The organism is Acinetobacter sp. MB5 (genome assembly GCF_003261585.1).
In the GTDB taxonomy this organism is placed as follows: Bacteria; Pseudomonadota; Gammaproteobacteria; order Pseudomonadales; family Moraxellaceae; genus Acinetobacter.
Genome location: NZ_POVU01000008.1, coordinates 57,672 through 115,342 on the forward strand (window position 1 = coordinate 57,672; position 57,671 = coordinate 115,342).

Annotated in this window: 55 protein-coding genes and 1 tRNA gene (2 of these 56 cut by a window edge); 30 read left to right on the forward strand and 26 right to left on the reverse strand. The window is 42.0% G+C overall.

Features of this window, described 5'->3' with window-relative positions; all coding sequences use genetic code 11:
- The 6 genes from C1A47_RS11245 to C1A47_RS11270 form a co-directional block, all read left to right on the forward strand.
- Positions 1–1,089, forward strand: the 3' portion of a protein-coding gene (locus C1A47_RS11245; RefSeq protein ID WP_111895137.1) for a beta-ketoacyl-[acyl-carrier-protein] synthase family protein. Its footprint begins 111 nt before the window's first position; the window shows 1,089 of its 1,200 coding nt (coding positions 112–1,200); the start codon falls outside the window, past its left edge; it ends in the stop codon at positions 1,087–1,089.
- Positions 1,086–1,517: a 3-hydroxylacyl-ACP dehydratase gene (locus C1A47_RS11250; RefSeq protein WP_111895138.1), complete on the forward strand. Its 432-nt coding sequence runs from the start codon at positions 1,086–1,088 to the stop codon at positions 1,515–1,517. Before C1A47_RS11245 ends, C1A47_RS11250 begins: the two co-directional genes overlap by 4 nt.
- Before the next feature lie 5 nt (positions 1,518–1,522).
- Positions 1,523–2,248 (forward strand): 3-ketoacyl-ACP reductase FabG2, encoded by a 726-nt coding sequence (locus tag C1A47_RS11255; RefSeq protein ID WP_111895139.1) that lies wholly within the window; start codon positions 1,523–1,525, stop codon positions 2,246–2,248.
- Entirely contained in the window at positions 2,248–3,471 is a 1,224-nt protein-coding gene (locus C1A47_RS11260; protein WP_111895140.1) for a beta-ketoacyl-ACP synthase, read from the forward strand. The genes C1A47_RS11255 and C1A47_RS11260 overlap by 1 nt, the downstream gene beginning before the upstream one ends.
- 12 nt (positions 3,472–3,483) lie before the next feature.
- Complete coding sequence (locus C1A47_RS11265; RefSeq protein ID WP_111895141.1) at positions 3,484–3,915, forward strand: excinuclease; 432 nt, start codon at positions 3,484–3,486, stop codon at positions 3,913–3,915.
- A gap of 333 nt (positions 3,916–4,248) precedes the next feature.
- Positions 4,249–4,881 (forward strand): 4'-phosphopantetheinyl transferase family protein, encoded by a 633-nt coding sequence (locus C1A47_RS11270; RefSeq protein WP_111895142.1) that lies wholly within the window; start codon positions 4,249–4,251, stop codon positions 4,879–4,881.
- 56 nt (positions 4,882–4,937) lie between these two features.
- Here the strand turns inward: C1A47_RS11270 and secF are convergent, their stop codons facing one another.
- From secF to tgt, 4 genes are all read right to left on the reverse strand, one after another.
- Complete coding sequence (gene secF, locus C1A47_RS11275) at positions 4,938–5,903, reverse strand: protein translocase subunit SecF (RefSeq protein ID WP_111895143.1); 966 nt, start codon at positions 5,901–5,903, stop codon at positions 4,938–4,940.
- A gap of 8 nt (positions 5,904–5,911) precedes the next feature.
- A complete protein-coding gene (gene secD / locus C1A47_RS11280; RefSeq protein WP_111895144.1) occupies positions 5,912–7,813 on the reverse strand; it encodes a protein translocase subunit SecD in 1,902 nt (633 codons plus the stop codon).
- Positions 7,814–7,867: 54 nt separating this feature from the next.
- A complete protein-coding gene (yajC, locus tag C1A47_RS11285; protein ID WP_111895145.1) occupies positions 7,868–8,197 on the reverse strand; it encodes a preprotein translocase subunit YajC in 330 nt (109 codons plus the stop codon).
- A gap of 86 nt (positions 8,198–8,283) precedes the next feature.
- Positions 8,284–9,414, reverse strand: coding sequence for a tRNA guanosine(34) transglycosylase Tgt (gene tgt / locus C1A47_RS11290; RefSeq protein ID WP_111895146.1), 1,131 nt, complete (start codon positions 9,412–9,414; stop codon positions 8,284–8,286).
- Positions 9,415–9,705: 291 nt separating this feature from the next.
- On the opposite strand from tgt, the gene C1A47_RS11295 reads away from it, so the two are divergent.
- On the forward strand, positions 9,706–10,650 hold the full coding sequence (locus tag C1A47_RS11295; protein ID WP_111895147.1) for a sensor domain-containing diguanylate cyclase: 945 nt from the start codon (positions 9,706–9,708) through the stop codon (positions 10,648–10,650).
- A 52-nt stretch (positions 10,651–10,702) separates the two neighbouring features.
- Here the strand turns inward: C1A47_RS11295 and C1A47_RS11300 are convergent, their stop codons facing one another.
- The 3 genes from C1A47_RS11300 to queA all read right to left on the reverse strand — a co-directional run bounded on the left by C1A47_RS11300 (position 10,703) and on the right by queA (position 13,449).
- Positions 10,703–11,272 carry a LemA family protein gene (locus C1A47_RS11300; RefSeq protein WP_111895148.1) on the reverse strand — a complete coding sequence of 190 codons (570 nt, stop codon included), beginning with the start codon at positions 11,270–11,272 and terminating at the stop codon, positions 10,703–10,705.
- Between the two features lie 18 nt (positions 11,273–11,290).
- Positions 11,291–12,316: a hypothetical protein gene (locus C1A47_RS11305; RefSeq protein WP_111895149.1), complete on the reverse strand. Its 1,026-nt coding sequence runs from the start codon at positions 12,314–12,316 to the stop codon at positions 11,291–11,293.
- A 101-nt stretch (positions 12,317–12,417) separates the two neighbouring features.
- Positions 12,418–13,449 (reverse strand): tRNA preQ1(34) S-adenosylmethionine ribosyltransferase-isomerase QueA, encoded by a 1,032-nt coding sequence (gene queA / locus C1A47_RS11310; protein ID WP_111895150.1) that lies wholly within the window; start codon positions 13,447–13,449, stop codon positions 12,418–12,420.
- Between the two features lie 181 nt (positions 13,450–13,630).
- Here queA and C1A47_RS11315 point away from each other — a divergent pair.
- Positions 13,631–13,717: transfer RNA gene (locus C1A47_RS11315), tRNA-Leu, on the forward strand.
- 249 nt (positions 13,718–13,966) lie between these two features.
- On the opposite strand, the gene C1A47_RS11320 is transcribed toward C1A47_RS11315, so the two are convergent.
- The 3 genes from C1A47_RS11320 to C1A47_RS11330 form a co-directional block, all read right to left on the reverse strand.
- On the reverse strand, positions 13,967–15,262 hold the full coding sequence (locus C1A47_RS11320) for a Y-family DNA polymerase (RefSeq protein ID WP_111895151.1): 1,296 nt from the start codon (positions 15,260–15,262) through the stop codon (positions 13,967–13,969).
- A gap of 23 nt (positions 15,263–15,285) precedes the next feature.
- On the reverse strand, positions 15,286–15,870 hold the full coding sequence (locus tag C1A47_RS11325) for a LexA family protein (protein ID WP_413772963.1): 585 nt from the start codon (positions 15,868–15,870) through the stop codon (positions 15,286–15,288).
- 312 nt (positions 15,871–16,182) lie between these two features.
- Positions 16,183–17,463, reverse strand: coding sequence for a gallate dioxygenase (locus tag C1A47_RS11330; RefSeq protein WP_111895153.1), 1,281 nt, complete (start codon positions 17,461–17,463; stop codon positions 16,183–16,185).
- 119 nt (positions 17,464–17,582) lie between these two features.
- Between C1A47_RS11330 and C1A47_RS11335 the strand changes: the two genes are divergently transcribed.
- The 17 genes from C1A47_RS11335 to C1A47_RS11415 all read left to right on the forward strand — a co-directional run bounded on the left by C1A47_RS11335 (position 17,583) and on the right by C1A47_RS11415 (position 35,571).
- Positions 17,583–18,485, forward strand: coding sequence for a LysR family transcriptional regulator (locus C1A47_RS11335; protein ID WP_111895154.1), 903 nt, complete (start codon positions 17,583–17,585; stop codon positions 18,483–18,485).
- Between the two features lie 268 nt (positions 18,486–18,753).
- Positions 18,754–20,025: a sensor histidine kinase gene (locus C1A47_RS11340; RefSeq protein ID WP_111895202.1), complete on the forward strand. Its 1,272-nt coding sequence runs from the start codon at positions 18,754–18,756 to the stop codon at positions 20,023–20,025.
- A 75-nt stretch (positions 20,026–20,100) separates the two neighbouring features.
- Positions 20,101–22,845: a bifunctional [glutamate--ammonia ligase]-adenylyl-L-tyrosine phosphorylase/[glutamate--ammonia-ligase] adenylyltransferase gene (gene glnE / locus C1A47_RS11345; protein ID WP_111895155.1), complete on the forward strand. Its 2,745-nt coding sequence runs from the start codon at positions 20,101–20,103 to the stop codon at positions 22,843–22,845.
- 26 nt (positions 22,846–22,871) lie between these two features.
- Positions 22,872–23,798 (forward strand): branched-chain amino acid transaminase, encoded by a 927-nt coding sequence (locus tag C1A47_RS11350; protein WP_045794425.1) that lies wholly within the window; start codon positions 22,872–22,874, stop codon positions 23,796–23,798.
- A 67-nt stretch (positions 23,799–23,865) separates the two neighbouring features.
- Positions 23,866–24,756 carry a mitochondrial fission ELM1 family protein gene (locus C1A47_RS11355; protein WP_111895156.1) on the forward strand — a complete coding sequence of 297 codons (891 nt, stop codon included), beginning with the start codon at positions 23,866–23,868 and terminating at the stop codon, positions 24,754–24,756.
- Positions 24,757–24,801: 45 nt separating this feature from the next.
- Positions 24,802–25,575, forward strand: a complete 774-nt coding sequence (locus C1A47_RS11360; protein ID WP_413772964.1) for a polysaccharide deacetylase family protein — start codon at positions 24,802–24,804, stop codon at positions 25,573–25,575.
- A 14-nt stretch (positions 25,576–25,589) separates the two neighbouring features.
- Entirely contained in the window at positions 25,590–26,585 is a 996-nt protein-coding gene (locus tag C1A47_RS11365) for a glycosyltransferase (protein WP_111895158.1), read from the forward strand.
- A complete protein-coding gene (locus tag C1A47_RS11370; RefSeq protein WP_111895159.1) occupies positions 26,578–27,612 on the forward strand; it encodes a mitochondrial fission ELM1 family protein in 1,035 nt (344 codons plus the stop codon). Before C1A47_RS11365 ends, C1A47_RS11370 begins: the two co-directional genes overlap by 8 nt.
- Positions 27,613–27,690: 78 nt before the next feature.
- Positions 27,691–28,770, forward strand: a complete 1,080-nt coding sequence (gene rfbB, locus C1A47_RS11375) for a dTDP-glucose 4,6-dehydratase (RefSeq protein WP_111895160.1) — start codon at positions 27,691–27,693, stop codon at positions 28,768–28,770.
- Between the two features lie 10 nt (positions 28,771–28,780).
- The gene (gene rfbD, locus C1A47_RS11380; RefSeq protein ID WP_111895161.1) at positions 28,781–29,689 is read left to right on the forward strand and encodes a dTDP-4-dehydrorhamnose reductase; all 909 of its coding nucleotides are present in this window, start codon (positions 28,781–28,783) and stop codon (positions 29,687–29,689) included.
- Positions 29,686–30,570, forward strand: coding sequence for a glucose-1-phosphate thymidylyltransferase RfbA (rfbA, locus tag C1A47_RS11385; RefSeq protein WP_111895162.1), 885 nt, complete (start codon positions 29,686–29,688; stop codon positions 30,568–30,570). Before rfbD ends, rfbA begins: the two co-directional genes overlap by 4 nt.
- 39 nt (positions 30,571–30,609) lie before the next feature.
- The gene (gene rfbC, locus C1A47_RS11390; RefSeq protein ID WP_111895163.1) at positions 30,610–31,185 is read left to right on the forward strand and encodes a dTDP-4-dehydrorhamnose 3,5-epimerase; all 576 of its coding nucleotides are present in this window, start codon (positions 30,610–30,612) and stop codon (positions 31,183–31,185) included.
- 9 nt (positions 31,186–31,194) lie between these two features.
- Positions 31,195–32,259 carry a glycosyltransferase family 4 protein gene (locus C1A47_RS11395; protein ID WP_111895164.1) on the forward strand — a complete coding sequence of 355 codons (1,065 nt, stop codon included), beginning with the start codon at positions 31,195–31,197 and terminating at the stop codon, positions 32,257–32,259.
- A gap of 175 nt (positions 32,260–32,434) precedes the next feature.
- Positions 32,435–33,172 (forward strand): hypothetical protein, encoded by a 738-nt coding sequence (locus tag C1A47_RS11400; RefSeq protein WP_111895165.1) that lies wholly within the window; start codon positions 32,435–32,437, stop codon positions 33,170–33,172.
- A gap of 54 nt (positions 33,173–33,226) precedes the next feature.
- Entirely contained in the window at positions 33,227–34,081 is an 855-nt protein-coding gene (locus tag C1A47_RS11405; RefSeq protein WP_111895166.1) for a glycosyltransferase family 2 protein, read from the forward strand.
- Positions 34,082–34,229: 148 nt separating this feature from the next.
- Positions 34,230–34,751 carry an adenylyl-sulfate kinase gene (locus C1A47_RS11410; RefSeq protein ID WP_111895167.1) on the forward strand — a complete coding sequence of 174 codons (522 nt, stop codon included), beginning with the start codon at positions 34,230–34,232 and terminating at the stop codon, positions 34,749–34,751.
- On the forward strand, positions 34,744–35,571 hold the full coding sequence (locus tag C1A47_RS11415) for a sulfotransferase (RefSeq protein WP_111895168.1): 828 nt from the start codon (positions 34,744–34,746) through the stop codon (positions 35,569–35,571). The genes C1A47_RS11410 and C1A47_RS11415 overlap by 8 nt, the downstream gene beginning before the upstream one ends.
- A 38-nt stretch (positions 35,572–35,609) precedes the next feature.
- On the opposite strand, the gene C1A47_RS11420 is transcribed toward C1A47_RS11415, so the two are convergent.
- The 6 genes from C1A47_RS11420 to C1A47_RS11445 all read right to left on the reverse strand — a co-directional run bounded on the left by C1A47_RS11420 (position 35,610) and on the right by C1A47_RS11445 (position 41,384).
- Positions 35,610–36,395 (reverse strand): glycosyltransferase family 2 protein, encoded by a 786-nt coding sequence (locus tag C1A47_RS11420; protein ID WP_227539776.1) that lies wholly within the window; start codon positions 36,393–36,395, stop codon positions 35,610–35,612.
- Between the two features lie 44 nt (positions 36,396–36,439).
- A complete protein-coding gene (locus C1A47_RS11425; protein WP_111895170.1) occupies positions 36,440–37,276 on the reverse strand; it encodes a glycosyltransferase family 25 protein in 837 nt (278 codons plus the stop codon).
- Positions 37,269–38,321 (reverse strand): glycosyltransferase, encoded by a 1,053-nt coding sequence (locus C1A47_RS11430; protein ID WP_111895171.1) that lies wholly within the window; start codon positions 38,319–38,321, stop codon positions 37,269–37,271. The genes C1A47_RS11425 and C1A47_RS11430 overlap by 8 nt, the downstream gene beginning before the upstream one ends.
- A 42-nt stretch (positions 38,322–38,363) precedes the next feature.
- Complete coding sequence (locus C1A47_RS11435) at positions 38,364–38,582, reverse strand: hypothetical protein (protein WP_111895172.1); 219 nt, start codon at positions 38,580–38,582, stop codon at positions 38,364–38,366.
- A 105-nt stretch (positions 38,583–38,687) separates the two neighbouring features.
- Entirely contained in the window at positions 38,688–40,475 is a 1,788-nt protein-coding gene (gene aspS / locus C1A47_RS11440; RefSeq protein WP_111895173.1) for an aspartate--tRNA ligase, read from the reverse strand.
- A gap of 132 nt (positions 40,476–40,607) precedes the next feature.
- Positions 40,608–41,384, reverse strand: coding sequence for a DUF4184 family protein (locus C1A47_RS11445; protein ID WP_111895174.1), 777 nt, complete (start codon positions 41,382–41,384; stop codon positions 40,608–40,610).
- Positions 41,385–41,505: 121 nt separating this feature from the next.
- On the opposite strand from C1A47_RS11445, the gene znuD reads away from it, so the two are divergent.
- Both znuD and C1A47_RS11455 read left to right on the forward strand, forming a co-directional pair.
- The gene (gene znuD / locus C1A47_RS11450) at positions 41,506–43,521 is read left to right on the forward strand and encodes a zinc piracy TonB-dependent receptor ZnuD (RefSeq protein WP_111895175.1); all 2,016 of its coding nucleotides are present in this window, start codon (positions 41,506–41,508) and stop codon (positions 43,519–43,521) included.
- A gap of 104 nt (positions 43,522–43,625) precedes the next feature.
- A complete protein-coding gene (locus C1A47_RS11455; RefSeq protein ID WP_111895176.1) occupies positions 43,626–45,089 on the forward strand; it encodes a phospholipase D family protein in 1,464 nt (487 codons plus the stop codon).
- A 59-nt stretch (positions 45,090–45,148) separates the two neighbouring features.
- On the opposite strand, the gene C1A47_RS11460 is transcribed toward C1A47_RS11455, so the two are convergent.
- The 4 genes from C1A47_RS11460 to C1A47_RS11475 all read right to left on the reverse strand — a co-directional run bounded on the left by C1A47_RS11460 (position 45,149) and on the right by C1A47_RS11475 (position 49,950).
- A complete protein-coding gene (locus C1A47_RS11460; protein WP_111895177.1) occupies positions 45,149–45,595 on the reverse strand; it encodes a hypothetical protein in 447 nt (148 codons plus the stop codon).
- Positions 45,596–45,638: 43 nt separating this feature from the next.
- On the reverse strand, positions 45,639–46,124 hold the full coding sequence (locus tag C1A47_RS11465; protein ID WP_111895178.1) for a phosphate-starvation-inducible protein PsiE: 486 nt from the start codon (positions 46,122–46,124) through the stop codon (positions 45,639–45,641).
- 109 nt (positions 46,125–46,233) lie between these two features.
- The gene (locus tag C1A47_RS11470; protein ID WP_111895179.1) at positions 46,234–48,012 is read right to left on the reverse strand and encodes an acyl-CoA dehydrogenase C-terminal domain-containing protein; all 1,779 of its coding nucleotides are present in this window, start codon (positions 48,010–48,012) and stop codon (positions 46,234–46,236) included.
- Positions 48,013–48,147: 135 nt separating this feature from the next.
- A complete protein-coding gene (locus tag C1A47_RS11475; protein ID WP_111895180.1) occupies positions 48,148–49,950 on the reverse strand; it encodes an acyl-CoA dehydrogenase C-terminal domain-containing protein in 1,803 nt (600 codons plus the stop codon).
- On the opposite strand from C1A47_RS11475, the gene C1A47_RS17955 reads away from it, so the two are divergent.
- Entirely contained in the window at positions 49,949–50,083 is a 135-nt protein-coding gene (locus C1A47_RS17955; protein WP_264756267.1) for a hypothetical protein, read from the forward strand. The genes C1A47_RS11475 and C1A47_RS17955 overlap by 2 nt on opposite strands.
- A gap of 147 nt (positions 50,084–50,230) precedes the next feature.
- On the opposite strand, the gene C1A47_RS11480 is transcribed toward C1A47_RS17955, so the two are convergent.
- Positions 50,231–50,590, reverse strand: a complete 360-nt coding sequence (locus tag C1A47_RS11480) for a hypothetical protein (protein ID WP_111895181.1) — start codon at positions 50,588–50,590, stop codon at positions 50,231–50,233.
- A gap of 141 nt (positions 50,591–50,731) precedes the next feature.
- On the opposite strand from C1A47_RS11480, the gene baeS reads away from it, so the two are divergent.
- Together baeS and C1A47_RS11490 are read left to right on the forward strand one after the other, a co-directional pair.
- A complete protein-coding gene (gene baeS, locus C1A47_RS11485) occupies positions 50,732–52,378 on the forward strand; it encodes a sensor histidine kinase efflux regulator BaeS (protein WP_111895203.1) in 1,647 nt (548 codons plus the stop codon).
- A gap of 4 nt (positions 52,379–52,382) precedes the next feature.
- A complete protein-coding gene (locus tag C1A47_RS11490) occupies positions 52,383–53,069 on the forward strand; it encodes a response regulator (protein WP_111895182.1) in 687 nt (228 codons plus the stop codon).
- Positions 53,070–53,106: 37 nt separating this feature from the next.
- Here the strand turns inward: C1A47_RS11490 and C1A47_RS11495 are convergent, their stop codons facing one another.
- The 5 genes from C1A47_RS11495 to C1A47_RS11515 all read right to left on the reverse strand — a co-directional run.
- On the reverse strand, positions 53,107–54,549 hold the full coding sequence (locus tag C1A47_RS11495) for a protein adenylyltransferase SelO (protein WP_111895183.1): 1,443 nt from the start codon (positions 54,547–54,549) through the stop codon (positions 53,107–53,109).
- A gap of 103 nt (positions 54,550–54,652) precedes the next feature.
- Entirely contained in the window at positions 54,653–55,810 is a 1,158-nt protein-coding gene (locus C1A47_RS11500) for an acyl-CoA desaturase (protein WP_111895184.1), read from the reverse strand.
- A gap of 154 nt (positions 55,811–55,964) precedes the next feature.
- Entirely contained in the window at positions 55,965–56,690 is a 726-nt protein-coding gene (locus C1A47_RS11505) for a glycerophosphodiester phosphodiesterase (protein ID WP_111895185.1), read from the reverse strand.
- 50 nt (positions 56,691–56,740) lie between these two features.
- The gene (locus C1A47_RS11510) at positions 56,741–57,313 is read right to left on the reverse strand and encodes a cob(I)yrinic acid a,c-diamide adenosyltransferase (protein ID WP_111895186.1); all 573 of its coding nucleotides are present in this window, start codon (positions 57,311–57,313) and stop codon (positions 56,741–56,743) included.
- Positions 57,314–57,400: 87 nt separating this feature from the next.
- Positions 57,401–57,671, reverse strand: partial view of a TonB-dependent receptor plug domain-containing protein gene (locus C1A47_RS11515; protein WP_111895187.1) — the end only. It continues 1,586 nt past the right edge of the window; the window shows 271 of its 1,857 coding nt (coding positions 1,587–1,857); the start codon falls outside the window, past its right edge; it ends in the stop codon at positions 57,401–57,403.

Below are 57,671 nucleotides of genomic sequence, written 5' to 3' on the forward strand. Positions count from 1 at the left end.
AGTTGCCTGAGTGCCCGAGAAGATTTGCTTTTGGGGCAAAGCTGTTTAGTTGGCGCTTATACAGGCGAGGTATTTCAGCAGGATTTACCGAGTCATTTACAGGTTTTAGATTCGCGCAATTTACGTCTGGCGATTACCGCTTTACAGCAAATTGAAGCGCAAGTGCAGGCTTATACGGCACAGTTTCCCCGTCAGCGTTTGGCGGTGATTGTCGGCACATCGACCTCAGGCATTGCCGACAATGAACAGGTCTTGCAACAGCATTTTTCAGGTCAGGCGCATCCCCCGATTTTCTACCAGAAACAGGAAATGAACAGCCTCGCACAAGGCTTAAAACAGTATCTCAACTGGGAAGGGATTGCTTATAGCATTTCCACAGCCTGTTCATCGAGTGCCAAAGCTTTTGCTGCGGGACAGCGCTTACTCAATGCCGATCTTGCCGATGCGGTGTTGGTCGGTGGTGTGGATACCTTGTGTCAGTTGACCCTAAACGGTTTTAACAGTCTGGAAAGCCTGTCGAATAGCATTTGCTGCCCTTGTGGGGTAGATCGAGATGGCATCAATATTGGTGAAGCCGCCAGTCTATTTTTACTCAGTAAAGAATCTGCACCCGTGATGTTGCTCGGTACGGGCGAGTCGATGGATGCATGGCATATTTCTGCGCCGCATCCTGAAGGACGTGGGGCACAGCAAGCCATGCAACAGGCTTTGGCTGCTGCAGGTTTACAGCCCACCGATATTGATTATCTGAATTTGCATGGTACAGCCACTCCACAAAATGATGCGATGGAGATTAAAGCCGTGCGTCAGGTGTTTGGTTCACATCAAGTCCATTTGAGCAGTACCAAGCATCAGACAGGACATTGTTTGGGAGCAGCAGGTGCGCTTGAGGCTTTTATTTGCCAGCAAGTTCTGCTCGATCAGTCTTGGTTGCCGCTACATCAGGCAGGGCAGATTGACCCTGAATTGATAGATCAGAACTATGTGCAGCAAGCTCTGCACCATCAATCCGTGAACTATGCCATGAGCAATTCTTTTGCCTTTGGTGGCAGTAACATTAGTCTCATTTTTGCAAGGCAACAGCCATGATTCAGGATGCAACGGCATTTATTCCCCATCAAGCCCCAATGGTGTTTGTCGATACCGTCAGCGAATTTGGCGAAGACTATGCCATCACTCAACTGACCATTCGCCCTGAACTGATGTTTTGTGAAGCGGAAGGTTTGCCAAGCTGGGCAGCCATTGAAATCATGGCGCAAACCGTGAGTGTTTTTGCAGGTCGGCATGGGCAGCAGGGCGGCGAAGCGCCAAAAATTGGTTATTTACTCGGTACACGCAAAATGCAGTTGCCTGTATCGCATTTCGCGCTTGGGTCGACTTTGACCATTCGGGCGCAGCAATCTTATCTGCATGAAGGCTTGGGACAATTCCAGTGTGAACTGCACTATGAGCAGCATTGTATTTCTGCGGTGCTCAGTGTTTACCAGCCCAATGAACAACCACAATTAGGAAAATAAACGTCATGAACAGACGAATTTTAGTCACGGGCTCTAGCCGTGGCATTGGACGTGCCATTGCACTACAGTTAGCCGCCGCAGGCTTTGATATTACGGTACATGCCCGTTCGCGTATGCAGGATGCCGAAGCGGTGGTCAGTCAGATTCAGGCTTTAGGACGTAATAGCCATGCACTGCAATTCGATGTCAATGACCGAGAAGCGGTGCGTCTGTGTTTAGAGCTGGACATTGAACAGCATGGCGCATTTTATGGGGTGGTGCTCAATGCAGGCTTAACCCACGATGGAGCATTTCCTGCATTAACCGACAATGATTGGGATGAAGTCATCTCCACCTCGCTGGACGGTTTTTATAACGTGGTCAAACCGCTGATCATGCCGATGATTCACCTCAGAAAAGGCGGACGAATTGTCACCATGTCATCGGTATCAGGCATTATGGGCAATCGTGGTCAGGTCAATTACAGTGCGGCAAAAGCAGGCTTGATCGGGGCGACCAAAGCTTTGGCAATGGAACTGGCAAAACGCAAAATTACGGTGAACTGTGTCGCTCCAGGGTTGATCGAAACTGAAATGGTCACCGATGAAGTCAAGGAGCATGCCCTAAAAATGATTCCAATGCAGCGCATGGGGCAGGTCGACGAAGTGGCTAGCGTGGTTAAATTCCTGTGTTCAGATGAAGCGGCCTATATCACCCGTCAGGTGATCTCGGTGAATGGAGGTCTGATCTGATGAAACGGGTTGTGGTGACAGGCATGTCAGGGATTACCTCATTGGGGCAAACTGCCGATGAGATTTTTGCCAAATTTGCCCAAGGTCAAAGTGGCGTGCGTTATATGCAGGAATGGGATCAATACACTGATTTGCGTACGCGTTTGGGGGCACCCGTTGATCATTTTGATATTCCCAAACATTTTAATCGTAAAGTGATGCGCGGCATGGGGCGTGTGGCGCTGATGTCGGTGATCAGTGCCGAGCGTGCCCTTGAAGATGCAAGCTTACTGAACCATCCGATTTTAAGCAGTGGTGAAACAGGCGTAGCTTACGGCTCATCGGCAGGTAGTGTTGATGCGGTCTGTGAAATGGGGCGCATGATTTTGGACAATGACATGAGCCAGATGAATGCCACAACCTATATCCGCATGATGGCACATACCAGTCTGGTCAATCTGACCGTACATTTCGGAATCAAGGGTTTATCCTTGCCAACTTCAAGTGCCTGTACATCAGGTTCAATGTCGATTGGTCAGGCCTATGAAGCGATTAAATATGGCAAACAAACCGTAATGCTGGCGGGTGGTGCTGAAGAACTCAGCGCCCCAGGTGCAGGCGTGTTTGATGTGCTGCTGGCTACCAGTGGCATGAATGAACATCCTGAACAGTCGCCGCGCCCGTTTGATGCCAAACGTGATGGTCTGGTGATTGGTGAAGGGGCAGGCTGCCTGATTTTAGAAGAATTGGAACATGCTCAGGCACGTGGTGCGCAGATTTATGCCGAAATTATTGGCTATGCCAGCAATAGCGATGGCACGCATGTGACTCGTCCTGATCAGGCGAGCATGGCACGTTGCATGCAACTGGCACTGAAAGATGCTGACATTGCCCCTGAACAGATTGATTATGTCAATGCACATGGCACAGCCACCGATCATGGTGATGTGGCAGAAACTCAAGCCACAGCACAGGTGTTAGGCTATAAACCGATTAGCTCATTAAAAAGCTACTTTGGACATACTTTAGGAGCGTGTGGTGCGATTGAAGCATGGCTCAGTATCGAAATGCTGTTGCGTGAGCAATTTATTCCGACTTTAAACCTTGATGAAGTTGACTCACTGTGTGGGGAGTTAGACTATATTCGACAACAACCAAAACCAATGATGGCACAGACCATCATGACCAATAATTTTGCTTTTGGTGGGATTAATACCTCACTGATTTTTCAGCGTTATCCATAAGGACAAACATTCATGATAAAAAAACTGGCACTTACTACAGCACTTTTGACAGGATTCGCCGTATCTGCCCATGCTGCCGATGATGTTCATCAACTGGATTTTAAACAAGCCGTACAAAGTGCAATGGCAGATGGCACACTGGATGGTTCAGTCAAATTTTACTTGGCGGGGACACGCTCAGGTGGTCAGGTCTTAAAAAAAGGTGTGGTGACCAATAAGAAGACCAATGGATTTATGAAGTCAGCAGAAGATTCATGTGACTGGGTTTTACGTTCAGCCTTGATTCAATTGCAAACAGCAGCCAAACAGCGTGGCGCCAATGCCGTGACCAATATTGTGAGTTATTACAAATCCAATGAAACACGTAGTACCACAACCTATGAATGCCACAAAGGTACAGCTATGGCAGGGGTTGCGTTAAAGGGTGATCTTGTTAAATTTTAAGTTATATGAGTTCGGGAAAGCTCCTGTTAATTTAGATATTAAGAAATGAATCCTCATGACGGAGTCTTATTATTTTGACTCGAATTTCAGGATTAACTTTCAGTAAGACCTACTTTTCTTTCGGGAAAAGTAGGCAAAACCACCTTGCGGAGCAATGCTCCTCACTGCAAAACTCGCTTAATGTTAGCTTTTATCAAAAATATCGCAAAACCAGTATATTGCGAATAATTTTCTGGCTCGAACAGTTGCAGATGACATTTTACCTCTCTGATTTTTGAGAAATATTTCTCTCACGTTATGATATTGAATCACTTCAGTTAAAGGGACAGTTCCATGAAAATTGAAATTTATTTGCAGTTCCTGTCCCAGCTGGCACCGAAACAGCCCGATACTTTTGCGCATCGGGCTGCATTTAAACAGTATCAGCAGCAACTGATTTATGCCTATCGGGCAGAGATGCTGGCAGCGCAACTGGGTCTGTCAGCGCAAGATTTGCATTTTGAAAAAACAGAACACGGTAAACCTTTTTTAGGCAATTATCCTGAACTGGCATTTAACCATAGTCATGGTCGTGAGCATTATGCACTGGCACTGAGTCTGTATGTGCAGGATGTTGGTATTGATATTGAATCTTTGCAGCGTAAAGTGCGTTTTCAGGCACTGGCTGAACATGCATTTCACCCTGAAGAATATCAGCACTGGCAAGCCACAGGGCAAAGTCCTGAATACTGGTTTCAGGTCTGGACAGCCAAAGAAGCGATTCTCAAAGCTTGTGGTTTAGGAATCCGTTTGAGTCTCAATACGCTCAATACCCAAGCAGTGGCAGGGCAGCAGCAGGGCTTTTGTCAGCATCCTGAATTAGGGGAATTTCGTTATCAGCATATGGTCTGGAATGATGCGCTGTGTACGGTGGCATGGCGAGATGTAGAAGGTGTGACACCTGAAATTCTGTATATCAAGCCATAAAAAAACAGCATCCGAGGATGCTGTTTTGATGTCTAACCTAAGCTAAATATGATGCATTATTTATGGTCATCTTCAAATTCAGGTTTCACTTGCACAATAAAGTCCTGACGGTTTAAACCACGCCATAATGCAAATGCGGTTGCAATATAAATCGAAGAATATGTCCCTGCAAACACCCCGATAATCATTGCAACAGAGAACCAGCGTAAACCTTCACCACCCATAATGAGCATGGCAACTACAACCAGTAACAAGGTTGCAGAAGTATGTATGGTACGACGTAAGGTTTCAGTCAGTGCAATATCCACCACTTCACGCGGCGATGCACCACGAATCTTACGGAAGTTTTCACGGATACGGTCAGACACCACGATGTTATCGTTGAGCGAGAAACCAATCACCGCCAGTACTGCCGCTAAGGTGGTCAGGTCAAATGTCCACTGCATGAGTGCAAAGATCCCTAAAATCACCAAGATATCGTGAAATAGAGACAGGATTGCACCGACAGCCAATTTGAGTTCAAAGCGAATAGTGACATAAATCAGCATTAGCACCAATGCCAGTGCCACCGCACCCGCAGAGCGGACATAAAGCTCATTACCCACCTGACCGCCAACAGAATCCACTTTATGCAGGGTCGCGGTGTTGTTCGGAACCTGAACAGCTTTTGACAAAGTGTTGGTCAGGTCATCGACTTTGAGTTTTTGCACAGGCATACGAATCAACAGATCCGTATTGCTGCCTAGTGTTTGTACCACTGCATGTTGAAAGCCTGCCGACTCAAGGGATTGAACCACTTGATCCTGATTAACTGCTTTTTGATACGTCACTTCCGCAGCAATACCACCTGTGAAGTCTAAGCCTAAGTTCAGACCACGATAGGCAATAAAGAAGATGCTGGCAATGGTAATTAAAATTGACGCGAAGGCAGCAGGCTTGCTGATCTTCATAAAGCCAATAATACGTTCATTGTCAGGGCGACCGTATTGTTTTGATTTAGGTTGAGTCACATTGGTCATCATCGATCTCCTTAAATGCTCAACTTTTTCAAGTTACGGCTTTTGCCATAAATCAACTGAACAATCGCACGTGTCACGGTAATTGAGGTAAACAACGAGCAGACAATACCGATCATATGCGTGACTGCAAAGCTTTTAATTGGGCCTGAACCGATGGCGAACAAAATGAATGCCACAATAAACGTGGTCAAGTTCGAGTCAAAAATGGTGTTATAGGCACGCTCATAACCTGCCACAATGGCTTGTTTAGGCGAAGCTCCCCATTTCATCTCTTCGCGAATCCGCTCACAGATCAGGACGTTGGCATCCACCGCCATACCAATGGTGATGATGATACCTGCAATACCTGGAAGTGATAGCGATGCGCCCAGCCAAGACATAACGGTTAAAATCATGGCAATGTTGAAGACCAAGGCAAAGTTGGCAATCAGACCGAAGACACGGAAGAACACCACCATCCAGATGGCTACCAAAATAAAGCCCACTTCAGTCGACAAAATACCTTTATCAATATTTTCTTGACCAAGGCTTGGGCCAACCACACGTTCTTCAACAAAGTACATTGGCGCAGCCAACGCACCTGCACGCAGCATCAAGGCAAGCTCAGAGGCTTCTTGAGGAGAGCTTAAACCTGTAATACGGAATTGTGAACCCAACACTTGCTGAATGGTTGCCGCATTAATCACGACAGATTCAGTGTAAGGGGTACGAACTTCAGTTTGAGCGCCTGTTTTCGGATCTTTGACGTAAGTGATTTTTTGTTTATTTTCAATAAACAATACCGCCATACGTTTACCCACAGCACTGCGGGTTGCATCCGCCATCAGTTTACCACCTGCACTGTCGAGGGTAATGTTGACCTCGGCACCACCAGTATCTTGGCTTAAACCTGAAGATGCGTTTTGTACACGCTCACCTGTTAAGATACGAGCACGGTCAAGCAATAATTGACGACCACTGTCTAATGACTGGTAAGCAAATAGCTCTGTACCAGCAGGCAATGGCTGACCATTATATTTACCTGTATATGGGTCAATATATTGATCATTTTGGTCAGAGACCAAACGGAATTCCAAGTTAGCAGTACGACCCAAAACACGTTTTGCTTCGGCAGTATCTTGAACACCCGGTAATTCAACCACAATACGGTTGCTACCTTCGCTTTGTACCACCGCTTCTGCCACACCTAACTCATTGATACGATTACGCAATGTAGTTAAGTTCTGGTTCATCGCATAAGACTGGATTTCTTGCTTTTTCGCATCGCTATAGGTCAGGCTCAGTGTTGGGCCTGTATCTGTTGCAAGTGCTTGCAAGGTGTAGTCATTGCTATTACGACGTAAGAAACTGGTTGCTGCATCACGGTCATCATTGTTGGCAAACTGAATAGTAATCGTGTTGTTGTTTACCGCAAGATTATTGAAGTTCAGTTTGTTGTCACGCAATTGACGACGCAAGTCAGTGGCTGTGGTTTCCATACGTTGCGATAGTGCTTTGTCCATATCCACTTCAAGTAAGAAGTGAACACCACCACGTAAGTCCAGACCGAGTTTCATTGGCTTGGCGCCAATTTTTTGTAACCATTCTGGTGTGGTTGGTGCGAGGTTCAAGGCAACAACGTATTCATCACCCAGTCCACGACGTAAAGCATCTTTTGCTTTTAGCTGGGCATCTGAATTAGAGACACGAAGCAACGCAGCATTATTGGTAAAGCTGTTGTCATGACTGGCAATATGTTGGCTTTGTAAAATTTGCTCTGCTTTTTGCAAGATCGACTGATCGATTTTTGTACCAGCCTTTGCCCCTGAAATCTGAACCGCTGGTTCATCTGGGTATAAGCTTGGCAGTGCGTATAATGTACTGATAATCAAAACCACGATTATCAGCAAATATTTCCATGCAGGGTAACGCATTTGCTATCTTCTTAAAATGAGAAAGCCGTGCGATTGCACGACTTAAGGAGGAAATTAAAGACTATTTAGAGTGCCTTCTGGTAATACCGAAACGACACTTGAACGTTGAATTTTAACTTCATTACCGCGGCTAAGTTCGATCACAGCGTAATCGCCTTCGATTTTCAGGATACGACCCATCAAACCGCCAGCAAATACAACTTCGCTACCCACACCAAGGCTTTCAATCAGGCTACGATGCTCTTTGGCACGTTTAGATTGAGGACGCCAGATCAAGAAGTAGAAAATCGCAATAAATACGACAATCATACCGACATTGGCAATCATACTTGGTTGTTGTGCAGCGCCTTCTGCGGCATAAGCTGTAGAAATAAACAGGCTCATTTGTGTTTCCTAATAAATAACAATGAAATTTACTGACTTAATTGAGCAATTTACCTTGTCTTGCCCGCTAGCGCAAATATTGCGAATTAGTCAATTGGACACGCTGGAACTTCTAAACCGCGACGCTGATAGAAGTCTTCAACAAATGCATCAAAAGTACCTGCGTCAAGAGCGTCACGCATTGCTTCAGTGAGGCGCTGGTAATAACGAAGGTTATGAATGGTGCCTAACATAGAAGCCAGCATTTCACCACATTTTTCCAAATGGAACAGGTATGCACGAGTAAAGTTCTTACACGTGTAACAGTCACAGTGTGGATCAAGCGGGCTTTGGTCATGGCGGTATTTGCTGTTACGAATACGCACCAAGCCGTCAGTCACAAAGTAATGTCCATTACGTGCATTACGAGTTGGCATTACACAGTCAAACATGTCGACACCACGACGAACCGCTTCAACAATATCTTCAGGTTTACCAACGCCCATGAGGTAACGTGGTTTATCTGCTGGCATTTTGTTTGGCAAATAATCAAGCACCTTGATCATTTCATCTTTGGGTTCACCCACAGACAAACCGCCAATCGCATAACCATCGAAACCGATTTCGAGCAAACCATTTAAAGATTCATCACGCAGGTCTTCATACATGCCGCCCTGAATAATGCCGAACAAGGCATTTTTGTTATTCAGTTCATCATGATGATGGGTTTTACAACGTTTTGCCCAACGTAATGATAATTGGAGTGATTTTTGAGCTTCGTCGTGTGTTGCAGGATAAGGCGTACATTCGTCAAAAATCATCACGATATCTGAGTTCAATGTATGCTGAATTTCCATAGAAATTTCAGGTGATAAGAATACTTTTGAACCGTCAATCGGAGAGCGGAAGGTCACACCTTCTTCTTTAATCTTACGCATAGCGCCCAGACTAAACACCTGAAAGCCGCCTGAGTCAGTCAGAATCGGTTTATTCCACTTAATAAAGTCATGTAAACCGCCATGCGCCTTAATCACTTCTAGACCTGGACGTAAGTATAAGTGGAAGGTATTTCCTAAAATAATCTGGGCTTGAATATCTTCAATATCACGCGGCAACATGCCTTTGACTGTGCCATATGTCCCAACGGGCATAAACACAGGCGTTTCAACTACCCCATGTTCTAGGGTTAAACGACCACGACGGGCACGACCCGACTGAGCTAACTTCTCAAACTTCATAAAACATCCAAATCAAGGCGAAAAAACAGTTCGCTGATTGTTCAAGCTAAAAGAGCGCTATTCTCTCCGATTCTTTATGTAAACACCAGTTTTGTGATGTATGGATCTGTTAATTTTACAAAGAAAATATGAAAAAAATGCGTCAACTGGTAAATAAAAGTTTTAAATACAATGATATCTTTTTGTAATTTTTTGTTGCTTTTATTGAATGAAAAATGGTTTAAATTTTACACAAAAAAGGAGTACTGTTACCTAATTCTGACATGTCAATCATGGAAATAAGGTAATCACATGAATGAGCTTTTGCAAGAACTCAAAGAGTATGAGTTCTATAAAACATTGGTGGAAACCACCAAGGCAATTCCGTGGAAGATTGACTGGGACACCAAACAATTCAGTTATATCGGGCCGCAAATTGAGGAGCTATTAGGATGGACGCCTGAGAGTTGGGAAACTGCACAGGACTGGATTGACCGTATGCATCCAGAAGACCGTGAACATACCGTGAATATGTGTATTACCTTGTCAGATGAAGGAACCGATCACGAAGCGGATTATCGTGCTCTGAATAAAGACGGCAGCTATGTCTGGATTCGGGACGTTGTACATGTATTACGTGAGAATGATAAAACCACCGCACTGATTGGTTTTATGTTTGATATTTCAGAACGCAAACGCTTGGAAATCGAACTTGAGAAGTTGAATAAGCGTAATGAAGAGTTGTTATTGCAAGACCCACTCACCCAAGTGGCAAACCGTAAAGCGCTTAAAGAACGTTTGGAACAGGAATTTAAACGGGCACAGCGCAATGACCGTCCACTGTCGATTTTGTTTATCGATATTGATCACTTTAAAAAGTACAACGATAAGTATGGGCACTTGCAAGGTGATAACTGTCTGATTGCCGTTGCTGACTTATTAAAGTCAATGTTTAGCCGAGCATATGATTTTGTGGCACGTTTTGGTGGTGAAGAGTTTGTGGTGATCTTGCCTGAAACCCGCCAGCAGGATGCGGTGCTTTTGGCAGAACGTTTCCGACAAGCAGTGAATCAGCTTGAAGTGCCTGTGGCAGAGCAGGAATTAGTCCCTGAAATTACCGTGAGTATTGGTGTGAACACGCATGGACAGGAGCAGTTCTATCCAAGTATCGAAAGCTTTGTCCATTCAGCCGATGAACTGCTGTATCTTGCTAAAGATCAGGGACGCAATCAGGTTCGATACCATCCACTTTCTTAATCGGGCTGGATGGTATCTTTGACCGCTAAATTATTGTTGTGACCATATAGCTTTAGAAATTTGGACGATAACTATAGTTTTGCTGCGTAATTGGATCACGAAATGGACGAATCGACTTTTTCGACAGGGTGATGGTATTAATCATATTGTTGGGAAACACTTCGATCTGGTTGTTGAAAGCTTCGACATTGCGGTTAAAGATCGTAATGGCTGCACTGACATTTTCATTTTGTTCATGGATTTCCTGCATCATCTGACTATACAGGCTATCGGCTTTCAGTTCAGGATAATTCTCCACCACAATATTTAAATTGCGCATCAATTCTTGGTTCAGCTGCTCAACACGTTGTAATTGAGAGGTATCTGCATCGGTCAAATTCAGGTGCATGATTTGCTGACGTAACTCTGTCACTTTCTCTAAAGTGCTTTTTTCAAACTGGGTGTATTGCGCCAAGGTTTTTTCAAGATGATCGAGGGTTTTGACTTTTTGTAATTCAAAGTTCGCCACTTCTGACCATGCACGGCGGGTTGCATTGAAATAACGCACAATATTATTTCGAATCATGATCCCCCAAAGAATCAGAATCATGAAGAAACCAAAAAATAGAATAAAACCGAGCATTTCTAATGTCCTATAAAATTACGCTAATAGTTTGAGCATCTGTTCTTTGAATAATGTGTATTCCAGCATGCCCAATGTTCTTAAATGTCCACGTAGATGAGAAATTTCTTGAATATCGGTTTGTTTGCTTTGTAGCCGAAATAAATCTTGCTGACCTAAATAACATACAATATTTTCACGGGGATGAAAGATTAAATCACCTGTAAATTTCTCAAAAAAATCATGTAGTTTTAAAGTGAAACTAGGCGTAACGTGTTTAACAATTTCATGGGCGTCACAGCCATAAATATCAATTTTTCGATTGGTTTGAATATCACTAGTTTCCCACTTTTGAACATAAGGCGGGAAAAAGTCATTGCCCGTGTTGCTGATCGCCAAGCCTGTTGCAACCGCATCGAAAATAAATGCACCCCATAAACGTTTTTTGATCTTACGAATGACACTGCGTTGACCTTGCTGGTTGGTGGTTGCAATTTCAATGACGTAATCGTATTGATAGATGATGACGGGATATTTTTTTTCTTCATTCTGCCAGATGGTCGATGCAAAATAATCGACCCGATTTTCTTCAGTGCCTTTGGAAAATAAAGGAAAAAGTGCTTTAAGTTGAGCCATGACTGAAAATGTGCGACTTGGATCGGGAAAGCTTTGTGGGAGTTGCTGGAAATTCAGATCATAACGTAGGGTCAACATCCGTTCTCGGAGAAATTGAATCACTTCATCAATCGGATCTTGGCTTTCATAAATGAGATAGGCCCAAAAACCGATGGCAGCACTGATCATGAGCGTAAAGAAAAATGGAAAATACTGATGTAGCAAACCACCAAGGACTAAAGTCACAACACCGATGATGATTAAAAACTTGGGCAGAACATTATAAAAGTGTAAATCACGGTCTTCCCCCCACGGATGCAACGCATCAAGCAAATCATCGGGTGTTTCTGCTTTTTGACCGATGTCCCACAGCCGAGCAACATTACGCATGACCTGCTGATTCTTCCTGCGCTGAATGTGTAAGATTTGCTGTAGGGTATCTGTCGGCATTGTGGTTAAGCTCTAATCCAGTTTGACTATTTTAACCACTCTTTATATTTTTGTAATCTATAAAAAAAGGCTACGCGAGGTAGCCTTCCGATTTTTATTTTTTATGCTCGGTCAATCAGCATGGCATCGCCATAACTGAAGAAACGGTACTGCTGTTTTACCGCATGATTGTAGGCATTTAAAATATTGTCGCGGTTTGATAAAGCCGAAACCAGCATCAACAAGGTCGATTCAGGTAAATGGAAATTGGTAATTAAACGATCCACGACACAAAATTTATAACCTGGGTAAATAAAGATTTGCGTATCACCTGTCCATGCACCAATTTTTCCACCATTGGCTTGTGCTGCACTTTCCAGCGCACGAGTCGCTGTTGTCCCTACCGCGATAACTTTATTGCCACGCGCCTGTGTTTCACGAATCAGATCAACCGTATGCTGCGGAACATCACACCATTCACTGTGCATGATGTGGTTTTCAATATCATCGGTACGCACAGGTAAGAAGGTGCCTGCACCCACATGCAAGGTCACAAAGCTTTTTTGGATGCCTTTTTTCTCAAGCTCAGCCAAAAGCTGTTGGTCAAAGTGCAGGCTTGCCGTTGGTGCAGCCACGCTCGCCAGTTTTTCAGGGTCATGAAATACAGTTTGATAGCGTTCGGTGTCAATCGCTTCAGCTTCACGGTTAAAGTACGGCGGAATTGGAAGCTGACCATAACGATCAAGTACCGTTAGGATTGGCTGAGAAAATTCCACAATAAATAAATTCTCGTGACGTCCTTGAACAGTCACTTTGACTTCATCCGCCCCAATAAACAGTTCAGCGCCTGCTTTGGGTGAGTTGCTGGCTTTAATATGGCAGTGGGCAATAAATTGATCCTGCATACGTTCAACTAGAACTTCAACCGCACCGCCTGTGGCACGTTTGCCTTTTAAGCGAGCTTTCATCACTTTGGTGTCATTTAAAATCATTAAATCGCCTGGATTGAACAATTCTAAAATATCGGTAAACAAATGATCTTGATATTGTCCATCGGCATTTAAATGCAATAAGCGTGATGAGCTACGTGATTGAAGGGGATAGCGTGCGATCAAATGATCTGGAAGTTCAAAGTTAAAGTCAGAGAGTTGCATAGCCAAAATCTGAAAAAAAGATTGGGCGTAGTATAAACTTTTTTCCTTTTTTGGTCGATTTTGTTGAAAAAAACATCAAAATATCAACTCTTTGCTGTAAAAGTGAGCGATAGTGTTAAAAGGGCGTTGACACATTTTAAAAATACGATAATATACACAGCACAAACCAGCCATACTTAATCCCGAGGTGGTGAAATTGGTAGACGCGGTGGATTCAAAATCCACTGTTCGAGAGAACGTGTCGGTTCGAGTCCGACCCTCGGGACCATAAATCTGGTACCAAGATTTTAAAAAACCGAAGCCAAATGCTTCGGTTTTTTATTGCCTGTAAAAAGTTAATTGACCTTATTGTTAATCTAAAAATATTAAACTATTCATTATGTTACTATAATTTTAGCCTTTGGTGATCATGGCAAGTTTGAGTCTGTGGTGATGACTATCTAACAGTCAGTATTGCTGGAACTTCCGACCTTTGCTCAACTAAAATGAGCCATGTTGTAGGGTGCTGAGGTTTGGATCATTCAATTTTCAGTAATTCATTCCAGCTAAAATAATTCTGACTTAATTGACTGCGTGACATTTTCCAAGTGCGGTTAGGTAGCATGCTTGCGCCCAAGGCAAGTTTGGTCTTCCCAAATTTATGCTGAATTTTATCGAGGGAATTCATTAAATCATCACTGGCATTGCAATCGTGTAGATCTGTGAAGATGTCATGGGTATGTGTGTGTTTTGGCTCTAGGCATGTCAGGATCACCCCGCATTTCTTGAATGTAACATCTTGAGCATATAGTTCATTTACCATATTGGTTGCAATCTTGGAAAGGATCAGAAGATTGTCTGTTGGTTCAGGCAAGGTATATGAGCGTGTCTGATTGTAGAAAGGTTTGGATGGATCAAATGGGCTGGATTGCGCAAATCCGAGCAAACATCCACACAGGAGTTTTTCAGATCTTAAGCGACTGACCGCATCTTGCACATATAAGCTCATGGCTTCTTTTAAATCTTCGAGTTCGGTGATGCGGTGTCCAAAAGATCTGCTGGCAATAATCTGCTGTCTGGCTTTGGGAGCATTTTCGAGTTGCATGCAGGAAATGCCTTGCAGTTCCATGCTTGTGCGTTGCATAACAACTGAAAATTGCTTGCGTAACATTTCAGGTGAGGCCATGCTGAAATCCATGACGGAATGAATCCCCAAACTGGCAAGTTTCTTGGCATGCTTTCGTCCAATCCCCCAGACTTCGCCTGCATCAATTGTTTGATAAAGTCCCTCAATTGAACAGGGATCCATATCGACTAAATTGCACACCCCATTGAAATATTTATTTTTCTTGGCGATATGGTTGGCAAGCTTCGCTTCGGTTTTACTTCTGCCTACACCAATACATGCAGGTAAACCCAGCCAGCGAAACACCCGTTTTAAAATGCTGTGGGCATGGTCAGTGAGATTGATATGTTCTGCATAAGCACTCAGATCCAGAAAGCATTCATCAATTGAATAAACTTCTTGCTCTTGAGGGGTGACGAAGTCCGCAAGTAGCTGCATAAATCGTCTAGACATTTCTGCATAAAGTGCATAGTTGCTCGATAAAACATGGACTTGATGTTTTTCTACGATGTCCTTGATTTGGAAAAAAGGCACGGCCATTTTTATGCCGAGATCTTTCGCTTCTTGAGAACGTGCAACAGCACAGCCGTCATTGTTGGAAAGTACAATCACGGGCTTATTGTTGAGGCTGGGATTGAAGACTCTTTCACAACTCACATAGCAGTTGTTGATGTCTACCAGTGCAAAGATTTTATTGTGGTGCTGCATGTCGTTCAGTCATCGCAGTGGGTTTATTTGCGTTTTCTAAAGGGTTTAATGACATAAGTGACAACGCCCCAAATTACCAGTTCTTGGTTTTCCTGAAGGTGGATGTCGGAAAAATCTGGATTCTCGGCTTTAAGCCAGTAGTTTTCTCCTTCAATCATCAGGCGTTTAACCGTGAAGTCATTGTCAATTAGGGCCACCACAATATCGTCATGCTTGGCTTCTAGGCTACGATCAACAATCAACTCGTCATCAATATCAATACCTGCATCGCGCATAGAAAGCGAAGCAACTTTGACGACAAAAGTTGCAACTTCATTTTGAATGAGATGTTCATTCATATCTAAGGTTTTTTCGATATAGTCCTGAGCAGGAGAGGGGAAGCCTGCGGCAACTTTCTCTGATGCTAGAGGAATGGACATCTGCGTTGCGGGATCAATAGGGATAATTGATGTGACCTCACCAAAATCTGGTTTCTTGGTTTCGGTCAGGTAGTTTTTAATCTCGATTACGCGAGAGATCGGAATGCGAACAGCTTTGGTTGGTTCGTTATAAAGGGGCTTTCTTCCCGAACCATCACGACTTCCACCATGACTCATGTGAGACACCATTTTGAAAAAGTTACCAAATCAAATGGTAGGGTCAAATGGGTTTTAACAACAAGTGATTTACGATGAGTGGAGGATTTGGAATTTAAAGTTGACGGTAAAGTCTTGTATCACGGATAGTTTGATACTCAGCAAGTTTGGTTGTGAATTTTATTGAAATGAACAGATCAATTTATTCGGAAAATTAAAGCAGCAGATCAACAATTTAATAATAATGTAAGCTGATCATTCAACATAAAAAACGGCCTTCATGCCTGGACGGTATCATGAAGACCGATCAACTGGTGAATCTTGGTTATTTTTAAAAGTTACGACTTAGGTTTTATCCATTGACTTTGCTTGGTTGCCCCCTGCAACTGAGTACGTAATTGGCACTTTACGGGTTGCCAAGAACTGCTCAAGGGTTTCACCACGGAATGCTGCATAGACTTGTGGGTTTGGTACACTTAATACGGCAGCCATTTTCTCCAGTACGAAGAAACTCACGCCACGACGAACCATCTCAATCCATTTGCGTTCACGAATCAGGTTTTTCTCTTCTTCGGTCAGGCCACGTTCATTGGCAAGTGCTTCAAAGTCTTTCACAAAACGCATACGGTGCTGCGGAATGACTAAATCGCGCAGGAATGAGTTGATGCGAAAATTGGCATGACTGACCGCATGGGTGAATGGATAAGTACCAGGCAGTTTCTCAACACCTTGGAGTTCATAATCCAAATGCTCACGATATGCTTCAATTTCTTCAGGATTTGGTGCATCGCCAAGATCTTCAAAAACCAGCGTGGCAATATTAGTGACAGACGGTGCATAGTTTTGTTTGTGAATCAGTTTAACCTGATCCGATAATGCACCACGCATAATCAGCCACATCACCACTTCAGCGCCTTCAAAACCGCCTTTTTCAGCAAATTCTGCAATACGCATATTGGCTAAAGTTTCAGGTTGTTTTTCGAGTAACTCAAGGAATTCTGCATCCCATTCTTCGTTCAGGAAACCAGCACGTTCACCATGTACCTGATGTGAAAGTCCGCCTGTTGCCATAATTGCAACATTCAAATCTTCAGGGTAGCTTTCAATGGCTTTACGTAAGGTTTTTCCCATTTTCCACATGCGTTTAGCACTTGGAATCGGGAACTGCAAAACGCCGACTTGTAATGGAACAACTTGACCAGCCCAAGGGCCATCTTCATCACCGAGCATTGAAAGTGGTGATAAGAAACCATGATCGACAGGTTTGCCCTGGAAGAATGACATATCGAATTCATCGGCAACAAAGGCTTTGGCAATGTGCTGAGACAAACCTAGATGTCCATGTGCAGGCGCAACGTCACGAGGACCACCGCCTTCATCGGCTGCCACATAGATATCGTCAATTCCGAGCGTAAAGGATGAATAATGGTCAAAAAAGAACGAAGTGACATGATCGTTATAGATCGTAAATAACACGTCGATTTTCTTTTCTTTAACCCAGTTACGGATTTGATCAAAACCTTCAAAGATAGGCTTCCATGCTGGATCTTGATGTTTGCCTGTGTCCTTGGCAAAACCAATCGTTGGAGAATGCGAAGCTCCAATACCACCGATAATACGTGCCATGAAATGTTCCTTTTCAGCGAGTTGTGTCTGATCCTATTTCTCACCATTCTAATGATTGTTGCCTTTAGGACAATCAGCTAAAATCAAAAACATCGTTCAAAAAAATGAACAATAGTCTTATGAAATGGAATTTAGATGATATTCCTATTTTTTTAGCGATTATTGAGCGTGGCGGAATTTCTGCGGCTGCTCAGACTTTGGGAATCCCCAAGTCTACAGTCAGTACGACCTTGACACGTTTAGAGCAAAATTTAGGATTACGCTTAATTGATCGATCTTCGCGGAGTCTGCGGATTACGGCTGAAGGTGAAGTGTTTTATCGGCAAGCCCAGCAGATTATGGAGCAGGCCCTTGCAACCGATACGCTGATGGCAGATTTGGGTATTGTTGCCAAAGGGCGGTTAAAAGTCGCTTTGCCACCTGCTTTTAGCGCAGAACTGGTCGCTCCACATTTATTAAGTTTTCGTCAGCAACACCCTGAAATTGATCTGGAAATTGTGGTGACCAGTCAGGGTGCAGCACTGATTCGTGATCAGGTGGATATTGCGGTGGTGGTGGGGGAGCTTGAAGATAGTGAACTGGTTTCATTGCCCTTGATTCGTGGGCAACTGATTTGGGTGGCAAGCCCTAAATGGCTATCTGAAAATACTTTGGGCGAAACCTTGGATGAGCTGCGACAACAGATTCAGATTTGTGAAACACGTTATGCCCAGCGTCGATTGCCCGTATTTGTCGATAATCAAATTGCATCACTCGATTTGAGTTATGGCGTGATTCGTGTGAATAATCCGCTGGTAGTGCGAAGTGTGGTGATGTCGGGTGGCGGTGTTTCCATGTTGCCGCATCATTATTGTGTGGTGCCTAGGGCAGAAAGACAGTTGGTACAGGTGATGCCGCATATTCGACTTGAATTGGCCAGCTCACAACTGACCGCAATTTATCCGAGTCGTCGTCTCATGTCTCCTCGGGTACGTGTGTTTTTAGAATTCTTGAGTGAAATCTGCCAAGGGTTTTCATTGTAATTGCTAGGGAATTAAGCTCAGTATTGACCATGGGGTCAAGTATGCTTGTGTGTGTTTTTGAAAATTGAAAATAGATGGAATCGAGCACAACATCTATATGATTTTTGAGTAGAAAGAATGGAATGGATTAGTTACAAAAAAAGTGGAATGATCTAAACTTTGTTTTAAAAACTTAGCTTTAATGTGCTATTTTGTTACTTAATACAAAGTTTTCATTTACGGCGATGCTTGAAAACAATGCCAGTACGAATCAATGTGTGAGGCAGGCATGCAACCAAAATTATTAGAACTGAAGCAAGCTGACCAAATGAGTGATTGCAAGCTCTCATTGCTATTAGGTGTGTCTGCGCCTCGCAATCAAATTGATATTTTCTTAAAAATGGCGCGTCGTTTGTTGAATGTTGAGTCTGCTGTTTGGGCATTCCATCATGAACCCTATGTCTGGTTTGTGACTCAGCAGGGGTTTCAGGCTTGTTCAGCCAATCATAAATTGGCAGCACAATTACAGGCTTGTTATACCGCAGACCATATGCCAATTTCCCCAAAACATCCCAACTACTTAAAGTTTTCAGATCATCTTAAACAGCATTCGTTTGAACATCAGCGTTTACTTGCACTCAATTTAACTGTGAATGACAGTAGTATTGGGCAATTGGTGTTTTTTGATCAGTCAGATGATGAGTTTAATCCTGAAGATATTGAACAGGTTGAAGTATTGCTGGAAGGGATGCTTGGCTATATCGAACTTCAATTTGAGCATGCTGAATTAAAAGAAGCGTATGAGCAGCTTTCTGCGTTGAATTTTAGCCGAACCAAGTTTTTCCAGATCATTGCCCATGATTTGCGTGCACCATTTCATGGCTTGCTAGGTTTTTCTGATGTTTTGGCAGAGGAGCTGGATACGCTCGATCATGCCAGTATTCAAAATATTGCCAGTTATTTAAATGATACAGCTAAGTCAACCTATAACTTGCTGGAAAACTTATTGAATTGGGCCATGGCGGAGGGTGGGCGCTTTGTCTATCACCCGATTAATTTTAAACTAAAACAATCTAGTCATATCGTGGTGGATGTCCTCAATAGTCTCGCCATGAAAAAGAAAATCTGTCTGGTCGATCAGGTTCCCGATGATATTCGGGTATTTGCTGACATCAATATGCTGACTTCAGTACTGCAAAACCTCACCTCGAACGCACTTAAATTCACCCCTGTTGATGGTACAGGGCAAGTGATTATTAGTGCATGTGTGCATGAACAGCAGGTTGAACTCTCTGTCACTGACACAGGTTTAGGCATGACTGAGCAGCAGGTACAGCATGTTTTTGAACCGCGTATCAAAACTTCGTTGAAAGGCACCGCAGGCGAACGGGGGACAGGCTTAGGTCTGGTGCTCTGTAAGCGTTTTGTTGATCTGAATCATGGCGAGATTCGGGTGACCTCTAAAGAAGGTCAGGGTACAACCTTCACCGTGATTTTGCCGAAAGCCCAAGATGATCATAGTACATTGGTTCAACAGCAAGATCAGCTTGCTGCCCATTAAAAGCCAACTTTTATTTTCCAAAAGCGGATTTCTCCTGCTATAACTACGCTTAGCTATACGGGAAACACGCTGATCATGAATCACGATCAATTACAAAAAACACTTCACGCTAGTCAGTACGCAGAACAAGTCTTGGCACAGTATGCTGACCAATTACAGCAAGATGATCAAAATCATCCTTTTCATCAAACCTTATCTACTACAGAAATTTTTAGCTATGTCGGGCAAACGCTAGAAGGCATTGAGGATGAACTCCAGTGGATGCGTCAGTTGCGTATTCTGCGTGCTCGTCTCATGTTTCGCTGGATTTGGCAGGATGCCAATCAACTCACTACGGTTCCTCAACTCACGCGAGAACTGGCAGATTTTGCCGATGCCTGTATTTGTGCTGCTAAAGCCTTTGCTTTGCCAGCGCTCTTGGCGAAATATGGTGAACCAATCGGTTACGATGGTCAGCTACAAGACCTCATTGTGATTGGCATGGGGAAACTCGGCGCACAAGAACTCAATTTATCCAGTGATATTGATTTGATTTTTGCCTTTGATGAACAGGGTGAAACCAATGGGCGTAAATGTATTGAGGTTCAGCAGTTCTGTATTTTGTGGGGACAAAAGCTGATTTATTTGCTGGATCACATGACCGCAGAAGGTTTTGTGTTCCGAGTCGATATGCGTTTGCGTCCATGGGGAGATGGTTCAGCACTCGCGATTAGTCATGTGGCCTTGGAAAAGTATCTGATTCAACATGGCCGTGAGTGGGAGCGTTATGCATGGATTAAAGCCCGAGTCATCACAGGACGACAGGGTGATAGTCTGATGGCCATGACCCGCCCATTTGTGTTCCGTCGTTATGTGGACTATAGCGCTTTCGAAGCCATGCGCGAAATGAAGCAGATGATCGAGCGTGAAGTGGCACGTCGAAATATTCACGATGACATTAAGCTCGGTGCAGGTGGAATTCGGGAAATTGAATTTATTGTACAGGTCTTTCAACTCATTCACGGTGGTTCAAAACTGGAATTGCAAGATCGAACCTGTTTGACCAGCTTAGAGCATATTGGCGTAGCGGGTTTGCTCGAACCACAGGCTGTGCATGATCTGGAAGATGCGTATCTGTTCTTGCGTCGTGTTGAGCATGCGATTCAGGCCTTGAATGATCAGCAAACCCAAGCGTTACCTGTTGAACCTGCATTGCGTCAGCGTATGGTGGAAACTTTAGGCTTTAGCTCATGGGATGAGTTTTTAACGGTACTGGATCAGAAGCGTGACAAGGTCAGTTTACAATTTAAAAATGTCATTCAGGAAAATGAGTTTGATTCGCAAGACAATGATAGTGCTCAGCTTGAACAACAATTATTTGCTGTACTGGATGATGATGCGCAAAAACTGATTCATGAATTTTGGCATGGGCATGCCATTAAAAAAATTCCAGCCAAAGCCCTTGAGCGTTTAAAAGCTTTTTGGCCACCACTGATTGCTGCAATTTTACAGGCAGAACAGCCACAAGTCGCGTTGCTACGTCTGATGCCATTAATCGAGTCAGTGATGCGCCGTACTGTGTATTTGGTGATGCTGATCGAAAGTAAAGGGGCATTACAGCGCTTGGTGAAAATGGCGGAAGTCAGTCCGTGGATTTGTGAAGAACTCACGCATTATCCTGTACTGCTCGATGAATTTTTGTCGATGGACTTTGAGTTGCCACGCCGTGCCGATTTAGAAGCTTCGATGCGTTATCAGTTATTACGCATTGAGCTGGATCAGGTCGAGGACTTGATGCGTGTCTTGCGTCTGTTCAAGAAAAGCCATGTGCTTGCGGTTGCTGCCAGTGATGTTTTGGCTGAAAGTCCATTAATGAAAGTCTCTGATGCCCTAACCGATATCGCAGAAGTTTGTGTGGAAGCAACTTTGCATTTGGCTTATGAAATGGTGGCACAAAAGCATGGTTATCCTGTGACTCAAGAAGGGCAGCGTTGCTCCATCGATCAGAAAGGTTTTATTGTGATTGGTTATGGCAAGCTGGGTGGGATCGAGTTGGGCTATGGCTCAGATCTGGATCTCGTGTTTATTCATTACCTCGATGAGCAAGCCGATACCGATGGCCGTAAATCCATTAGTGGTTTTGAGTTTGCTTTAAGGGTTGCTCAGAAATTTATGTCACTGATGACCACACAAACCCTCGATGGTCGTGCCTATGAAATTGATACCCGACTACGGCCTTCGGGTGAGGCGGGCGTGTTGGTCACCAGCCTGAAAGCTTATGAGCAATATCAAATGAAAAGTGCATGGCTTTGGGAGCATCAGGCACTGGTTCGTGCGCGCTCAATTGCGGGAGATTTGAGCTTAAGACAGCAATTTGAGCAAATCCGCTGCCAAATTCTCACGCAAAAGCGCAATGAAAGTGATGTACAGGCTGAAGTATTGAAAATGCGCCAAAAAATGAAAGACCATCTAGGCTCCAGTAAAGAGCAAAAAAAAGATGGGATTTTTCATTTAAAACAGGATGCAGGTGGTATCGTTGACATTGAATTTATGGCACAGTATATGGTGTTGGCATGGAGTGGGACGAAGCCCGATCTCGCCCATTTCTCTGACAATGTTCGAATCCTTGAAGATGCTGCGCGATTAGATTGCTTACCCAGCCAAGATGCGCAGGCTTTGATTCAAGCTTATCTCAGTGAACGAGCCGAGAGCCACCGTCTAGCACTTGCAAACAAAAACATGCAAGTTCAAGCTGCACAATGGCGCGACACCCGCGAGATCGTTTGCAAGTTATGGCAGAGATTAATTGATCCAAGCGCACAAGCCTTGGACAGTGAATAATGATGTGAAAATTTGGAGTGTGTGCCGTGAATTTGGCTGATCGTGATGGTTTTATTTGGCAAGATGGAAAATTAGTGGATTGGCGTGATGCAAAAATTCACGTCTTAACTCATACATTACACTACAGTATGGGCGTGTTTGAAGGTGTCCGTGCCTATGAAACACCAAAAGGAACTGCGATTTTCCGTTTAAAAGAACACACCAAACGTTTGCTTAACTCTGCAAAAATTTATCAAATGAAAGTCCCATTTGATCAAGCAACGTTAGAGCAAGCACAAATCGACGTGGTACGTGAAAATAAACTGGCTTCTTGCTATTTACGTCCGCTTATTTGGATTGGTTCAGAAAAACTCGGTATTGCAGCAACTGATAATACCATTCATGCCGCAGTTGCAGCATGGGGCTGGGGTGCATATTTGGGTGAAGAAGCGATGGCGAAAGGTATTCGCGTGAAGACTTCTTCATTTACACACCACCATCCAAACGTGACTATGTGTAAAGCAAAAGCATCTGGTAACTATACGTTATCGATTCTTGCGCATCAGGAAGTGGCACATTCAGGCTACGACGAAGCAATGTTGATGGATCCTCAAGGTTACGTTTGCCAAGGTTCTGGCGAAAACGTGTTCTTGGTAAAAGATGGTCAATTGCATACGCCTGATATCGCAGGTGGTGCGCTTGATGGTATTACCCGTCAAACGATTATTACTATTGCTAAAGATTTGGGCATTGAAGTCATTGAGCGCCGTATTACGCGTGACGAATTCTACATCGCTGATGAAGCCTTCTTTACAGGTACTGCTGCGGAAGTGACACCGATTCGTGAATACGATGACCGTCAAATTGGTGAAGGTTGCCGTGGTCCAATTACGACATTGATTCAAAAAACTTACTTTGATGCTGTTCAAGGTAAAAATCCGAAATACGAAGACTGGTTAACTTACGTAAAATAAGTTGAATCAGTTAAGATAAGAGCGAAACTTTGGTTTCGCTTTTTTTATGTGAGTGGAAAAAATCAGTATGCATGTGGTGTATATCAGTGATGGTAAGGCGGGACACCGTTCCCAAGCCTTGGGGTTGTATCAGGCAATGCAGCGCCAACATGCAGATTGCTCTTTTCAGGAAATCTCGATTGCTGATTTGCCGATTTTGAGTTTGATCGGTTCTATTTTTTCTAAGCAGTGCGCTCAGGTCGAGAAAACTCCAAGCTTTATTTTTGGCGTTGGAAGTCATACCCATTTTCGCGTGTGGCTGATGGGGAAAGTTTATCCTAAAGCCCAAACTGTGATTTTAATGAAGCCGAGCTTGCCTTTAGGGCGTTTTGATTATGCGGTGATTCCTGAGCATGATGGTGTGCCTGCATCGGACAAAGTCATCGTGACTCAGGGGGCACTCAATCCGATTGTTAATCAGCAGCATCATCAAGCCAACCGAATCTTGATTGCTTTGGGTGGCTCATCTAAACGTCACGGTTGGAATACTGAAAAAGTATTCACTGCCATTCAAAAAATTGCTGAGCAGCAGCCACAAGCAACGATCATCTTAACCACATCACGTCGTACTCCGAGTGATTTTTTAGTACAGTTACAGCAGCAGTCTTATGCAGCACAGCTCCAGATTTTCCCTGTGGAGCAAACCCCTCAAGGCTGGATTTTTGAAGAAATGCAAAAGGCCGAAGCGGTTTGGGTCACGGAAGATAGTGTGTCGATGATTTATGAGGCACTGACCGCAGGTTGTCGTGTTGGGTTGATTGAGATTGATCGGCTTAAGCAAGATCGCATTACTCATGCAGTGGATGGATTACTACAAAAACAATATGTCTCCTCGACCACCCATTTACAACAACTGCCTGCGGCAAGCGCTTTTAAAGAAGCAGAGCGTGTGGCAACATATTTACTTCAATCTTGTTAGGTTAACCCTGTGATTTATTTGGCTCTGATTGTGCTGCTTGCGGTGATGGCATTTAGTTATAAATATGCGTGGTGGAAACCTGCAATAGATTGGAAACGTCCCCGTGTCTTGATGTACCACATGGTGCGTGAGCATATCGATGGCGCCAAATTTAATAAACTGCGTGTAACACCTGCCGAATTTGATAAACAAGTGGCATGGATGAAAGCGCAAGGTTTTCACTTTGTCACCATGCGGGAACTTCAGCAAAACTGGGGTAAGCATCCTGAAAAAACTGTGGCGATTACCTTTGATGACGGTTATCTGGATAACTTGGAAAATGCCTATCCCATTTTAGAAAAATATCAAGCCAAAGCCACGATTTATGTGGTGGTTGATCGTCATGATCGCGACTGGTCGACTTATAAAAAAGCCCATCATAACAGTGGTGAATTGGCACGTGAGCCAAAACTCAATGATGAACAAGTTCGATTTTTGGCAAACAGTGGTTTAGTTGAAATTGGCTCACATACGTTGACTCATGCCAATTTGGATAAGCTCAATGATGCAGAATGTTTGCATGAATTGGCAGAATCCAAGCAACAGCTTGAACAGATGATTGAGCAACCTGTCACGAGTTTTGCCTATCCTTTCGGAATTTATAGCCAGCGTGATGTTGAACTGGCAAAACAGGCGGGTTATCAGAATGCCGTGACCACCAAAGAGGGGATTGATGCACAGCAGCCTGATTTTATGCAGTTACAACGCATTAAGATCAGTGGTAAAGATTCGATGTTTGCAGTGAAATGTCGCCTGAAACTGGGTCAACGTGGGCTATAAACGAGAGAAAAATAATGCACATTTGTATGGTCATGGCAGGTGACGAAGAAGGCGGTTTGGAAAAACATGTGGTGGAATTGGCGAACGGTTTGGCTCAGATCGGACAGAAAGTCACGTTAATTGCCCATGAAAAGTATGCGGAGCGTGTTCAGGGTGTTGAATTTAAAGCTTTGGATTTGAGTAAAAGCCGTAAAAATCCGATTTTACTGTGGCAGTTGTATCAGACCATCAAAGCCACGCATGCGGATGTGCTGCATGTGCAAGCCAACAAAGCTGTTTCGATGATTGCCCCGATGCTGAAATGGCTGAAAATTCCGAGTGTAGCGACACTGCATAATTTAAAACGCAACGTGCAAGCATTTGAAAAATATGACCGAATTATTGCTGTGAGCCGACGAGTGGCGAATCAGTTTACTCAGCAAGATCGAGTGCGTGTGGTCTTAAATGGCATTCAACCCCCAACATTACAAACAGCACAAAAACAATCTCATCAATCCTTACAAGCGATTGCCGTTGCACGTCTGGTACCTGCCAAAGGTTTTGATTTACTGGTTGAAGCATGGCAAGGCATTGATGCCAAGCTCTGGATTGTAGGAGATGGGCCAGATCGAGATTTACTGCAAGAAAAAATTCAGCAGTATGCTTTAGCAGATCGGATTGAATTGCTTGGGCATCGTGATGATATTAGTGCATTGATGCAGCAAGCGGATTTTTTAGTGATTTCATCACGTAATGAAGGTGGGCCTTATACCTTGGCTGAAGCCTTATTGGTACATTGTCCCGTCATTTCAACCGATGTGGGTATGGTGGCAGAAATCTTAACGCCAGAACTGATTTGCCCTGCCAATGATGTCACTGCATTACATGATTTAATTCAACATCATGTTCAGCAGTTTGAACAGCTCACTCAGCAATCCGAAGCAATTTATCAACGTGCCAAGCAGCAATTAACCTTAAATGCGGTATTAAGCAATACCCTACAGGTTTATCAGGAACTGAGCCATGCATGACCAGCAAAACACCAAGAAAACAGTATGGGTCATCAGTGATGGTGTGCCAGGGCATTTTAATCAGTCCAAAGGGGTATTGTTCGCACTCGAACGTGATTTCGAGTTAGATGTACACTGGATTGAGCTGACACTGAAACATAAGTTTTATCGTCGCCCACTGACTTGGCTATTAAATTGTAAAATTCCCAAAGCAGAAAAAATTCATCAATTTTATCAGGGTGATGCTTTGCCAAGTGGTCGTCCAGATATTGTGATTGGTGCGGGCGGAAATAGTGCCTATGCCATTGTTTGGTTATCTAAAGCACTGGGTGCAAAAAATATTTTCTGTGGTTCACTGCGCCAACTAAAAGCTGAATTGTTTGATGCTATTTTGGTGTTAGAACCTGATTTACCAAAACCATTTATTAGCTTGCCTGTGTCCCCGATGCCTTTAAGTCAGGCAACTTTAGCGCAGCATGGCAATTTGTGGAAATCTGAGCATCCCCATGTTGAGCAGCCAGTGTGGACGATGCTGATTGGTGGCGATGGTGCGGGCGCGCAGTATCAGCAACAAGACTGGGTGCAATTGGCAAAACAAATGAATCTGTTGGCACGTCAGCATCGCATTAAATGGTTACTCAGTACTTCACGCCGTACAGGGCAACAGGCTGAGAAGATTTTGCAGCAATATCTCAACTTTGAGGGTATTGCCGATGTGGTGTGGTGGTCAGAGCAGCCACGCTCAGTGTTACATCAGTTTTTGGCGGTTTCAACACGCGTGTTTTGCAGTGCTGATTCAATGTCGATGATGATGGAAAGTGTGACTGCCATGCGTCCTGTAGTGGCTTATTTGCCTGAGCACTGGCAACCTGATGAGAAATTCCAAAATGTACTTGAGCGTTTGAGTCAACAGCAGCTTTTACAAGTGATTTCCATTGCACAGTTCAATAGTACATTTAAAGCTGAGCAGCAGCAGACCTTAGCCATTGAGCCAAGTGAAATGTTGGGACAGCAGTTAACTCAACAGCTGTTCCATCATGATGAATAGCAATCTCCATGATTTCTTAACTGTTACAGTGGAAGAATTAGGTATACTAAGCAGAATTTTTAGTGTTCCGATTTTAAGATGAAAATTTTAGTTACAGGTGGGGCGGGCTTTATTGGTTCGGCTGTGATTCGCCATATTATTCAAAATACTCAAGATGAAGTGTTAAATGTCGATAAACTGACGTATGCGGGAAACTTGGAGTCTTTATCCAGCATTGCTCAAAGCCCTCGCTATCAATTTTCTCAAACAGATATTTGTGACCGTACTGCACTTGATCAATTATTTTCAGATTTTCAACCTGATGTCGTGATGCATTTAGCTGCTGAATCGCATGTGGATCGTTCAATCACAGGCTCGGCGGCTTTCATTGAAACCAATATTTTGGGCACCTATCAGCTACTTGAAGCTGCTCGCCAGTACTGGAATGAGTTGGTCGGTGAGAAAAAGCAAGCGTTCCGTTTTCATCATATTTCAACCGATGAAGTCTATGGCGACTTGGAAGGTACAGAAGATTTATTTCTGGAAACTACACCATATGCACCAAGTTCTCCCTATTCGGCCAGTAAAGCCAGCTCAGACCATTTAGTTCGTGCGTGGCACCGTACTTATGGATTACCTGTACTAATTACCAACTGCTCCAATAATTATGGCCCTTTCCATTTTCCTGAAAAACTGATTCCACTGATTATTCTCAATGCCTTGAATGGTCGTGCTTTACCTGTTTATGGGAATGGTCAGCAAATCCGTGACTGGCTTTATGTGGAAGATCATGCACGTGCGCTGTATCAAGTCGTGACTCAGGCACAAGTCGGTGAAACTTATAATATTGGTGGGCACAACGAGCAAAAAAATATTGATGTGGTTAAAGCTGTTTGCCAACTTTTAGAAGAACTGGCACCAAATAAACCAGAAGGTGTTGCCTATTATCAAGACCTGATTACCTATGTAACGGATCGTCCTGGGCATGATTTGCGTTATGCGATTGATGCCAGCAAGATTCAAAAAGATTTGGGTTGGGTACCACAAGAAAGCTTTGAAACAGGCTTACGTAAAACCGTTGAATGGTATTTGAATCATCAGGAATGGGTTGCTCATGTACAAAGTGGCGAGTATAAAAACTGGCTGAATCAGCAGTACCATACTGAATCTGTTCAATAAGGAATCATCAATGAAAATTCTTTTATTGGGCAAAAATGGTCAGGTGGGTTGGGAGCTACAACGTGCTTTGCAGCCTTTAGGTGAAGTGATTGCTTTAGATCGCCATGCCAATGCACGAGGGTTGTGTGGTGATATTGCGAATTTTGAAGCCATCACTCAACTTATTCAGCAAGTTCAGCCAGATGTCGTAGTCAATGCAACAGCATATACGGCTGTCGATAAGGCTGAATCAGAAGTTGAACAAGCTGATCTGATTAATCATTTAGCCGTCAAGCATTTGGCTGAACAATGCCAAGCAGTGAGTGCTCTGTTGATTCACTATTCTACAGATTATGTATTCTCTGGAGAAGGTGTGACGGCATGGCAGGAGCAAGATGCAACTGCACCGCAAAATGTCTATGGTCAAACCAAGCGTGCAGGTGAGCTGGCACTTGAACAAAGTGCGGTAAAGTTTATCAATTTTCGTACTTGCTGGGTGTACGGTACGCATGGTCAGAACTTTATCAAAACCATGCTCCGTTTAGCACAAGCCAAAGAAGAGCTGAATATTATTGCCGATCAAATCGGTGTGCCAACGGGTGCAGCACTGATTGCTGATGTTACTGCACAGGCAATTCGTTATTACAGCTTGCAAGATATGGATCAGCAGAAATATTTGTGTGGGCATTATCATCTGGCAGCTTCAGGTGAAACCTCGTGGTACGAATATGCGCAGTTTATTTTTGATGTCGCGCGACAAAAAGGTTTAGTCTTAAAGTTGCAACAGGTTCGCCCAATTGCGACAACAGCATATCCGACACCTGCCAAGCGTCCGTTAAATTCACGTTTAAATACCAATAAATTACAGCAAAAATTTCACCTGCATTTGTCACATTGGCAGCAGGGGGTTGAGCAAGTTTTAGGAGAAATCATCGTATGAGTCAGGCAAAACGCAAAGGCATTATTCTTGCGGGTGGTTCAGGTACACGTTTGTACCCGATTACGATGGGAACATCGAAACAGTTGTTGCCAATTTATGATAAGCCAATGATTTACTATCCATTGTCTGTGCTTATGTTGGCAGGAATCTCTGAAATTCTGATTATTTCGACACCAGAAGATTTACCAAATTTTGAAAAATTATTGGGTACAGGTGAAGAACTTGGCATTAAGCTGTCTTATAAAGTTCAACCTTCACCAGATGGTTTGGCACAAGCCTTTATTTTGGGTGAAGAATTTATTGGTCAGGACAATGTCTGTCTGATTTTGGGTGACAACATTTTCTATGGTCAGAGTTTCAGTCAGCAATTGAAACGTGCTTCAGCACAGACTTCAGGCGCAACTGTATTTGGATACTATGTCAATGACCCTGAGCGTTTTGGTGTTGTGGAATTCGACTCAACAGGAAAAGCGATCAGCATTGAAGAAAAACCCGTACAGCCAAAATCGAATTATGCGGTGACAGGTTTGTATTTCTATGACAATAGCGTCATTGAAATTGCAAAGAATATTCAGCCATCACCACGTGGTGAGTTAGAAATTACCGATGTGAACAACGTTTATTTACAACAAAATCAACTCAATGTTGAATTGTTGGGGCGTGGTTTTGCATGGTTAGATACAGGCACTCATGACTCATTACTTGAAGCGAGTCAATTTGTACAAACCGTAGAACACCGTCAAGGGCTTAAAGTTGCATGCTTGGAAGAAATTGCATTTAACAATGGCTGGATTAGCCCTGAGCAATTGTTAGCACGTGCTAATTTCTTCAAAAAAACAGGTTATGGTCAGTATTTGTTAAAACTGCATCAAGAACATTAAGCAAAACACGCCTAAAATACCCAGATTGAGTGACGTAGTATGAAGATTATTGAAACCAAGATTAAAGATTTATTGATTCTTGAACCTCGTGTATTTGCAGATGAACGTGGTTGGTTCATGGAAAGCTTTAATCAGAAAAACTTTGAACAGGCATTGGTGGAACGTAATCTCCCGATTCCAGACTTTGTTCAAGATAATCACTCTATGTCACAAAAAGGTGTATTGCGCGGTTTGCATTACCAGTTAAACCCACATGCCCAAGGTAAGCTTGTGCGTGTGGTACAAGGTCGTGCATGGGATGTGGCAGTTGATATTCGTCAAGATTCGCCAACGTTTGGGCAATGGGTAGGTGTTGAACTCACAGGTGAAAATCAGCGTCAGTTCTGGATTCCAGCGGGTTTTGCACATGGTTTTATTGCTTTGGAAGACAACACACAGTTTTTATATAAAACAACAGATTATTATGCAAAAGAGTGTGAACGTAGTTTGGTGTGGAATGATGTTGAGCTTGCAATTGAATGGCCAGTTGAAGCAGGTATGCAGCTTAAATTGACTGCAAAAGATCAGGAAGCTGCGACTTTCGCTCAGGCACGTGCAGCTCAAGCATTGTTTTAAGGAAAGCATATGAAAGTTCTGAATGCAGTCTATGGCGATGCAACAGGTGGTCGCTGGCAAGCCATGCTAGATATTGCCAATACTTTAAAAAGTTTTGGGCATGATGTAGTTTTGCTACGTGGTACTGAAAATCAGCATCTTAAAAGTGGTGAATGGCCAATTACCGTTATTCCGAACAAAGGTTTTTATAGCATTACAGCAGCATTAAAAATTCGTAAATTCATTGAGCAACAACAGCCTGATGTGATTATTGCACATAGCGGTAAGGCAGTTTGGTTGTTCAAAAATGCGATGTTGGGCATGTCCAAAAACATTCCTGTGATTGCGGTCAATCATAGTCATAATGTCAAACGGACTTTGCGTGCCGATGCCTTTATTCATATTACGCTGTATGTCCAAGAGTTGGTGCAAAAACGCCAAACGCCTGAAGAACGCGCAGCTAAACCACAACAGGTGATTTCGAACTTAACGTATTTACCTAAAGTTGTCGCTGAACCACATCTAATTCGTGTTCCACCGAGTATTGTGATGTTAACGCGGATGGTACCTAATAAAGGTGTGCATGTGCTAATCGATGCTTTAGCGATTTTGCGTAACAAGGGTATTGATTTTAGCGCAGTGCTGGCAGGTCAGGGTGAGATGCTCGCGACTTATAAACATCAGGCTGAGCAGTTACAACTCCTTGATAAAGTCAGTTTCCCAGGTTGGATTGGTGGTGAAGATAAAATTGCATTATTGCAAAATGCCGACATTGTCGCGTTGCCTTCAATTACCGAAATTCAGGGGATTGGGATTTTAGATGCATTTGCATGGGGTAAAACCCTGATTACCACAGATCACATTGGTATTCGCCAAACTGCAAAACATGGTGTCAATGCTTGGTGTGCCAAAGCTGATGATGCGCAAAGTCTTGCCGATGGAATTGAATATTTGATTCAGCATCCAGATGAAGCATTAAAGTTTGCCCAACAAGGCAAAAAAGAAGCGCTAGAGAAATACTGTTTTGAGCAGACTGCTAAGGCGCATAACCAATTTGTTGAGCATGTTGTTGAATATTATCAACCACATCATTAGATTAATCTAAACAATCATAAAAGCCTAGATTATTCTTGGCTTTTATTTTTGAAACATATTGAGGCAAAAGCATACAAGCCATGTAAAAACTTTGTAGGAATAAAGAAATATTCTCAATATCTTCAGAAAATGTTCCTATAATACGACAAGATTATGATATTTGAGATTTTCCTGCATGGAACCATTAAGCTTAGATGAAGTGGAATTTCATTCCTTTCATTGGGATAACTTTGATCGAGATATTTTAGCCGCGCATAAAAAAGTGATGCAGCATTTGGGGCTAAATGTAAAATATACAGAAGAAAATATGCCACATGGAGAGTGGCTTGATCGAGTCATTGGTCAATCTACAGCGAAAGTGGTGGCAATTATTGAGCCCGATTTAATTCCTTTAAATCGTGAAATTGTTGAGAAATCTGTCCAGTATGTTTATCAGAATGATACTTTTCTAGGCTGTGCCCAAGCATCGAACCATATTCATCCTGCAACACACATTTTTGCTTCACCAGCGTTCTTTTTTATCACACCATCATGTTACCAAGCACTTGGTAAACCTTCATTTATGCAAAATAAACAGGCGGATGTTGCTGAGCAATTGGCTTATATTGCAGAGAAAAAAGGCATACGTTATCGCACCTTATATCCAACCTGTTTCGAACGTGAACCTCGAGAGGGTATCTGGTTACTTGGCAATTATGGCTATTATGGCATTGGCACTGTATTTGCTGATAGTGTTTATCACTTGTTTCAAAGTCGTCATGCAGATAATGTAAAATTGTTTTTACAGCGTTGTGATGATGTGCTAAATGGCTGCTTTTCAACAGAAGGTTTTATTTCATCGACTGCATTTAATAATATTGGACGCGTAGTTAAAAAGCCAAAAATTAAACAGTGGTATAAGAAAATTTTCTAAGAAAAATCATAAGCAGCTCTAATAAGAGCTGCTTATGATTAGGTACATATAAAAATGGCACAGCTTAAAATTGCACTTGTTGTAATCGTATATGGTAAGACTTTACAACAGTCTCTCACCATTCAGGATTTACTCAAATTTAAATATCCATTGCATCAGCTTTTGATCGTCAATAATGGTCCCGAAGCTATTTTAGAACATGATTCTTGTATCCAAGATTTAGGTCAGATCCATCAGAATGTAACACTACAGAATCAGCTACAAAATAAACCATTAAGCTGGATTTATAATGACTTTATCCAGAGTTATGATGCAGATTACTATGTGCTATTTGATGATGACACTGAAATTAATGAACAATATCAGGATGTTTTATTTCATTTAAAAAACGTGGATTTTGAGTTGCCTGAAATTCGAGCACGCTGTGATTTAAAGCCACGTTTCCCTATGATGAATTCACAATTGCTCCAACATAGAGGAGAGATTATAGAACCTGAAAAAATTTATTCAGTTGGTTCTGGATTAATTATCTCTCATCGTATTAAAGAATTTTTTAAAGATAAAAATATGGAGATTTTTGATTCTAATTTTGCATTTTATGGAGTAGATACAACATTTTTTACTCGAATAAATCAATTTATTAAGCAAGGTTATAAATTCAAGTTTTCTTCAATGACTTACTTAAACCATTGTCTGTCTTTGACGGAAGAGAGTTTGACTACATGGCGTAAAAATGAATTTATTTATGAAAATGTTTTAACTTTAAAATATTATAGCTCGAGTCAATGGAGTAAAAATTTAAAGTTTATTAAATTAGTTTTTCGTAAAATAATTAAATTGTCATTTCGCGATGCTTTTTTAATCATTAAAGTGTTTTTTAAAGGAAAGCATCCAAGATGTGAAATTTAAAAGTTTAAATTAGGGGAATGTACTTTAATTTTTTAAATTCTGATATGTATTTTATTTTTCGAATTTAATAATATGAGAAAATTTAAAAAAATAGTGTAGTACCCTAAATATTAAAATATAATCCATAGTTAGATATTTGGGGGAAGATATGATTGTCATGTTATGTGGCCTGTCAGGCGCTGGTAAAACTACGATAGCAAATGCTTTACTTGTGCATTTAAAGCAGCAAGGCTATCCAGCTGATATTATTGATGGAGATGAGTCAAGAAAATATCTATTTCCAGAATTAGGTTATACATTGCCAGATCGTTGTAAAAATATGGAGCGGATGGCATGGTTGGCTCACAAACTTTCTAACAATGGCATTATTGCAATTATTAGTGCGATGAATCCCGATCAAAATACTAGAAATACAATTAAGAAAAAATATTTAAATGTTAAAGAGGTTTTTGTGTATTGTAGTGTTGAATCTCTATTTTCTAGAGATACAAAGGGCTTGTATAAAAAATCTCAACTTCCTGATGGACATAAAGATAAAATTTCCAACCTCTCGGGTATAAATGGAGATTTCCATATTCCACAGTCACCAGATCTTGTGATTAATACAGATACTCTATCTGTAGAAGATGCCGTCAAAAAAATCACACAAGAGATTATTTTAAATGCTTAAACAACCTCTTATTATATTAGGAATGCATCGTTCAGGAACCTCATTAATTACACAATGGTTGTATAAGTGTGGTCTTAATGTTGGTGATAGATTACTGAATGAAGGCGTTGGAAACGATGAGGGTCATTTTGAAGACCTCGACTTTGTAGAATGGCATGAGCAGGTATTGCAAGATAATGATTTGCCAACGACAGGTTTTATTGATAAACAAGAAATAAAAATATCAGAGCAACATATAGAGAAATTTGATCAAATTTTTCATAAGAAATTACCGGATAATTGGGGATGGAAAGATCCTAGAACCTGCCTATTTATTAACTTCTATAAGGAAAAGATAGCAGATGCATCTTATTTAGTTATTGTTCGAGACTATCAGGATGTAATTTCATCTTTAATTAAGAGGGATATTAAATTAATTAAATATTTTTATTTTAGAAGATCTAATTTTATTAAAAAGCTAAAATGGAGATTTTATAAAGAAAAAAAATTGTTAGCTCAGTATGATATTAAAAAAATGACATCTCTATATGCAGGTGCGTATATTCGATATAATCGTGAAATTTTGAACTTGGTTTCAGATCGGAAGTTAAATGAGAAAACGATTGTGCTTGAATATTCTGAGATATTGAAAAATGATCAAAAATATTTTGACTTAATTGTTGAGAAAACAGGTTTGGAGTTAGAGTTAATTCCATTCTCTACAATTTATAAGCCAAATCTTATGGCTAAGAATACCTATTTTAATGCTGAATATTTATCTAAAAGGGAATTGAATGAATTAAAAGGTGTACATAGTCAGCTAAAATCTTATCTTGATTAAGATTTGGTTGAAAAATAAAAAAGATTAATCTAATTAGATTAATCTTTTTTTATAAATAAGTTTAAAATTAATTTTTTTATCTTTTTTTGATTAATAATAAAGTTTAAGAAATTACTAGATGATATAAAAAATATAGAACACATTGGAAAAAACCATTGGCTGATTTTTCGATTTTGTTGAACTTTAATATATTCATTTTGTACAACATAATAACTCTTATCAACATTTCCAGCACTTTTGTGAAAAAGGTGAAAGTCAATGACATAACTCTTGAGTCCTAGAAAACTAGCGTTTTGGCATAGATCTAAGCCATATAAATGAAAACCTTTTAATATAGTTGTCGCTGCAATATTTACTTTTTGATTAATAATAAAGAAGTTTTCATCAACGCTCATGACCTCTTGAGGAAATGGGCCATCAGCAATATTTTCTCCGTGAGGATCACTAATACGAACGACATGTTTTCCCGTTGTTTTTCTACCTGCATTTCCCGCAATCGCCCATTTGGGGTTAAGCTTATTTAATTCTTTGATTCTTTCTTCTAGAATCTCTCGATCATCATATTTAAAAAGAATATCTTGATGACAAAAAATTAGGTATTCACCTTGTGCTTCTTTAATGGCACGATTAATTCCTGAAAAACCATCAAATTGATTTGAAGCTTTGTTATCAAAAAATAAGAACTCAACATCATGTGCTGAAAAGCCTTTTTGCTCCGCACTTAGGACCATTTCTTTATATTCATTTGGTCGTGTAACTAGTGTGCAAAAAGTGTATTTTTTATGAAAGTTTATTTCACCTTCAATTTTTCTCAAAAAACTCACCATCCTTTCTCATAAACTGAATCATTATACTGAAATAAGGTAAATTAACAATTCAGATTGTTAATATATTGGATTAATTTTTTAATTTTCTTGAGTTTTATTAATAGCTTAAAAAAAGTCTGAATATCTTGCCATATTTTATAAGTATTTTTAGAAAAACGATTTTCTTTATATTGTGCTAAAAATGCTTGGCGATTTTGATCGACAGCTTCAATCGTGCTGTCATCTTCACCACCTTGTTCAAAGAAATAATAATATGGGATTTCAGATTTTTCTGAGAGTAAAAATTTCCAGTCATCGGCAACCGTAGTCTTTGCCAGCATTTTTCTGACCAGTTTACCTGCTTCATTCGGAGTTATACTATAGGCACATGCCATCGTATATTGATAACGAGAACCAAGCATATTGAAATGAGTTTGATCTTCTGAGATATAGCCTAAAATGCGGGTACGGGCTTTTTTGGAGTGTCCACTCAGAAAAATAAACTCGGCAGGATGATGAAGTATGCTATGTAATTGTGCTGTATGTTGATGGTGTGCGGCGAGATAGACATCATCCTCAATAATCACTACACGATCATAATTTGCATAACGTTGCTCTGAAATGCGTTGCCACAAAAATAAGTGACTGAGCATACAACCGATTTCACCTGTACTCATCGGACGTTTACACTGACCAGCTTGCTCTCGTGCAATATTGATCAATGCAAGTATTTCAGAAGATAAGTCTTTACCATAGATCGCATCAAAAAACTCAAGCTCAATTTCAATATCAGAAACCGCTTGGCGCAATTTATTAAATTCAAGTTCTATCGCTTTACGACGTTCTAAGCTTTGCTTGAGAGAAATACAAATAAATAGAACTTTCGAGGACTTAGACATGAGCAATATGTTGTCCTTTCGCGTAGATTTCAGCTTGCCAAGGTGAGTTTAGTGCTTGTTGATCAATTAAATTGAGCCATTGCTGCAAAATATTTTTTGCTTCAAAGGTTGAGTGTGCAAGGGCATAACCACGTTGTGCAATTTCAACTGCCTGCTCAGGGTGCTCATGGTAGTATTTTAATTTTTCCAGTAAATCAGACGTGTCTTTAAAGTACACCATACTATTTTCAGGAAATAATTCAGTCATCCCAGGCGTTTCTGCGCTAAAAACCAGACAGCCCATGCCTGTGAGCTGGGCAAGACGGTCACTACTATACATATAAATATCATTATATTTTGAGTAGTTGATACCCATTAAGCTATTTCGTACCGCAGCCTGATATTCATGTCCAAATAAAGAGGGGTGTCCTAAACATGCACCAAGCTTAAATTTGAACTGAGGAAGCTGCTCAGTTAAATGGCTAATAAATTGCTCACGCTCAGGGTATTTGCTATTTGAACCGCAAAAAATACAGTCGTAGTCAAATTTAAGCCAGTCTTCACGTGCGTATTCGATTGAATGCAAACTCAGGTTCGGGGTAAAAGCAAACACAGGATGATCACAAACTTCTGATAGATTCTGTAAATGCTGACCTGCCGTTGTCACAAAGACATGATCGACTTCACTGTGCATCTCTTTGAAATGGTCAAGACGGTGAGGTTCATTGATTGGATCAACAAACCACATGGCAACTTTGGCTTGGTGAATCGCTTTAAGTTGTTTAAGTAATTCTTTAGGTAAATGAATATGCCCAATTAAAATCAGGTCAAAATGAACATTTTGGCAAAGTTCAATCAGTTGTTGATGTGTTTTTTTATGAGAGAGAGAAGTAGTGTTGAAAATATTACTTTTTCTGACCATATACTTATAGTCAAAAGCATGGACATAGTGTCCAAGCTCAATTAAACCATGTTGAATCTTGGCATCGGTGTTATAAAACATTGAGCCATTATTGTCAGTTTTGAAATTTGCAATGTGCAAGATTTTTAAAGATGAATGGCGCAATGTTACTGTTCCATAATCAGATGATGAACAAGAATCGGGGTTTTATTGGTTATCCGCATTGCCCTTGAGCACCATATAAATCAAGGCGCAGAAAATAAGTAAGGCAGCAGATAAACTACTGAAACAGAAATATAAAATACGCTGGTACGTGGTGATATTCATAAGCTGATTATGAATAATATAGGTCATAATGCCCCATTGGACTAAAGAAAACACAATCACCACCAATGAACGGCGGCGGACTTCTGGACGCATAGCCATGGTTTTCACCTAACATAAAAAAAGCAGCTTATTATGCCACTATAGAGAGTCAATCTCAATTACCATAAAAAAACCCTGCCGAAGCAGGGTCTTATCTACAAAAACTTAAGCTTCTTTGGCTTCAGCTTTTGGTTTTTCACGTAAACGGATACCTAAATCACGCAATTGATTGGCTTCAACTGGTGCAGGTGCTTGAGTCAACGGACATTCAGCAGTTTTGGTTTTCGGGAATGCAATTACATCACGAATAGAAGATGCGCCAGTCATCAGCATCACTAAACGGTCAAGACCAAATGCCAAACCACCGTGCGGAGGCGCACCATAACGTAAAGCATTCAATAAGAAGCTGAATTTCTCTTCTGCTTCTTCTTCACCAATACCTAACGCTTCAAAAATTGCTTTTTGCATTTCTAAAGTATAGATACGCAGTGAACCACCACCGATTTCAGTACCGTTAAGAACCATGTCGTAAGCAACAGACAATGCTTCACCTGGGTTGTTCTTCACTTCTTCAACAGAAGATTTTGGTAGTGTGAATGGGTGATGTACAGAAGTCCATTTGCCATCATCAGTTTCTTCGAACATTGGGAAGTCAACAACCCAAAGTGGTGCCCACTCGCAAGTTGCAAGATTCAAGTCATGACCGATCTTCACACGAAGCGCGCCCATTGCATCATTGACAACTTTGGCTTTGTCTGCACCGAAGAATACGATGTCGCCATTTTCAGCACCAACACGTTTCAACAAATCAAGCACGATTGGCTCGATGAATTTCACGATTGGAGATTGAAGACCTTCGATGCCTTTTTCAAGTTCGTTGACTTTAATGTAAGCTAAACCTTTCGCACCGTAGATGCCAACGAATTTGGTGTATTCGTCGATGGCGCTACGTGGAAGTGCGCCTGCGCCTGGTACGCGAAGCGCAACAATACGACCTTTCGGATCTTTTGCAGGGCCAGCGAATACTTTGAACTCAACGTCTTGCATGAGGTCTGCAACGTCAACCAGTTTCAATGGAATACGCATATCTGGTTTGTCAGATGCATAATCACGCATTGCATCTGCATAAGTCATACGTTCAAATTTATCGAATTTAACATTCAATAATTCGTTGAACATTTTAACCGTTAAGCCTTCCATTAAATCCATGATGTCATCGTCACTCATGAACGATGTTTCAACGTCGATTTGGGTAAATTCAGGCTGACGATCCGCACGCAAGTCTTCGTCACGGAAACATTTTGCGATTTGGTAATAACGGTCAATACCACCCACCATTAACAACTGTTTGAACAATTGTGGTGATTGTGGCAATGCGTAGAAGCTACCATTTGAAACACGGCTTGGCACTAAATAGTCACGCGCACCTTCTGGTGTTGCGCGAGTCAAGATCGGTGTTTCAACGTCTAAGAAACCATGATCTTCGAAATAGTTACGGATCAAGTTGGTTACTTTAGAACGGAAGCGTAAACGATCTAACATTTCAGGACGACGGATGTCCAAGAAACGGTATTTCAAACGAATTTCTTCAGAAATATTGGTGTTGTCGTCATTGAGTGGGAATGGAGGAGTTTCAGAAGTTGCAAGAACTTCAATCTCTTTACCCAAAACTTCGATTTGACCACTCACCATGTTGGCATTTTCTGTGCCTGCATAACGGCGGCGTACACGACCTGTAATTTTTAATACAAATTCAGAACGTGCTTTATCTGCGGTTGCGAAAGCTTCAGGAGTATCTGGGTCAATAACCACTTGAACAAGACCATCACGGTCACGCATGTCGAGGAAGATGACACCACCGTGATCGCGACGACGGTGTACCCAACCACACAGGGTCACGGTTTGGTCAATTTGGGCTTCGGTTAAAGAACCGCAGTAATGAGTTCGCATCATGTTTTTTAAATCCAAACTATATTGGCAATAGGAGCGTATACGTAAACAGCGTACCGCGAATCAATCAGCGATTATGCCCTTTTAGGTGATGTTGCTCAAGGTTTAGCGCGAAAAAACCATCGTTAAGACGACTTAAGACGGAGGGAGCGATTTTTTAGCCGCTTGAATTTGTGAATATTTCCATAAAAATAAACCGCTACCCGCAGTAAAACAGACCAGCCAGCCTTGCACAAAGGCTTTAAAACCGCGACCACTTAACTCGTAGAGATTTCCCCCAAGTTCAGCATGATTGAACAGATAAAAACTCAGCATTGCCATGCCACACAGCAATGCACTTATGGATAAGCGTTGTAAAAATTGGCGTTGTAAGGTTGTGGGAGTCGCTTGTCGATAATGTGCAATATAATGCTTTGTCCAAATCCATAACCAAGGCAAAGCCAGTACTGATGTCCCGATTTGTAACAGCCGATGCATCGGGAAATGATGGTCAAATAGCTCAATGCTTTGCTCTAAGAAATCACAGGCCAACCAAGTACGTGCATCGACATGGGTAAAGCTGTCCCAGATAAAATGGCTGATGGTTCCGAGTAGTAATGCGCAGACACTTGCGATGAAAAAGATCAGGTATTGCTTGAAGCTTTGCAATCCAAGCGGGGCGATTAGACCTAAACCAGTAAAAATTACAGGGCGATACAGCAGATACCACAGTCCTGAAGCGATTAGACCAATCAACAAGTCGGGGAAAATCAAGCCCTGCCATAAATGACTCAGCATGACATCTTTTTGCGTAAACAGGCGAATGAGATCAGGCGCCATACAACCGATTGCAGCCGCAGCCAAAGGGAATTTTCTTTGGCTGAGCCGATAAATCACAGGTGCGATCAGCATATGCGACACAGTAAATGCCATAGGTGTGCTTGAAAAATACAAAAACAAAATTTTAACGAAATTAAGCAGAAAGTACGAATGGGACTTGCAAATAAAACGATACGTTATAATATAACAACAAATTTAGCACTGGATGCCTACAATGTCCTTGAAGAAACATGCATTTGTTCTCTCTGTTCTATCACTGACCATTCAACAGGTCATGGCGCAAGATACATCTGTTACAGAAAATGATTTACCGACCATTCAGGTTCATGCTGATAAAAAACCAAAAGTGAATTCAACGGCTGGTGATGCAGTTGTCGATCAGAAAACCTTAATCGCAGGTGCAACCACCATTGGCAATGCCTTAAATGGTCAGGCAGGCGTGTATTCAGCACAATACACAGGCGGGGTAAGTCGTCCTGTGATTCGTGGGCAAGATGGCGCGCGAGTCAAAATTACTGAAAATGGTGGCGATGCACTTGATGTATCGAGTGTTTCACCTGACCATGCGGTGACTGTTGATCCAAACTCAGCACAGGAAATTCAGATTTTAAAAGGCCCTGAAGCATTGTTGTATGGCGCAGGATCGGTCGGTGGTCTGATCAATGTGGTCGATGACAAGATTCCGACTCAAATGCCTGAAGGTGGTTATACAGGTCGTGCAGGGGTCCGCTATAACTCAGGTAGTGATGAACTGTTGTACTCAGGCAATGCCACCATTGGACTGGGGGATCAGTTTGCCCTACGTTTGGGTGGTTTAAAACGTGATGCCAATAACTATATTTTGCCGAAAGATTTACAAAGCGATAGCCGTCGCCAAGACAGTACCTTTGCCGATTCTAAAGATTACAACGTAGGGTTGTCATGGATTTATGACCGTGGTTATACAGGAATTTCCTTTAGCCAGCGTCATGACCAATATGGTATTCCTGCCGACAATGAACTGTACGGCACGTGTGAACGTAGCGGCAGCAGTTTAACCAATTGCGGTACAGCAACGGGTGGCGGTGATGATGCACAAGGTTGGATTAACCTGAAACAAAAACGCTATGACATTAAAACTGAACTGAATGATCCATTTGCAGGTTTTAACAAACTCTCTGCTCAAGCCAACTATACCGATTATCAACATACCGAAATGGATGGGGACACGCCAGACACGACCTTTAATAGCAAAGGCACAGATGCGCGTATTACCTTGAGTAACAATCCGTGGGCGGGCTGGACAGGGCAAATCGGAACGCAATTTACTCAGCAAAAACTCAGTATTGATGGTGATGAATCTTTGATGAATCCCAACACCACCAAAAAATACAGTCTGTTTGCTTTACAACAAAAGCAGGTCAATAACCTGAATTTTGAAGTGTCATCACGGATTGATCAGCAAAATATCAATATCGATTCGACTCAAAAAGATTACAATGGTACGGCTTATTCGATTGCAGGTTCAACCAGTTGGGAGTTTGTTCCAAACTATAAACTGTCTTTGACTGCATCACATCAAGAGCGTTTGCCTGTGGCACAAGAGCTGTATTCAGACGGCAAACACATGGCAACCAATACCTATGAACTGGGCAATGACAACCTTGACAAGGAAAAATCCAATAACCTTGAATTGGGGCTGCACTTTGACAATGACCGTTTGAAATATAACGTCAGTGTGTTCCAGAACTGGTTTAATAACTTTATTTATGCCAAAACGCTGGATCAATATGATGATTTTCGCTTAATTCAGTACAGCCAAACTCAGGCGCGTTTCTATGGGGTTGATGCTGATCTGAGCTATCAACTTTCTCCAGTCTGGAATGCAGGCCTGTTTGGGGATTATGTACGCGGTAAATTGGATAACGATGGCAATGCCCCACGTGTTCCAGGTGGGCGTTTAGGCACACGTTTCAAAGCGGACTTTGGCGATGGCTACTCGGCAACCGCAGAGTATTATCATGTGTTTAATCAGGATGATATTGCCAATTATGAAACCGATACCAAAGGCTACAACATGCTGAATTTAGGTTTGGCATATACAGGTCAGGTGAATGCGAAAACAGGTTATCGTTTATATGCACAAGCCAATAACTTGCTCGATGCCAATGTTTATCAGCATGAATCATTCCTTGCCAATGTGCCACAAGTCGGACGTAACTTTACGGTCGGGGTAGATTTTAACTTCTAAGATTTAAGCCCAATTCGTGACAGGAGTGCCTCCCATCACGAAATTACTCTTGAAAAAAACTAAGAGAAAACCTAGCCTGACACTATTCGGCTAGGTTTATTTTTATGCGTATATTTCACAAAATTCATCATAAGTTACAATGGTCTCCCCGCCATTATGCAGGGTTTTTGGTCGGTATTTTATTTCTCGGCTATGCTTCTTCTGCGGTCTATCACACAGTAAAACCGCTACCCCGTGGTATTGATTACACAGGTAAGTTACATCACGCCGATGTGCAATTCTTGGCCGATGAAACCTATGTCGATGCGACAGGCAAAGTGCAGCAGGATCAGCATATCTTCAATCAAATTTTGAGTTTGATTGCGCAAGCCAAAACCACGATTGTGATAGATATGTTCTTGTTTAATGATGAAATGGGCAAGAATACCCAACCTCAGCGTCATTTGACCCAAGAGCTTACGCAAGCTTTGATTAGTAAGCGAATTCAATCTCCAAATGTTGAAATCAAACTGATTACCGATCCAATTAATTCGGTCTACGGTGGGCTTGCACCTGAGCATTATCGCAAGTTACGTCAGGCGGGTGTTGATGTGATTGAAACCAACCTTGCACCATTACGCACGCCTAATCCTGTATGGTCGGGTTTCTGGTATTTGTGTTGTCAGGGATTGGGAAATAATCCGCAAGGCGGCTGGTTACCCAACCCATTTGGTCAGGGCAAAGTGACCTTACGTAGCTACTTCGATTTACTCAACTTTAAAGCCAATCACCGTAAAACCATTGTGGTCGATACCGATCAGGGTTGGAAAGGGCTAGTGACTTCTGCTAATCCACACGATGGCAGTTCACATCATGATAATGTCGCGTTGTTGGTCTCAGGGCCAGTTGCCGTGGATATTCTAAATTCCGAGCAACCTGTGGCGGCCATGTCGCAAGGGGATGTGGGTTTCGTGATTGTTGGGCAACAAGAGGGGGACAAGAATTTGCCGCAAGTGCAGGTTCTGACTGAAGCTGCAATTTATCGTGCTGCACTCAATATGATCAATACTGCAAAACCTCAAGATCAGATTGATTTGGCAATGTTCTATTTGTCTGAACGCAAAATTATTGATGCCTTGAAGCAGGCTAAACAGCGGGGTGTGCAGGTTCGTGTCTTGCTTGACCCAAACAAGGATGCTTTTGGTCGTCAGAAAAATGGCATTCCGAATCGTGAAGTTGCTGTTGAATTACATGATGCAGGCATTCATGTGCGTTGGAATGACACGCATGGCGAGCAGGCACACACTAAAATGCTGTTCAAGCACAATGCGACCCAATCTGAATTACTACTTGGTTCAGCCAATTTTACCGCACGTAATTTGAAAAATTATAATCTGGAAACAGATCTACGTGTAATTGGCTCAAGCCAATCATCTGTCTTTGTCGATGCCCAAAAGTATTTCAATACCGCTTGGGAAAACTTGGACGGGCGACAAATCAGTGTCGATTACAGCCACTATGCTGACAGTTCAAAACTGAAATATGCGCTCTACCGTTTTATGGAATGGTCAGGTTTATCGACATTCTAAGAATGAAAACGCAAATAAAAAAGAGAGGTCTTGCACCTCTCTTTTTTTATTCAGAATGATTAGTTTTGCGGTGGAATGAGTTGATCAAGTGCTTTGTCATCCAGATTATTCAGTTCGCTTAAATCGGTTTTGATTTTCCATTGCTCAACATCTTCAACGGGGTTGGGCAAACGTGCTTCAAGCCAATCACACACCACATCGGGTGAAAACTCGGCATGGTTGCACTGAATGACCCAAGCCAAAAAGTCTTTGGCTTCACCATTCATATAAGGTGGTGGAGAGACAGGTAAAAACTGAGTCGGTAAACGCTCATTGGTCGACAAGTAATTTAAAACATGTCCAAGTTCCTGTACGGTTTGCCATGCCAATGGGTGTTCAAGATCAATAAAAAACTTAAACCACCATGCGTGTTGTCCATCATCACCATGTCCCACAATACGAGTTGCTTGGACACTTGGGACTTTTGCAAAAAACTGTTCTAGGCGTTCAAAACTTAATTCAGACATGTTGCAATTCTCTTGATTTCACCCGCGTTACTATACCTGACAATTAGGCCAATTCATCATCTTGCGGTTGCAGCTTTTTACTGACGACTTCATTTTTTTCTTTAATTGCCGATGGATAATGCCAAGAGGCATAGCGCACGATAAAAATTGCCACGGCTAAAATCAGAATTGAACCTGTGACAATGATTAAATCCATAGAGGCTTTATGGTCATGCTGAATCACAGAAATCAAGAGGCGAGTGAGTGCAGTAATTGCCACATAAATTAAAAAACGCACAGGCATATGATTGGTTTTAAAATAAATTCCAACCATGGCACCGAGTTCTAAATAGATAAATAACAGCAGAATATCATCAATGCTGGCATAGTTTTTTTCAGTAAAAATGTCGATGGTGGTATGTACCGCAGACCACGCGATCATACAGCCAATAATAAATAGGGCTAAATAATGAAAACTTTCAACAGCCAAATGACCAATCCGATCTAAAAATTGTTGTATTTGATCGGTCTTATGTTTCGGGACGGGCATAACATGACACCTTGATTCGATCTGGTTTTAGATTAAAAGAGTATCATGCAAAAACTATGACAACATAAAAAATGCCTGATAAACAGGCATTTTTTAAATCGGAATCGGATTATTGCTGGGTGAAGTACTCAGGTTCGAATTGCATAATCACGCTAGAACCTGCATTAATTTTGGCAAAACGGCTATTGAGTTCAGGCAAGACTTTTTCAATATAGTACTGAGCCAAACGCAGTTTATTGGCATAAAACTCACCTTGTTTTGACTCAGCCGCTTGAGCAATTTTGGCAAACATATAGGCAAAACTGAGTAGACCGACTACATGTAAGAAATCAACTGCAACGGCATTGGCAAAGTCAGGATCTTCTTGAGATTGTTCAATCACGCGTTGGGTCAACGCTTCAACTTCAAGACAGGCATCGAGAGTCATATCTTTAATGATGTTGAGCTCGATGTCGAGATCATGCACAAAGTTACGGATTTCATCGATATATTCATATAAGAATTCACCGTTGTTTTTAATGACTTTACGCCCGATCAAATCTTGCGACTGAACGCCGTTGGTTCCTTCGTAAATCTGGGCAATACGTAAATCACGGATGCATTGTTCCATACCCCATTCAGCAATATAACCATGTCCGCCAAAGCACATTTGTGCATCAAGAACAGCATTGAATGCGGTGTCGGTTAAATAAGCTTTGGCAATTGGAGTGAGCAGGGCAACACGGTTGTTGGCTTTACGAACTGCTTCGGCATCGGTTGAAAACTTGGTGATGTCGAGCTGTTGACCGACATATACGGCAAAGGCACGTGATGCTTCATTATTGGCGCGGGCATTGAGTAACATACGACGTACATCGCCGTGAACTAAAATACTGTCTGCTGGTTTTTCTGGGCTTTTCACACCTTTGGCACTGCGACCTTGCAAACGGTCTGTGGCATATTGGGCCGCATTTTGGTAGGCAAATTCAGCCGCACCTAAACCCTGAATCCCCATCGACAAGCGCTCATAGTTCATCATTACGAACATCGCCGCCAAGCCTTCATTTTCTTTGCCGACCAAGAAACCTTTGGCTGCATCAAAATTCATCACACAGGTTGCAGATGCCTTGATTCCCATTTTATGTTCAATTGAACCTGGGGCAACCGTGTTGCGCTCACCTAAAGAGCCATCTTCATTGACCATGTATTTCGGTACAATAAACAGGGAAATACCGCGCGAACCTGCTGGTGCATTCGGCGTTTTGGCCAAGACAAGGTGAATGATGTTTTCGGTCAGGTCGTGGTCGCCACCTGTAATGAAAATTTTGGTGCCTGTAATGTTGTAGCTACCATCGGTATTCGGTTCAGCCTTGGTTTTGATAATGCCTAAGTCTGTTCCCGCATGTGGCTCGGTTAAGCACATGGTGCCTGACCATTCACCCGAGTAGATTTTTGGTAAATAGGTTTCTTTTTGCTGTTGAGACGCATAGCTGTTGAGCGCCATGCCTGCACCGACCGACAACAGTGGATACAGCATAAAGGACGGGTTGGTGGCAAAAATCATTTCATCGGAAAGTACAGTCAGCATTTTTGGCATGCTTTGACCGCCCCATTCTTCATCGGCACTTAGACCAATCCAGCCACCTTCCGCATATTGTTGAAATGCTGCCTTGAACCCTTCTGGTGTAGACACTTTACCATCGGCATAGTGTGCACCTTGTTCATCGCCACTCCGATTAATCGGCAGCGTGACATTTTTGGCAAATTTAGCCATTTCTTCTAAGATTGCCTCAGCAGTCGCGGCATCTAAATGTGCCAGCTTTTCATTGCTTTGCCAAAATTGTTCTGCGTCAAAAACTTCATTTAAAATAAAACGCATATCAGCAAGTGGGGCATTGTAGATTGGCATTGTTGTTCACCTGTTTTTTTGTGTTTGCTTTAACTCTAGCAACTTTTATGACGATACTGATGGATCGCTTCCTGAATATCGTTGCAAGACATTTCATAAAAAAGGCTGCACATTCAGGCAGCCTTTTTCTGCGCATTAGAATGCAAAATATTCTGCATCAAGACTCATGAGCGGCTCTAATCCACCTGCAATGACTGCAATGTGTCCGTGAACGCGAGGAAGCACTTTCTTGAAGTAGAATTGTGCTGTGGTAATTTTGGTTTTATAGAATTCAACTTCACTAGAACCGTGTGCCAATTTTTGCTGTGCAACAACCGCCATACGCGCCCATAAATAGCCAAGCGTCACATAGCCTGCAAAATATAAATAGTCGACTGCGGCAGCACCGACTTCATCGGCATTTTCGCTCGCACGTTCACCAATGCGGTTGGTGAGTTGTCCCCATTCTTTATTGAGACTAGCCAGTTCGCTGATCAACTCTTGTAACTCAGCATTGTTGGCTTGTTCTTGGGTAAAGTCATAAATGATTTTGGTGAAATCACGCAGTAAAGCCCCTTTGGTCTGTAGGACTTTACGACCAAGCAAATCCAGTGCCTGAATTTCAGTCGTTCCTTCATACAAACAGGCAATACGGGTATCTCGTACAATCTGTTCCATGCCATGTTCAGCAATAAAGCCATGTCCACCAAAGACCTGAACGCCTTTGTTGGCAGCTTCATAACCCGTTTCCGTCAAGAATGCTTTGGCAATAGGCGTCAGCAGCGACAAGATATTGTCCGCATATTCGCGTTCTTCTGGTGTTGCAGCACGTTCAACCAAGTCAGCATATTGAGACAATAAGTAGACCAGCGCACGACCACCTTCGGCAAAGGCTTTTTGGGTGAGCAACATGTTACGAACAGCAGGATGCACAATAATTGGGTCAGCTTCTTTTTCAGGCTGTTTTGCCCCAGACAGTGAACGCATCGCCAAACGTTCTTTGGCATAGACCAGTGCACCTTGGAAAGAAGATTCGGATGCAGCTAAACCTTGTACGGCTGTACCAATACGTGCCGTGTTCATAAAGGTAAACATGCAGTTTAGACCACGGTTTTCAGGGCCAATTAAATAACCTGTGGCTTTGTCAAAGTTCAAGACACAGGTAGCATTGCCATGAATCCCCATTTTATGCTCGATAGAACCACAGCGAACGTTGTTACGTTCACCAAGTGAACCATCCGCATTGATATGGAATTTAGGCACAATAAACAGCGAAATACCTTTGGTGCCTTTAGGGGCATTTGGCAAACGCGCCAAGACGATGTGCACGATATTTTCAGCCATATCGTGTTCACCCGCGGAGATAAAGATTTTTTCTCCAGAAATGGCATAGCTACCGTCGGCATTGGGTTCGGCTTTACTACGAATAATGCCAAGGTCTGAACCTGCATGGGATTCGGTCAAGCACATGGTGCCTGTCCATTCACCTGAAACCAGTTTAGGTAAGTAGGTTTCTTTTTGTTCGTCTGAACCGTGATGTTCAATGGTACGTACTGCGCCATGTGACAAGCCAGGATACATGCCCCATGCCCAGTTTGAACTGCCGACCATTTCTGAAATCACAGTTGCAAGTGAGTTCGGTAAACCTTGACCGCCATACTGTTCTTCGGCAGCTAGAGATGGAAAACCGAGTTCGATATATTTTTGATAGGCTTCTTTAAAACCTGTTGGTGTGGTGACTTCGCCGTCATGCCACTTACAGCCTTCACGATCGCCAACTTGATTGAGTGGAGAAAGCTCATTTTCACAAAAATCTGCGGCAGCCTCTAAATATTGATCAATCAATTCACGGCTGACCGTATCTTGAAAAGCAGGCAGTTTGGCATAATGTTGCTCAGCATTGAGCAGCTCATGCAAAACAAATTGCATATCACGTAAAGGTGCTTTGTATTGTGGCATGGCAGTATCCTCTTGTACTGGTTTGACTCCAGATTATGTTTTTAAAATGTGCCTTTCCCAGCACTTTCATGTTGAGTACATCGTGCAACAAGTTGCAGTATCCGACAAGAGTGAAATCGTGGTTTCTGTGTGACTCTAAAGTCAAAGAAAGTTTGATTTATAATATTAAGTATATGAAAAAAATTGTTTTTATTTTTAACTGAAATGTAGATTTAGCCAATCTTTAACCTGAAAATAAAAAACGGCATACAGAGTGTATGCCGTTTCTTTCTCCCTGCAATTACTTGCTTGCAGGTGCTGTTGGCGCAGGTGCATCTGCTGGAGGAGGAGGCGGTAATGGATGATCTTTGTCATGATCTGGTTTAAAACGAAGTTCACATGTCCCTGAAATCGTTTTCTCTGCGAGTTTAACTTGAACTTTTGCACCCACAGGCTGATTGTTACATGCCTGTTTAAACTGTTCGAAAACTGCTTTACGTTTCTCCATTTCTTCTTCTGACATACGTGGGCCGTGGTGACCATGATGTGGGCCAGCTTCCATCATAGGGTCATGTGGTTTGGTCATGGATTGACATGCAGTTAACGTCCCCAGACTGAGTAATGTGGCACTGACTAACGCAACTTTGGCAAATATATTCATATTATTTTCCTGTGTTGTATAAAGAGGTTGAAAGTGTTACTGCGTTAACTTTAACCAACCAACATGGAGGAAGAATGGAGAGTTTTTTATGGACATGTTGGTTACAATGGAGAAATTCAGGATATTGATCGAGTTGAGTTTTTGAAAAAGCTGCGTGTTCCTATTGCCTTAAGGTTATTTTTAACTGTGCTACTCACCACTGTGATTATTACCACGGTGAGTTTGGGTGTATTTCAATGGACCATGAAAGAAAACTTTGCCAAATATGTCGCAGATGTTGAAATGCAAAAGCTCGATCATCTGATTGAAAATTTGGCTGGGGTTTACAGCATTTATCATGACTGGGGCAATGCCATTCAGGCGCAGATTTTACAGATTGAAGGTAAGCCAGGTCCAAATGATTATGATCATTTATCAAGAATTTGGTTACGTCGTCAGTATGACATTGCTTTTCAGCAGCGCTATTTTAAAGAAAACACTATTCTCAATGTCCCAACTGGGGTTGAGCAGCAAACCGCGATTAAGAAAGAAGGTCTGTCTGTTGCTGAAATTCGTTTGTTGCAAGAGAATCTTCCCTCAGAGTATCAGCCTTTTGAAGGCCTGACTTTCCCATTACACGATGGGCCAATCTTTTGGGGGAAGCGAGGTGGAAAACCAGATGAGCCACCTGAAGGTAAAAAACGTTTTATTCCAATGCCTGACAAGTTGGGGTTAAGTTCACGCTTATCGCTTTATGATGCTAAAAAGCATTTTATAGTAGGTGAACAAAATTCTGGTTCAGTTTCATTTCGCCCGATTGTGGTCAATAATCAGGTTGTGGGTTATCTGGGTTTAAAACCTGTTTTAGATCAAGAAGATGCTTTGAGTCTAAATTTCTTTAGTACTCAAAAACAAGTATTGCTCTTGATTTATGCGGTCACTGTATTTGCCAGTTTGCTCTTGTCTTTGCTTCTTGCAACCTATTTCAAAAAACCGATTCACCAGTTAGTGCGTACAGCGCGTGAGTTGACCAAAGGACATTACCAATACCAAATGCAGGTTAAGCGAAATGATGAACTGGGTGATTTGTCTAATCAAATGAATCAGTTGTCTGAAATTCTGTACCAACATGAACAATCACGCCGCCAGTGGGTTGCAGATACTTCCCATGAACTGAAAACCCCGCTTGCTGTATTACAAGCACAAATTGAAGCGATGCAGGATGGAATTCGAAAACCAACGCCAGAACATTTTGCTTCGATGATGAGTCAGGTGAGTAGCCTGAAAAAATTAACGCAGGATTTGGCGGACTTGGCACAGGTTGAGGCACAGCAGTTGACATGTTATTTTGCTGACATTGATCCATGGCAAGTTGTGGTTCAGGAGGTGATTAATTTCTCTCCTAAATTTGAACAAGCGCAGTTACAGGTTGAAGTGGATGGATCAGGTGCATTGCTGTCTTTGGATGTCGATCGTTTTAAACAGATTATTGTAAATTTGCTGGGCAATAGTATTCGCTACACAGAAGCAGGTGGAACTATTCATATTCACACCACGCAAAATGAACAGACTTGGACATTGTTGATTGATGATAGTCCATTGGGTCTAACCGATGAACAGTTAGAGCGCTTGGGTGAACGGTTTTATCGGGTTGATGATTCACGAACTCGTAGCACGGGAGGCACGGGCTTGGGCTTGGCACTTTCGGTAAAAATTGCGACAGCTTTAGATGGTCAATTGAGTTTTGATCACTCACCTTTGGGTGGTTTGCGTTGCCAGTTAACTTTTCCAAAAATTCTTAGGAAATAAATAGATGAAACATATTATTTTGGTTGAAGATGAAGTTGAATTAGCTGGGCTGGTTCGGGACTATTTAGAAGCTGCGGGCTATGAAGTCAGTATGTTTCACGATGGACAAGAAGCCTATAACAGTTTTTTACAACGCAAACCAAGTTTGATGATTTTGGATTTGATGGTGCCACGTATGGACGGTTTGACCATTTGCCGTAAAGTCCGTGAACAATCTGATTTACCCATTATTATGGTCACTGCGCGTACTGAAGAAATTGATCGGGTCTTGGGCTTGAACATGGGAGCAGATGATTATGTTTGTAAGCCATTTAGCCCGAAAGAGCTGGTTGCACGTGTGCAGGCAGTCTTACGTCGCTTGGAGCGAAAAGCAGAGCCAGAAGAAAATGATCTGTTCCGCATCGACAAGTCTCAGCAACGTATCTGGTATAAGCAAAAAGCCTTAAATTTAACCCCAACCGAGTTTCGTCTTCTAGAGTTGTTTCTAGAACATGTTGGACAAGTTTATTCACGCATTCAGTTGTTAGACCATATTAACCCTGACAGTTTTGATGTGGCAGACCGCGTGATTGACAGTCATATTAAAAACCTGCGCCGTAAGATTTCCGAAGTCGCTGAAGATGACAGCCGCCATGAGTGGGTGCAAGCGGTGTATGGTGTAGGTTATCGTTTTGAATATCCAAATGATTAATTAAATCCAATAAAAAAGGAGCGTTATCGCTCCTTTTTTATGATGAACAACTCACCATTACATCAGGTACATCACTTGGCAGTGGTGCAAGATCGGCAGGGCGTTCACGTTCAGGTTGCTGGGTAAATGGTTGTGCCAAAAGTTCAAACAAACGTTCTACTTCGCTAAAGTCATCGCGTTGTGCAGCTTCGATTGCTGCTTGTGCCATATGATTGCGTAAAATATAACGTGGGTTGGCTAAGCGCATAGCAGCATCAAGCTGTTCAATATTTTGATGTTCACGAATTGCATGATACTGCTTTAGGAAATCCTCGAACTGTCGAATATCGAGACAGTCATCTTGAATAGCACGATATTGCTGTTCTTGTAGGCGGATGAAACTTTGCGTGTAATCGAGCTGTTCACTTTGCATGATTTTTAAAAATGCCATACCGCAGTCAAAGCTATCTTTATGAAAGTCAGGTAGCCCCATTTTAGCTGCCAGACCTTGCTGATAAAACGCTAAAAACTTCGGTTCATATTGTTCTAAGGCTTTCACTAATTCTTGCTTAAATTGTTCACGATCTTCAGTTTTGGCAAGTGGAACAAGATTATTAATCCAAACCCATAAATTCCAGTGTCCAATACTTGGCTGATTTTGATAGCTATAACGTCCTTGATAGTCCGAATGATTGTTGATCCAGTTGGGACGGAAACGCTCCATAAAACCATAAGGGCCAAAGTCGAGTGTTGAACCTGTAATATTTAAGTTATCCGTGTTCATCACGCCATGAGCAAAGCCGACTAGTTGCCATTGCGCAATCATTTTAGCTGTGCGTTCGATGACCTGATTTACAAAAGCCAAAATAGGCTGCTCTGCATTCACACATTCTGGAAAATACCATTCGATGGCTTTTTCAGTAAATTCTTTAAGGAGTTCTGGCGCATATTGATTAATCCATTCAAAATGCCCCAAACGAATATGACAGTCTGCTGTACGCAACAGCATTGCACCTTGTTCAAGTTGCTCACGCTGTACGGCATGATTGGAAGTGGTAAAGCCAACTGCATTGCTTGAAGCAATACCAAGGGAATTGAGTGCATGTCCTGCTAGGTACTCACGAATCACTGAACGCAAAACAGCGCGCCCATCGCCCATACGTGAGTAAGGTGTTTTACCTGCACCTTTTAAATGCAAGTCGATGGTTTTACCCTGACGGTCAAGCACTTGCCCAATCAATAAGCCGCGACCATCACCCAATTGTCCAGCCCATTGTCCAAACTGATGCCCTGCATAAACCATTGCTAGAGGGGGAAACTCGGCAAAGGTTTTTTGTCCACTACAAATTTCGATCCAATTCTGTTGTTCTTCGGCTGTCCATTGCAATTCATGGGCTAAAGCTGCATTGAAATGCCCTGCACGAGCACCTTGTAAAGGTTTTGGTGCTTGCTGATGGTATAGCTTGGCATTTAAAGAAGGATACAAGGAATTAAAAATCATAAGAGGCAAGTTTTGAAAGATTCAGAATTACTATATCAAAACTTGGATTTGCTGGGACAAAATAAAAAAGAGATGCTTTTGCATCTCTTTTTGTAGAACGGAATTATGTTGAAATCTTTCTTAAACTTTTAACGAGAACTTCCAGACGATCACGGTGGTGCTGCAAACGTTGTTCGATGAGTTGGAAATCAAGTTTAAGTTTATGGTCAATCTTTTGAATACGTTCAGTGACAGCCGCTTTTTTATGCTGTAACTCAAGCTCTTTAAGTTTTGCCATATCATTGAGTGTATGAGTAAATGCCTCATACTCTTGTGCGATGTGTTGTTTCATCGTGCGTAAGTCTTCATTGATATCAAGACCGTAAACTTCAAGGTCTTGTTCAGCATACTTAAACTTCATAGCCAATTCTGCTTTTTTAATATTAAAGCTAGGAATACGGCGCAGATTTTTAGCTAAACCGACTTTTGAACATGACCAGATCAGCCATTTGGTTGGGTCATATTGCCACCATTTCACCCCATTACGGTAGTCGTATTGGAAGATATGATGATAGTTATGATAGCCTTCGCCCCAAGTCGCAATTGCTAACCAGAAGTTATCACGTGCTGTATTTTCATCTGTATATGGACGTTTGCCGAACATATGGCACAGTGAATTAATAAAGAACGTGACGTGGTGACTCAAGATTAGACGAAGTAATCCACCCAATAGAATTACACCCCATAAATCACCGACTGCCCAACCAATTGTCCCCAAAATGACCACATGCACTGCAATCACTAATGGCACATAATATTTGTCTTGGAACATCACGACTTTATCATTGAGTAAATCAGGCGCATTTTTATAGTTTGCTGTAGCCGCAGGATAATCACGGATCATCCAACCTAAGTGGGCATACCAGAAACCTTTTTTAATTGAATATGGGTCTTGTTCAATATCATCGACGTGACGGTGATGAGTACGGTGTCCTGATGCCCAGTACAAAATACTGTTTTGTACCGCAAATGTACCGCCGAGCATCAAAATGATTTTTAAAGGGAGTGACGCTTCATAGGCACGGTGCGCCCATAAGCGATGATAACCCGCAGTAATACTCAGACTACTTAATGCGAGTAAAAAGAATAAGCTCACCCACGCACTGACAGAAAAATCGTGGTAATAAGCATATAACGGTATAGCAATTAGGGCAGCAATCGGAGTCCCCAACAAGGTAATGGTTGCTGTCCAGTTAATAGGTGCTTGGGGCAGGGGAGTCATATGCAGCGACGCTCCTCAAAGAAAAATAGGGTCAACCTTCAAACGCAATAATGATGGTTGTTCACAGGCATCTTTCTAGATGTCTTAGCAATATTATACACTTGTATTTTAAAAGCTAAAGATAAACTTTCGATCAATGCGTTTTGTCTAAATATTACCCTAAATTTTGTAGTTGCTGTTGCATTGTTTTCGGAAAATCTGTAATTAAACCATCAATACCTAAATCTTGCAGTTCTTTGGCTCTTTTGACCTCATTGACAGTCCAAACACTAACAGCAAGACCAGCCAGTTTTGATAACTCAATCATGTCAGGTGTTGCCAGTTTATCTTTCCAGCCAATTCGATTACAGCCATATTTAATTGCTTTTTCAATGGCTTGGCTTTTAATGTTATCTTCAATCAAGAAACCGCGTTGAAATGGGCTTTGATTTTTCTGTAAGGCCTTTAAAATTTTTTCATCAAAACTGGTAATCGTTGCTGATTGCTCAAAACCTTGTAGTTCTTGTTGTAGTGTTTCGACTAAATGTTCAGCTTCAGCTTGATGGGCAACCGCTTTGACTTCAACTTCAATATGCTTGAAGTCATGCAGGAGTTCGAGTGCTTCGGAGAGTAATGGCGTGAGCTCTGGATTTAACCAATTTTTCCATTTGAACCGATGGTCATAATGGACTAAATCATGTTGATGATTTTGATAAACAGAGCTTAATTTCCCTGTTGTTCTAAAAAAATTGTCATCGTGAATGACAATTAAGGTGTCATCTGGAAGTTGACGGACATCGAACTCAACAGCACGAATGCCCAATTGTCGTAAATAATTAAAACCACCAAGCGTATTTTCTGGTGCTTCTCCACGCGCACCACGGTGACCGATAATTTGCATCCATTTGCCAAATGAAATTGAGAATGGAATTATTCTACGCTTAAAAATACTTACTTTTGCCTTTGCCAGTAAATTTCTTTCCCGTGTTCAGCCAGTTGCAGACTGCGAGAAGCGACAAATAGCCAGTCCGATAAACGATTCAGTAATTGTAGAGATATTTTCTGAACATTTTGATCGCGCTTTTGCAGACTAATCAGACTACGTTCGGCACGACGGCAGATTGAACGGGCTTGATGCGCATAACTACATGACAATGAACCCGCAGGTAAAATGAATTCCTTCAACATTGGCAGGTATTTATTCATGGCTTCGACGTCAGTTTCCAAAAATGACAATGCAGACTCTTGAACCATAACATAGCCTGGAATACAAACTTCCCCACCCAAATCGAACAGCCAATGTTGGATAAGACTGAGGCTTTTGTCCCAACGTTGTTGTTCATCCATATCAATCGTGCTGTTAACGATTTGTGCGCGTAATACGCCGATAACACTATTGAGCTCGTCGATGTCTCCTAGGGCTTGAATACGTAAATCGTCTTTTTCGACGCGTGTTCCATCTCCAAGTCCTGTCGTGCCGTCATCACCAGTACGGGTTGAAATCCTGCTTAAACGATGACCCATAAGTAGTTCCTTTTAATGATAAAAAAGGATAATGCTTGTACAAACATTATCCATTAAAATGCGCTGATAAAATACTTTTTTTGAAACTTAGAAGCTTAAAGTTACACCTACAGTTGCCAAACGACCACCGTTGATGTACCACGTGTCTCCATAGTAGTTGGCTGTTTTGTAGTGAACATCGCCAACGTTTTGAATATTCGTAAATAATTTAATATTGTTCGTCGCATTCCAATATGCATGTAGGTCTACAGTGCTGTAACCTGGAGTATTTGCAGAGTTGGCAGATTCTGAGATTTTAGAGCTAGACTTGCTGACTAAAGATGCACTTAAACCGTAACGAGTATTTTCTAGTCCAATG

Excerpts from the sequence above, each read along its gene's own strand:
- C1A47_RS11250 (WP_111895138.1), top strand. The coding sequence starts at position 1,086 with ATGATTCAGGATGCAACGGCATTTATTCCCCATCAAGCCCCAATGGTG.
- C1A47_RS11255 (WP_111895139.1), top strand. The coding sequence starts at position 1,523 with ATGAACAGACGAATTTTAGTCACGGGCTCTAGCCGTGGCATTGGACGT.
- C1A47_RS11260 (WP_111895140.1), top strand. The coding sequence starts at position 2,248 with ATGAAACGGGTTGTGGTGACAGGCATGTCAGGGATTACCTCATTGGGG.
- C1A47_RS11265 (WP_111895141.1), top strand. The coding sequence starts at position 3,484 with ATGATAAAAAAACTGGCACTTACTACAGCACTTTTGACAGGATTCGCC.
- C1A47_RS11270 (WP_111895142.1), top strand. The coding sequence starts at position 4,249 with ATGAAAATTGAAATTTATTTGCAGTTCCTGTCCCAGCTGGCACCGAAA.
- secF (WP_111895143.1), bottom strand. The coding sequence starts at position 5,903 with ATGATGACCAATGTGACTCAACCTAAATCAAAACAATACGGTCGCCCT.
- secD (WP_111895144.1), bottom strand. The coding sequence starts at position 7,813 with ATGCGTTACCCTGCATGGAAATATTTGCTGATAATCGTGGTTTTGATT.
- yajC (WP_111895145.1), bottom strand. The coding sequence starts at position 8,197 with ATGAGCCTGTTTATTTCTACAGCTTATGCCGCAGAAGGCGCTGCACAA.
- tgt (WP_111895146.1), bottom strand. The coding sequence starts at position 9,414 with ATGAAGTTTGAGAAGTTAGCTCAGTCGGGTCGTGCCCGTCGTGGTCGT.
- C1A47_RS11295 (WP_111895147.1), top strand. The coding sequence starts at position 9,706 with ATGAATGAGCTTTTGCAAGAACTCAAAGAGTATGAGTTCTATAAAACA.
- C1A47_RS11300 (WP_111895148.1), bottom strand. The coding sequence starts at position 11,272 with ATGCTCGGTTTTATTCTATTTTTTGGTTTCTTCATGATTCTGATTCTT.
- C1A47_RS11305 (WP_111895149.1), bottom strand. The coding sequence starts at position 12,316 with ATGCCGACAGATACCCTACAGCAAATCTTACACATTCAGCGCAGGAAG.
- queA (WP_111895150.1), bottom strand. The coding sequence starts at position 13,449 with ATGCAACTCTCTGACTTTAACTTTGAACTTCCAGATCATTTGATCGCA.
- C1A47_RS11320 (WP_111895151.1), bottom strand. The coding sequence starts at position 15,262 with ATGCAGCACCACAATAAAATCTTTGCACTGGTAGACATCAACAACTGC.
- C1A47_RS11325 (WP_413772963.1), bottom strand. The coding sequence starts at position 15,870 with ATGGTGTCTCACATGAGTCATGGTGGAAGTCGTGATGGTTCGGGAAGA.
- C1A47_RS11330 (WP_111895153.1), bottom strand. The coding sequence starts at position 17,463 with ATGGCACGTATTATCGGTGGTATTGGAGCTTCGCATTCTCCAACGATT.
- C1A47_RS11335 (WP_111895154.1), top strand. The coding sequence starts at position 17,583 with ATGAAATGGAATTTAGATGATATTCCTATTTTTTTAGCGATTATTGAG.
- C1A47_RS11340 (WP_111895202.1), top strand. The coding sequence starts at position 18,754 with ATGCAACCAAAATTATTAGAACTGAAGCAAGCTGACCAAATGAGTGAT.
- glnE (WP_111895155.1), top strand. The coding sequence starts at position 20,101 with ATGAATCACGATCAATTACAAAAAACACTTCACGCTAGTCAGTACGCA.
- C1A47_RS11355 (WP_111895156.1), top strand. The coding sequence starts at position 23,866 with ATGCATGTGGTGTATATCAGTGATGGTAAGGCGGGACACCGTTCCCAA.
- C1A47_RS11360 (WP_413772964.1), top strand. The coding sequence starts at position 24,802 with ATGGCATTTAGTTATAAATATGCGTGGTGGAAACCTGCAATAGATTGG.
- C1A47_RS11365 (WP_111895158.1), top strand. The coding sequence starts at position 25,590 with ATGCACATTTGTATGGTCATGGCAGGTGACGAAGAAGGCGGTTTGGAA.
- C1A47_RS11370 (WP_111895159.1), top strand. The coding sequence starts at position 26,578 with ATGCATGACCAGCAAAACACCAAGAAAACAGTATGGGTCATCAGTGAT.
- rfbB (WP_111895160.1), top strand. The coding sequence starts at position 27,691 with ATGAAAATTTTAGTTACAGGTGGGGCGGGCTTTATTGGTTCGGCTGTG.
- rfbD (WP_111895161.1), top strand. The coding sequence starts at position 28,781 with ATGAAAATTCTTTTATTGGGCAAAAATGGTCAGGTGGGTTGGGAGCTA.
- rfbA (WP_111895162.1), top strand. The coding sequence starts at position 29,686 with ATGAGTCAGGCAAAACGCAAAGGCATTATTCTTGCGGGTGGTTCAGGT.
- rfbC (WP_111895163.1), top strand. The coding sequence starts at position 30,610 with ATGAAGATTATTGAAACCAAGATTAAAGATTTATTGATTCTTGAACCT.
- C1A47_RS11395 (WP_111895164.1), top strand. The coding sequence starts at position 31,195 with ATGAAAGTTCTGAATGCAGTCTATGGCGATGCAACAGGTGGTCGCTGG.
- C1A47_RS11400 (WP_111895165.1), top strand. The coding sequence starts at position 32,435 with ATGGAACCATTAAGCTTAGATGAAGTGGAATTTCATTCCTTTCATTGG.
- C1A47_RS11405 (WP_111895166.1), top strand. The coding sequence starts at position 33,227 with ATGGCACAGCTTAAAATTGCACTTGTTGTAATCGTATATGGTAAGACT.
- C1A47_RS11410 (WP_111895167.1), top strand. The coding sequence starts at position 34,230 with ATGATTGTCATGTTATGTGGCCTGTCAGGCGCTGGTAAAACTACGATA.
- C1A47_RS11415 (WP_111895168.1), top strand. The coding sequence starts at position 34,744 with ATGCTTAAACAACCTCTTATTATATTAGGAATGCATCGTTCAGGAACC.
- C1A47_RS11425 (WP_111895170.1), bottom strand. The coding sequence starts at position 37,276 with ATGTCTAAGTCCTCGAAAGTTCTATTTATTTGTATTTCTCTCAAGCAA.
- C1A47_RS11435 (WP_111895172.1), bottom strand. The coding sequence starts at position 38,582 with ATGGCTATGCGTCCAGAAGTCCGCCGCCGTTCATTGGTGGTGATTGTG.
- aspS (WP_111895173.1), bottom strand. The coding sequence starts at position 40,475 with ATGATGCGAACTCATTACTGCGGTTCTTTAACCGAAGCCCAAATTGAC.
- C1A47_RS11445 (WP_111895174.1), bottom strand. The coding sequence starts at position 41,384 with ATGGCATTTACTGTGTCGCATATGCTGATCGCACCTGTGATTTATCGG.
- znuD (WP_111895175.1), top strand. The coding sequence starts at position 41,506 with ATGTCCTTGAAGAAACATGCATTTGTTCTCTCTGTTCTATCACTGACC.
- C1A47_RS11455 (WP_111895176.1), top strand. The coding sequence starts at position 43,626 with ATGCGTATATTTCACAAAATTCATCATAAGTTACAATGGTCTCCCCGC.
- C1A47_RS11460 (WP_111895177.1), bottom strand. The coding sequence starts at position 45,595 with ATGTCTGAATTAAGTTTTGAACGCCTAGAACAGTTTTTTGCAAAAGTC.
- C1A47_RS11465 (WP_111895178.1), bottom strand. The coding sequence starts at position 46,124 with ATGCCCGTCCCGAAACATAAGACCGATCAAATACAACAATTTTTAGAT.
- C1A47_RS11470 (WP_111895179.1), bottom strand. The coding sequence starts at position 48,012 with ATGCCAATCTACAATGCCCCACTTGCTGATATGCGTTTTATTTTAAAT.
- C1A47_RS17955 (WP_264756267.1), top strand. The coding sequence starts at position 49,949 with ATGGCAGTATCCTCTTGTACTGGTTTGACTCCAGATTATGTTTTTAAA.
- C1A47_RS11475 (WP_111895180.1), bottom strand. The coding sequence starts at position 49,950 with ATGCCACAATACAAAGCACCTTTACGTGATATGCAATTTGTTTTGCAT.
- C1A47_RS11480 (WP_111895181.1), bottom strand. The coding sequence starts at position 50,590 with ATGAATATATTTGCCAAAGTTGCGTTAGTCAGTGCCACATTACTCAGT.
- C1A47_RS11490 (WP_111895182.1), top strand. The coding sequence starts at position 52,383 with ATGAAACATATTATTTTGGTTGAAGATGAAGTTGAATTAGCTGGGCTG.
- C1A47_RS11495 (WP_111895183.1), bottom strand. The coding sequence starts at position 54,549 with ATGATTTTTAATTCCTTGTATCCTTCTTTAAATGCCAAGCTATACCAT.
- C1A47_RS11500 (WP_111895184.1), bottom strand. The coding sequence starts at position 55,810 with ATGACTCCCCTGCCCCAAGCACCTATTAACTGGACAGCAACCATTACC.
- C1A47_RS11505 (WP_111895185.1), bottom strand. The coding sequence starts at position 56,690 with ATGCAAATTATCGGTCACCGTGGTGCGCGTGGAGAAGCACCAGAAAAT.
- C1A47_RS11510 (WP_111895186.1), bottom strand. The coding sequence starts at position 57,313 with ATGGGTCATCGTTTAAGCAGGATTTCAACCCGTACTGGTGATGACGGC.